Origin of the sequence: Corynebacterium sp. CNJ-954 (assembly GCF_001942345.1) — a bacterium.
Classification (GTDB): Bacteria; Actinomycetota; Actinomycetes; order Mycobacteriales; family Mycobacteriaceae; genus Corynebacterium.
This window is the reverse complement of record NZ_MKKI01000041.1, coordinates 1-54,609: the sequence shown is the minus strand read 5'-3', so window position 1 is coordinate 54,609 and position 54,609 is coordinate 1. Positions and strand designations below refer to the sequence as shown.

Annotated in this window: 56 protein-coding genes, 4 tRNA genes and 1 pseudogene (1 of these 61 only partly in view); 38 read left to right on the top strand and 23 right to left on the bottom strand. The window is 67.0% G+C overall.

The genetic code is table 11. The annotated features are described in order from the left end of the window. Positions 1–693: the beginning of a helix-turn-helix domain-containing protein gene (locus BJF89_RS11695; protein ID WP_222843840.1), read on the bottom strand. Its footprint begins 939 nt before the window's first position; 693 of the gene's 1,632 nt are visible here — the first part of the coding sequence; it begins with the start codon at positions 691–693; its stop codon lies off the left edge, out of view. A 137-nt stretch (positions 694–830) separates the two neighbouring features. On the opposite strand from BJF89_RS11695, the gene BJF89_RS11690 reads away from it, so the two are divergent. From BJF89_RS11690 to BJF89_RS11670, 5 genes are all read left to right on the top strand, one after another. Further along, on the top strand, positions 831–2,717 hold the full coding sequence (locus BJF89_RS11690) for a siderophore-interacting protein (RefSeq protein WP_075815100.1): 1,887 nt from the start codon (positions 831–833) through the stop codon (positions 2,715–2,717). 36 nt (positions 2,718–2,753) lie between these two features. Then, positions 2,754–3,794 carry an ABC transporter substrate-binding protein gene (locus BJF89_RS11685; RefSeq protein WP_075815098.1) on the top strand — a complete coding sequence of 347 codons (1,041 nt, stop codon included), beginning with the start codon at positions 2,754–2,756 and terminating at the stop codon, positions 3,792–3,794. Positions 3,795–3,901: 107 nt separating this feature from the next. Then, positions 3,902–4,876 (top strand): ABC transporter substrate-binding protein, encoded by a 975-nt coding sequence (locus BJF89_RS11680; RefSeq protein WP_158026061.1) that lies wholly within the window; start codon positions 3,902–3,904, stop codon positions 4,874–4,876. Positions 4,877–4,965: 89 nt separating this feature from the next. Then, complete coding sequence (locus tag BJF89_RS19640; protein WP_075815094.1) at positions 4,966–6,642, top strand: ABC transporter ATP-binding protein; 1,677 nt, start codon at positions 4,966–4,968, stop codon at positions 6,640–6,642. Next, positions 6,639–8,399, top strand: a complete 1,761-nt coding sequence (locus BJF89_RS11670; protein ID WP_075815092.1) for an ABC transporter ATP-binding protein — start codon at positions 6,639–6,641, stop codon at positions 8,397–8,399. Before BJF89_RS19640 ends, BJF89_RS11670 begins: the two co-directional genes overlap by 4 nt. Before the next feature lie 7 nt (positions 8,400–8,406). Here BJF89_RS11670 and BJF89_RS19635 read toward each other — a convergent pair whose 3' ends face one another. Both BJF89_RS19635 and BJF89_RS19630 read right to left on the bottom strand, forming a co-directional pair. Beyond that, on the bottom strand, positions 8,407–8,844 hold the full coding sequence (locus BJF89_RS19635; protein ID WP_369803720.1) for an aminotransferase class I/II-fold pyridoxal phosphate-dependent enzyme: 438 nt from the start codon (positions 8,842–8,844) through the stop codon (positions 8,407–8,409). 29 nt (positions 8,845–8,873) lie between these two features. Next, entirely contained in the window at positions 8,874–9,593 is a 720-nt protein-coding gene (locus tag BJF89_RS19630; protein ID WP_255372619.1) for an aminotransferase class I/II-fold pyridoxal phosphate-dependent enzyme, read from the bottom strand. A 37-nt stretch (positions 9,594–9,630) separates the two neighbouring features. Between BJF89_RS19630 and BJF89_RS11660 the strand changes: the two genes are divergently transcribed. The 4 genes and pseudogenes from BJF89_RS11660 (at position 9,631) to BJF89_RS11645 (ending at position 14,119) form a co-directional block, all read left to right on the top strand. Further along, positions 9,631–10,959: an adenosylmethionine--8-amino-7-oxononanoate transaminase gene (locus tag BJF89_RS11660; RefSeq protein ID WP_075815090.1), complete on the top strand. Its 1,329-nt coding sequence runs from the start codon at positions 9,631–9,633 to the stop codon at positions 10,957–10,959. Continuing rightward, positions 10,956–11,618 carry a dethiobiotin synthase gene (bioD, locus tag BJF89_RS11655; RefSeq protein WP_075815326.1) on the top strand — a complete coding sequence of 221 codons (663 nt, stop codon included), beginning with the start codon at positions 10,956–10,958 and terminating at the stop codon, positions 11,616–11,618. Before BJF89_RS11660 ends, bioD begins: the two co-directional genes overlap by 4 nt. A 59-nt stretch (positions 11,619–11,677) precedes the next feature. Then, positions 11,678–13,365: pseudogene (locus BJF89_RS11650) on the top strand (cytosine permease). Continuing rightward, the gene (locus BJF89_RS11645; protein WP_075815088.1) at positions 13,349–14,119 is read left to right on the top strand and encodes an NAD-dependent deacylase; all 771 of its coding nucleotides are present in this window, start codon (positions 13,349–13,351) and stop codon (positions 14,117–14,119) included. Before BJF89_RS11650 ends, BJF89_RS11645 begins: the two are co-directional and overlap by 17 nt. Here BJF89_RS11645 and BJF89_RS11640 read toward each other — a convergent pair. After that, positions 14,112–14,690 carry a gamma carbonic anhydrase family protein gene (locus BJF89_RS11640; RefSeq protein ID WP_075815086.1) on the bottom strand — a complete coding sequence of 193 codons (579 nt, stop codon included), beginning with the start codon at positions 14,688–14,690 and terminating at the stop codon, positions 14,112–14,114. The two genes, BJF89_RS11645 and BJF89_RS11640, sit on opposite strands and share 8 nt — an antisense overlap. Before the next feature lie 30 nt (positions 14,691–14,720). After that, entirely contained in the window at positions 14,721–15,434 is a 714-nt protein-coding gene (locus BJF89_RS11635; RefSeq protein WP_075815084.1) for a gamma-glutamyl-gamma-aminobutyrate hydrolase family protein, read from the bottom strand. Positions 15,435–15,463: 29 nt separating this feature from the next. Here BJF89_RS11635 and BJF89_RS11630 point away from each other — a divergent pair, with 29 nt between their 5' ends. Continuing rightward, entirely contained in the window at positions 15,464–15,940 is a 477-nt protein-coding gene (locus BJF89_RS11630) for a flavodoxin (protein WP_075815082.1), read from the top strand. Here the strand turns inward: BJF89_RS11630 and BJF89_RS11625 are convergent. Next, a complete protein-coding gene (locus tag BJF89_RS11625; RefSeq protein WP_075815324.1) occupies positions 15,916–16,236 on the bottom strand; it encodes a hypothetical protein in 321 nt (106 codons plus the stop codon). The genes BJF89_RS11630 and BJF89_RS11625 overlap by 25 nt on opposite strands. Positions 16,237–16,303: 67 nt before the next feature. Here BJF89_RS11625 and BJF89_RS11620 point away from each other — a divergent pair, with 67 nt between their 5' ends. Continuing rightward, entirely contained in the window at positions 16,304–17,257 is a 954-nt protein-coding gene (locus tag BJF89_RS11620; protein WP_075815080.1) for a nitronate monooxygenase family protein, read from the top strand. A 7-nt stretch (positions 17,258–17,264) separates the two neighbouring features. Here the strand turns inward: BJF89_RS11620 and BJF89_RS11615 are convergent, their stop codons facing one another. Beyond that, entirely contained in the window at positions 17,265–17,834 is a 570-nt protein-coding gene (locus BJF89_RS11615) for a TetR/AcrR family transcriptional regulator (RefSeq protein WP_075815078.1), read from the bottom strand. Between the two features lie 64 nt (positions 17,835–17,898). Between BJF89_RS11615 and BJF89_RS11610 the strand changes: the two genes are divergently transcribed. Then, positions 17,899–18,639, top strand: a complete 741-nt coding sequence (locus BJF89_RS11610) for a hypothetical protein (protein ID WP_075815076.1) — start codon at positions 17,899–17,901, stop codon at positions 18,637–18,639. Positions 18,640–18,686: 47 nt separating this feature from the next. Then, the gene (locus tag BJF89_RS11605) at positions 18,687–18,992 is read left to right on the top strand and encodes a GlsB/YeaQ/YmgE family stress response membrane protein (RefSeq protein ID WP_075815074.1); all 306 of its coding nucleotides are present in this window, start codon (positions 18,687–18,689) and stop codon (positions 18,990–18,992) included. A 64-nt stretch (positions 18,993–19,056) separates the two neighbouring features. Here the strand turns inward: BJF89_RS11605 and BJF89_RS11600 are convergent, their stop codons facing one another. Then, the gene (locus tag BJF89_RS11600; RefSeq protein ID WP_075815072.1) at positions 19,057–20,283 is read right to left on the bottom strand and encodes an HNH endonuclease signature motif containing protein; all 1,227 of its coding nucleotides are present in this window, start codon (positions 20,281–20,283) and stop codon (positions 19,057–19,059) included. Between the two features lie 73 nt (positions 20,284–20,356). On the opposite strand from BJF89_RS11600, the gene BJF89_RS11595 reads away from it, so the two are divergent. Beyond that, positions 20,357–20,758: a DUF488 domain-containing protein gene (locus BJF89_RS11595; RefSeq protein WP_255372618.1), complete on the top strand. Its 402-nt coding sequence runs from the start codon at positions 20,357–20,359 to the stop codon at positions 20,756–20,758. A 3-nt stretch (positions 20,759–20,761) separates the two neighbouring features. Here the strand turns inward: BJF89_RS11595 and BJF89_RS11590 are convergent, their stop codons facing one another. Then, the gene (locus BJF89_RS11590; RefSeq protein WP_075815068.1) at positions 20,762–23,188 is read right to left on the bottom strand and encodes an ATP-dependent RNA helicase; all 2,427 of its coding nucleotides are present in this window, start codon (positions 23,186–23,188) and stop codon (positions 20,762–20,764) included. An 84-nt stretch (positions 23,189–23,272) separates the two neighbouring features. Between BJF89_RS11590 and BJF89_RS11585 the strand changes: the two genes are divergently transcribed. The 3 genes from BJF89_RS11585 to BJF89_RS11575 are packed head-to-tail and all read left to right on the top strand — an operon-like array spanning position 23,273 to position 26,796. Further along, complete coding sequence (locus BJF89_RS11585) at positions 23,273–24,751, top strand: FAD-binding oxidoreductase (protein ID WP_075815066.1); 1,479 nt, start codon at positions 23,273–23,275, stop codon at positions 24,749–24,751. A gap of 58 nt (positions 24,752–24,809) precedes the next feature. After that, positions 24,810–26,177 carry a cyclopropane-fatty-acyl-phospholipid synthase family protein gene (locus BJF89_RS11580; RefSeq protein WP_075815064.1) on the top strand — a complete coding sequence of 456 codons (1,368 nt, stop codon included), beginning with the start codon at positions 24,810–24,812 and terminating at the stop codon, positions 26,175–26,177. Positions 26,178–26,193: 16 nt separating this feature from the next. Further along, positions 26,194–26,796 (top strand): septum formation family protein, encoded by a 603-nt coding sequence (locus BJF89_RS11575; RefSeq protein ID WP_075815062.1) that lies wholly within the window; start codon positions 26,194–26,196, stop codon positions 26,794–26,796. Here BJF89_RS11575 and BJF89_RS11570 read toward each other — a convergent pair. Both BJF89_RS11570 and BJF89_RS11565 read right to left on the bottom strand, forming a co-directional pair. Then, positions 26,793–27,380 (bottom strand): hypothetical protein, encoded by a 588-nt coding sequence (locus BJF89_RS11570; protein WP_255372617.1) that lies wholly within the window; start codon positions 27,378–27,380, stop codon positions 26,793–26,795. The two genes, BJF89_RS11575 and BJF89_RS11570, sit on opposite strands and share 4 nt — an antisense overlap. Positions 27,381–27,414: 34 nt before the next feature. After that, positions 27,415–28,497 (bottom strand): histidinol-phosphate transaminase, encoded by a 1,083-nt coding sequence (locus BJF89_RS11565; protein ID WP_075815058.1) that lies wholly within the window; start codon positions 28,495–28,497, stop codon positions 27,415–27,417. Between the two features lie 84 nt (positions 28,498–28,581). On the opposite strand from BJF89_RS11565, the gene BJF89_RS11560 reads away from it, so the two are divergent. From BJF89_RS11560 to BJF89_RS11545, 4 genes are all read left to right on the top strand, one after another. Beyond that, positions 28,582–28,673 (top strand) — tRNA-Ser (locus BJF89_RS11560). A 178-nt stretch (positions 28,674–28,851) separates the two neighbouring features. Beyond that, positions 28,852–28,924 (top strand) — tRNA-Arg (locus BJF89_RS11555). Between the two features lie 106 nt (positions 28,925–29,030). Further along, entirely contained in the window at positions 29,031–29,792 is a 762-nt protein-coding gene (locus BJF89_RS11550) for an SDR family oxidoreductase (RefSeq protein WP_075815056.1), read from the top strand. Between the two features lie 76 nt (positions 29,793–29,868). Next, positions 29,869–29,941, top strand: a tRNA-Arg gene (locus tag BJF89_RS11545). A 73-nt stretch (positions 29,942–30,014) separates the two neighbouring features. Here the strand turns inward: BJF89_RS11545 and BJF89_RS11540 are convergent. Beyond that, positions 30,015–30,809 carry an alpha/beta fold hydrolase gene (locus BJF89_RS11540; protein WP_075815054.1) on the bottom strand — a complete coding sequence of 265 codons (795 nt, stop codon included), beginning with the start codon at positions 30,807–30,809 and terminating at the stop codon, positions 30,015–30,017. Positions 30,810–30,853: 44 nt separating this feature from the next. Between BJF89_RS11540 and BJF89_RS11535 the strand changes: the two genes are divergently transcribed. Then, a complete protein-coding gene (locus tag BJF89_RS11535) occupies positions 30,854–32,200 on the top strand; it encodes a hypothetical protein (protein ID WP_075815322.1) in 1,347 nt (448 codons plus the stop codon). Here the strand turns inward: BJF89_RS11535 and BJF89_RS11530 are convergent. Together BJF89_RS11530 and BJF89_RS11525 are read right to left on the bottom strand one after the other, a co-directional pair. After that, positions 32,147–32,818, bottom strand: a complete 672-nt coding sequence (locus tag BJF89_RS11530) for a response regulator transcription factor (protein WP_075815320.1) — start codon at positions 32,816–32,818, stop codon at positions 32,147–32,149. The two genes, BJF89_RS11535 and BJF89_RS11530, sit on opposite strands and share 54 nt — an antisense overlap. A 10-nt stretch (positions 32,819–32,828) precedes the next feature. Then, complete coding sequence (locus BJF89_RS11525; protein ID WP_083650686.1) at positions 32,829–34,061, bottom strand: sensor histidine kinase; 1,233 nt, start codon at positions 34,059–34,061, stop codon at positions 32,829–32,831. Positions 34,062–34,174: 113 nt separating this feature from the next. On the opposite strand from BJF89_RS11525, the gene BJF89_RS11520 reads away from it, so the two are divergent. The 6 genes from BJF89_RS11520 to BJF89_RS11500 are packed head-to-tail and all read left to right on the top strand — an operon-like array spanning position 34,175 to position 38,220. Further along, on the top strand, positions 34,175–34,702 hold the full coding sequence (locus BJF89_RS11520) for a hypothetical protein (protein WP_075815052.1): 528 nt from the start codon (positions 34,175–34,177) through the stop codon (positions 34,700–34,702). Further along, positions 34,702–35,553 carry an alpha/beta-hydrolase family protein gene (locus BJF89_RS11515; protein WP_083650745.1) on the top strand — a complete coding sequence of 284 codons (852 nt, stop codon included), beginning with the start codon at positions 34,702–34,704 and terminating at the stop codon, positions 35,551–35,553. The genes BJF89_RS11520 and BJF89_RS11515 overlap by 1 nt, the downstream gene beginning before the upstream one ends. A gap of 43 nt (positions 35,554–35,596) precedes the next feature. After that, positions 35,597–36,301, top strand: coding sequence for a hypothetical protein (locus BJF89_RS11510; protein ID WP_075815050.1), 705 nt, complete (start codon positions 35,597–35,599; stop codon positions 36,299–36,301). After that, entirely contained in the window at positions 36,285–36,776 is a 492-nt protein-coding gene (locus tag BJF89_RS19030; RefSeq protein WP_187344709.1) for a hypothetical protein, read from the top strand. The genes BJF89_RS11510 and BJF89_RS19030 overlap by 17 nt, the downstream gene beginning before the upstream one ends. Beyond that, positions 36,773–37,186 (top strand): hypothetical protein, encoded by a 414-nt coding sequence (locus BJF89_RS19025; RefSeq protein WP_187344708.1) that lies wholly within the window; start codon positions 36,773–36,775, stop codon positions 37,184–37,186. Before BJF89_RS19030 ends, BJF89_RS19025 begins: the two co-directional genes overlap by 4 nt. Before the next feature lie 32 nt (positions 37,187–37,218). After that, complete coding sequence (locus BJF89_RS11500) at positions 37,219–38,220, top strand: hypothetical protein (protein ID WP_139312015.1); 1,002 nt, start codon at positions 37,219–37,221, stop codon at positions 38,218–38,220. On the opposite strand, the gene BJF89_RS11495 is transcribed toward BJF89_RS11500, so the two are convergent. After that, entirely contained in the window at positions 38,217–39,224 is a 1,008-nt protein-coding gene (locus BJF89_RS11495; protein WP_075815046.1) for a prephenate dehydrogenase, read from the bottom strand. The genes BJF89_RS11500 and BJF89_RS11495 overlap by 4 nt on opposite strands. Positions 39,225–39,262: 38 nt before the next feature. Here BJF89_RS11495 and BJF89_RS11490 point away from each other — a divergent pair, with 38 nt between their 5' ends. From BJF89_RS11490 to BJF89_RS11480, 4 genes are all read left to right on the top strand, one after another. Continuing rightward, positions 39,263–39,799: a tRNA adenosine deaminase-associated protein gene (locus tag BJF89_RS11490; RefSeq protein ID WP_075815045.1), complete on the top strand. Its 537-nt coding sequence runs from the start codon at positions 39,263–39,265 to the stop codon at positions 39,797–39,799. Between the two features lie 50 nt (positions 39,800–39,849). After that, on the top strand, positions 39,850–40,278 hold the full coding sequence (locus BJF89_RS11485; RefSeq protein ID WP_075815314.1) for a nucleoside deaminase: 429 nt from the start codon (positions 39,850–39,852) through the stop codon (positions 40,276–40,278). 66 nt (positions 40,279–40,344) lie between these two features. Next, positions 40,345–40,512, top strand: a complete 168-nt coding sequence (locus BJF89_RS19020; RefSeq protein ID WP_187344707.1) for a hypothetical protein — start codon at positions 40,345–40,347, stop codon at positions 40,510–40,512. 48 nt (positions 40,513–40,560) lie between these two features. Then, a tRNA-Ser gene (locus BJF89_RS11480) sits at positions 40,561–40,650 on the top strand. A gap of 56 nt (positions 40,651–40,706) precedes the next feature. On the opposite strand, the gene BJF89_RS11475 is transcribed toward BJF89_RS11480, so the two are convergent. From BJF89_RS11475 to BJF89_RS11465, 3 genes are read right to left on the bottom strand one after another with little or no spacing between them, the layout of a single operon-like run. Further along, entirely contained in the window at positions 40,707–42,695 is a 1,989-nt protein-coding gene (locus BJF89_RS11475; RefSeq protein WP_075815043.1) for a fructose-specific PTS transporter subunit EIIC, read from the bottom strand. Continuing rightward, positions 42,688–43,707 (bottom strand): 1-phosphofructokinase family hexose kinase, encoded by a 1,020-nt coding sequence (locus BJF89_RS11470; RefSeq protein WP_075815041.1) that lies wholly within the window; start codon positions 43,705–43,707, stop codon positions 42,688–42,690. Before BJF89_RS11470 ends, BJF89_RS11475 begins: the two co-directional genes overlap by 8 nt. Beyond that, complete coding sequence (locus BJF89_RS11465) at positions 43,704–44,474, bottom strand: DeoR/GlpR family DNA-binding transcription regulator (protein WP_083650684.1); 771 nt, start codon at positions 44,472–44,474, stop codon at positions 43,704–43,706. The genes BJF89_RS11470 and BJF89_RS11465 overlap by 4 nt, the downstream gene beginning before the upstream one ends. A gap of 109 nt (positions 44,475–44,583) precedes the next feature. On the opposite strand from BJF89_RS11465, the gene BJF89_RS11460 reads away from it, so the two are divergent. The 3 genes from BJF89_RS11460 (at position 44,584) to BJF89_RS11450 (ending at position 48,694) form a co-directional block, all read left to right on the top strand. Beyond that, the gene (locus BJF89_RS11460) at positions 44,584–45,414 is read left to right on the top strand and encodes a class II fructose-bisphosphate aldolase (protein ID WP_075815039.1); all 831 of its coding nucleotides are present in this window, start codon (positions 44,584–44,586) and stop codon (positions 45,412–45,414) included. Continuing rightward, the gene (locus BJF89_RS11455; protein WP_075815037.1) at positions 45,411–46,103 is read left to right on the top strand and encodes an HAD family phosphatase; all 693 of its coding nucleotides are present in this window, start codon (positions 45,411–45,413) and stop codon (positions 46,101–46,103) included. The genes BJF89_RS11460 and BJF89_RS11455 overlap by 4 nt, the downstream gene beginning before the upstream one ends. 65 nt (positions 46,104–46,168) lie before the next feature. Then, positions 46,169–48,694: an MMPL family transporter gene (locus BJF89_RS11450; protein WP_075815035.1), complete on the top strand. Its 2,526-nt coding sequence runs from the start codon at positions 46,169–46,171 to the stop codon at positions 48,692–48,694. Here BJF89_RS11450 and BJF89_RS11445 read toward each other — a convergent pair. Both BJF89_RS11445 and BJF89_RS11440 read right to left on the bottom strand, forming a co-directional pair. Next, positions 48,651–49,499 (bottom strand): sigma-70 family RNA polymerase sigma factor, encoded by an 849-nt coding sequence (locus tag BJF89_RS11445; protein WP_075815033.1) that lies wholly within the window; start codon positions 49,497–49,499, stop codon positions 48,651–48,653. The two genes, BJF89_RS11450 and BJF89_RS11445, sit on opposite strands and share 44 nt — an antisense overlap. Next, positions 49,496–49,930 (bottom strand): carboxymuconolactone decarboxylase family protein, encoded by a 435-nt coding sequence (locus BJF89_RS11440; protein ID WP_075815031.1) that lies wholly within the window; start codon positions 49,928–49,930, stop codon positions 49,496–49,498. Before BJF89_RS11440 ends, BJF89_RS11445 begins: the two co-directional genes overlap by 4 nt. Before the next feature lie 55 nt (positions 49,931–49,985). On the opposite strand from BJF89_RS11440, the gene BJF89_RS18885 reads away from it, so the two are divergent. Next, positions 49,986–50,135, top strand: a complete 150-nt coding sequence (locus BJF89_RS18885) for a hypothetical protein (protein ID WP_158026060.1) — start codon at positions 49,986–49,988, stop codon at positions 50,133–50,135. A 32-nt stretch (positions 50,136–50,167) separates the two neighbouring features. On the opposite strand, the gene BJF89_RS11435 is transcribed toward BJF89_RS18885, so the two are convergent. Continuing rightward, positions 50,168–50,953, bottom strand: a complete 786-nt coding sequence (locus BJF89_RS11435) for an SDR family NAD(P)-dependent oxidoreductase (protein ID WP_075815029.1) — start codon at positions 50,951–50,953, stop codon at positions 50,168–50,170. A gap of 90 nt (positions 50,954–51,043) precedes the next feature. Between BJF89_RS11435 and BJF89_RS11430 the strand changes: the two genes are divergently transcribed. Continuing rightward, a complete protein-coding gene (locus BJF89_RS11430) occupies positions 51,044–51,535 on the top strand; it encodes a MarR family winged helix-turn-helix transcriptional regulator (RefSeq protein ID WP_075815027.1) in 492 nt (163 codons plus the stop codon). Here BJF89_RS11430 and tgt read toward each other — a convergent pair. Then, on the bottom strand, positions 51,493–52,806 hold the full coding sequence (tgt, locus tag BJF89_RS11425) for a tRNA guanosine(34) transglycosylase Tgt (RefSeq protein WP_075815025.1): 1,314 nt from the start codon (positions 52,804–52,806) through the stop codon (positions 51,493–51,495). The genes BJF89_RS11430 and tgt overlap by 43 nt on opposite strands. Before the next feature lie 108 nt (positions 52,807–52,914). On the opposite strand from tgt, the gene BJF89_RS11420 reads away from it, so the two are divergent. Further along, positions 52,915–53,928, top strand: coding sequence for an NADP-dependent oxidoreductase (locus BJF89_RS11420; protein WP_075815023.1), 1,014 nt, complete (start codon positions 52,915–52,917; stop codon positions 53,926–53,928). A gap of 182 nt (positions 53,929–54,110) precedes the next feature. Here the strand turns inward: BJF89_RS11420 and BJF89_RS18880 are convergent. After that, positions 54,111–54,609: HNH endonuclease signature motif containing protein (locus BJF89_RS18880; protein WP_187344706.1), on the bottom strand; the 499-nt coding region annotated here is incomplete at its 5' end.

Sequence of the window (54,609 nt, the reverse complement as noted above, 5' to 3'; positions counted from 1 at the left end):
GAGGTGCCGGACAGAGGCGTTCAGCCGGCAACGCAGGCGCCACTGTTCGAAGGTGAGACCGGTGTCGGCGAGGAATGCGCGACGTAGTGTCCGTGTACTGGTAACGACACGAGTCGCCCACTGATCAGCGGTGAGGTCGAGAGTGGGGTTACCGAGCAGTTCTTCGGCGACCGTCCGGGCAGCGGAGCTGGTCGGCAGTGTGAGTGCGTCACCTGTCGACGGCGTGTCTGTCCCGTCCGAGGCCGGGCTTACGTGGTGTCGGGACCTCAGGACGAGATCGGTGATCCTGTCCTGTGCGCGGCCTGTGCCACCCAAGGGCGTGACCTGGAGGTTGAAGCACTGGATCAGCCAGTCCTGCCAACCGCCGGGGACGTGGAACTTCACGGGGTGGGTGAGTTTCCCGAGGGCAGCGTCCCGGTAAAAGCTCAGCGGGAAGGCAACGGTGCCGGGTTCGGTGCTGATGCGGCTCCGGGCCCCGGCGGGTACCCAGAGGCCTTCGCCCGCGGTGAGCCGGAACTCTTCCGGGGCGTCTTCCCTCTCAGGCAGATCGCTGAGCAGGACACGCGCCATTCCGGTACGGACCCAGAGTAGCTGCGGGGGAGGGGGTCCGGGGTGGACTGCGGAATCGACACTGAGAGCGGGGATGTCCGGCGGGCTGTCGGTGACGGTCACCAGCGGAGTCAGACCGACCAACTCCTAACTATCTGTCAGTTAACGCACCCTAAGGAAGGGACGGTTCGCCTAACTTTAGCAGAGTTGTCCGCGGTCTCCAGTGGCGGATGACGGACCCGCTACTACGTCTGCCCCGCCAGAAAGGGACGAACACACCGATGCCCAGAACCTCGCGCCGCACCACCGTGCACCCGCTGACCCTGCGGGAGGTCGCCGTCACCCGCGTGACGGACCTCACGCCGGGAATGCGACGCATCACCCTCGGTGGTGACCAGCTCGGTGCCTTCACATCGGACAACGGCTTCCTGCAACCTGCATTCACATCCGGGGGCTTCGACGATGACATCCGCCTGATCTTTCCCTACCCCGGCGAGGACGCCCCCGTCTTGCCGGTGCAGAAAGAGCACGGGCTCGACCAACCGAAAGATCCCCGTCCACTGTCCCGCGCGTACACCGTGCGACGCTGGAATGCTGAGTCCGGTGAACTCGACGTGGATTTCGTCCGTCATGGAGTCGGGGTGGGCACCACGTGGGCATACCGGGCCCGGGTGGGCGACCGGATCCACTTCTTCGGGCCAAGCCTGTCCCGTTCCCTGCCGGACCTCGGACAGGACGCTGACTGGCTCCTCATCGTCGGCGACGACACAGCGGTTCCCGCCATCGCCCGACTGCTCGAGGATCTCCCCGGGGATGCCCGGGCGCAGGTCTTCATCGAGGTCACCGAGGACTCTCACCGGCAGGAACTCCGTGAGCTTCCGCAGGTGACCGTTACCTGGCTGACACACGGGACCTCCGCGGGGGCCGCCGCGCACTCCCCGCTATTGGACGCAGTCCGTACGACCGACTGGTGGGACGGCCGACCCTTCGCCTGGATCGCCGGAGAACAGAGTACCGTACGGGATCTGCGGCGCCACCTGGTCGAGGAATGTGAGGTCCCGAAGACGGACATCGACTTCACCGGATACTGGCGGCGAGACGCCGTCGTCTCCCTGGAAGAGGATGACGCCGTCCCGGACCCCGAGCGCAACAAGGCGGCTTTCGAGAAACTCCATGATCTCACTGAGCTGGTCCCCCCGATCGCGATCCGTACGGCAGTCGAACTGGGCATTCCGGACATGATCTCCCGTGGTGTCACCTCTGTGGTGGATCTCGCAGAGAGGTCGGGCAGCGACGAGCGGGCACTGGGCAAACTGCTCCGGTACCTGCTCGCACTGGAGGTGCTGACCGCACCGCGACCTGGCCACTACGGCCTGTCGCCGGTGGGGGAGGTTCTCACCGTGGAATTCGTTGCAAACTCACTGGACCCGGCCGGTGTCGGTGGTCGGGAGATGCTCGGCATCTTCGGGCTCACCGAGTCAGTCCGGACCGGCAGGGCGTCCTACGCATCGGTGACAGGGCAGACGTTCTCACAGGTGCGTGAGGATCAGGACTACGAGGATCGTTATCTGGACCGCCTGGCACTGTTTCAGGCGGCTCTCGCCGCACCGATTGTCGAGGCAGATCTGTTTGACGGCGTCCGCCACCTGGTCATCCACTCCGGTGGAGCAGGGGCTCAGGCCGCCGAGTTCGTCGCCGCGTACCCGGATCTGCAGGTCACGATTTGTGCCCTTCCTGCCCAGGCGGACTGGCTGCGCCGCGACCTGCCCACCACCATCACTGACGAGGGGCAGCGGGCGCGGGTGCGCATTGTCGAGCAGTCGGTGTTCGAACCCGGGCCGGCGTCGGACGCCGTATTCGTCAGTCGTGGCTTCAAAGCCCTGCCTGACGCGGACGCAGCCCACGCCCTGCGCAAGGTCACCGAGAACCTCGCGCAGGGCGGGCGGCTGCTGTACGTCGAGGAGACCTACGACATCGAGGACACCGGGGAACTCGACGAGCACGATGGTGAAGCGGATCTACTCGCTCTGGCCGTCCACGGTTCCGGTCTGCGCACCGACGCCGAGTTGAACGCAGTGTTCGACCGTGCCGGTCTCGTGCACCGCACAACACACACCGTCGGATGGGGCACCACGGTCCATGACCTCGTGCCCGCCGACACCCACTGACGAACCACCAACGAACCACCAACGAAAGAGACAACCGTGAACCTCAATATCCTGAAGCGGCGGGGGACAGCGATCGCCGCCACCCTCGTCAGCGCGGGCCTGGTGCTCAGCGCCTGTGGCGGCGACGACAACGACAATGCTGCCTCGGACTCCTCATCAGATTCCGCCGCGAACTCCACTTCAGCGTCCTCGTCGTCCTCTGACGCCGCCTTCCCGGTGACTGTCATCGGTGCGTACGGGGACGTCACCGTCGAGGAGAAGCCGGAGAATATCGTGGTGGTGAGTAGTTACCGCTCCGTCGACTCGCTGGCAGCGTTGGGGGAAAAGCCGGTGTTCGGTTACAGCAGCAGCGGCGGTGAGGAGGACTTCCTGAAAGCCAGCCCTTGGATGGAGGGCCTGTACTCCGAGTTCGATGCGACGATGATCGATGCTGACTGGAAGCCGGACCCAGAGGCAGTCTCCCTCGCCGATCCGGATCTCATCATCCTGGACTCCGTCGACGAGGACATCTACGACAAGCTCTCTGAAATCGCCCCGACCTACGCCCCGAAGGATATCAACAGCGTCACCTGGCAGCAGAACATCACCACCCTCGGCACCCTCGTCGGCAAAGAGGACAAGGCAGAGGACGTTATCGCCGAAACGGAGGCACAGCTCGCCGACACCAGGGAACAGCTCAGCAACCTGCAGGGCGCGACCTACAACGAGTTCTTGGTGGGGGGTGATTCCACGGTCTCCCTATTCCCGCCGGAGGACGGCCAACTGCTTCACATCCTCGGCATGGAGAACACCGGAACGAAGCAGGACGACTTCAAGAAGGTCTCCTTCGAGAATATCTCGGAACTGAATGCTGACGTGTTTATCGAGCGTGGCGGCCAATACAGTACCGAGGAGGACCGTCAGAAGCTTGAGGGTCACCCCGGGTATGGCGAGCTGCCGGCGGTGAAGAACGACGCCGTCCTCGTGGTCGACACTGACATCGCCAACGCCATCGGTGCCGTCCGCCCCGCGGCACTCGAATGGGTCCTACCGAAGATCATGCCGCAGCTGAAGAAGATCACCGTGGGTGCGGAATAACTGACGGGCACCAGTCCCGCGATTTCGATGGATGTTTCGGTCCCTGAGGGGGACCAGAGAAAGGTCATATTATGAATTTTAGATGTGCGAAGCGACGGCGGGCCGCTGTGGCTGCCACCCTAATGAGTGGGGTGTTAGTTCTCGGTGCCTGCAGTAGCGACGGAGACGATTCCGGGGGTTCTACCCTGGGGTCACAGGATGGTGCGATACGGGAATTCGAAGCATTCAACGGAACCGTCGAGATTCCAGTGCACCCGCAGAGGATCGTTGCGTTAGGTTCGGCCCAGACCTATCTTGATCTGGGAGTTCGACCAGTTGGTCTGGGGCCGAAAGCAACGCCTTCGCAATATAGTTGGCTTTCTGAAGAACAGAAGAAAGCAAATGATGAAGCAGAAGATCTGGGCGAGGAAGTGAACTACGATAAGATAGCCAGTCTGGAGCCTGATCTCATTGTCGTCAACGAGCCTGAACATGTTCTGTCCGGCGATTCGTACGATGAGGGCCGGCTGCAGTCCATTGCTCCGACCGTTTTCTCTGAAACAAACATGTCAGAGTGGCAGGCGCAGTCAGAACGGCTTGCTGATGCAGTCGATGAGCTCGACAACTTCAACGAGGCTAAATCTGAGTACAGTGCGCTGGTAGATGATGTTCAGAGCGAGTTCGGCGATCTTCTCGAATCCACGGACTTCACCTTTCTGAACAGCTGGTCAGGGTCCACAGGTGGTGAATTCGCGGTCGAGTACGCTCATTCATACTGTTCCGCATATGCCAGTGACGCAGGACTGAATATTGTTCCGACGTCACCGGACGGCGAGGATGGTCCGGGAGCTTCACAGTCAATTGAAACGCTCCATGACACCGTCAAGGATTCAGATGTCCTCATCTATCCGCTGGGGCCGGACGGTAAGGTCAAGCCCGAGTTCGCTCCAGTTCTGGATGATGCCCTCTGGAGGTCCCTGCCTCAAGTCATTGACAATAAGGCATTCGGAGTCCAGTGCAACCAGGGTGTCACCTACGATGACCAGCTGGGAAACATGAAGTCCCTCAAGAAGGCACTTGAACAACTGACTGATGAAAGATAAGCCGACGTATGGGCACAACACGGAACCGCGTTAGGCTGGCTGACCACTCCGATCCCTCAGGTCTCAACCGTGGAGTATTCACCCGCTGGATGCCGGTGTTCCTCACTGACCCGGCTGAACCGACCGGCACCACCCCGTTTGAAACCTCACGACAGACCACCTCAGGCAAATTCCTGGCGCAGGTGATCTTCTCCCTGCCCCGCGTCACAGTCCCGGCGATGTTCTTCGCCGTGCTGTGGCAGGTGGGGGAATCTGCGGTACCGGTCGTCATGGGGATCGCCATCGACCGGGCACTGGGGAGCGTGGACGCCGGACAGCTTGTGCTGTGGACCGGTGTTCTCGTCGGTCTCTATGTCGTGCTGACCACAGCGGCACGGTTCTCGCTCCGGCTGAATGCGTACGTACTGCAACTCCTACAGTACCGCCTGCGCAGCACCCTTTCCCGCGCCGTCCTGCACCCGACTGGTGGTGTTTCCGAGGCACCGGAGGGCAGCATCGTCTCGGTAATGACGAATGACGTCACCCGACTGGCGAACGCCGGACAACTTCTCATCACCCCCGTATCGCGCATCGCGGCGATCGTCTTCATCGCCGTGTCTCTGCTATCTGCTCATTGGCTGCTCGGAGTGGTCGTGCTCTGTGGTGCGCCCCTCGCCGTCTGGCTGATGGGCCGTCTCAGTGAACGCTATTCGCGGGACACCCGCGTGTACCAGGGCCTGCTCGCCGCAACCGTCGGCAGGGCCACTGACCTCGTCGCCGGGTACAGGGTGGTCAAAGGTATCAGGGCCGAAGACGAGGTCGCATCACGCTACCGCTCCGCCAGCCAGCAGACCCTCATCGGCGCGAAGCGTAATGCGGGGCTGCTCGGGAGGTTCCTCGTCACCTCCGGTGCGGTGAGCGGGATTTTCGTGGCCTTTGTCATGGGCTTGGCCGGATGGCTGGCAGTCGACGGTCGAATCAGCATCGGTGGGTTCATCGCGGTCGTCGGCCTGACTCAGGCACTGCTCCCACATATCGAGACGATCGCCAACGGCTCCATTCCGAACTACGCCAGTGCGCGGGCGTCCTCCAGCCGGATTCTGGAGGTTCTGCTGAAAGCAGGAGAGGGCAGTGCCGGGCCCGGTCGAGCCGTGGTTCCCGTCGGAGCCCACGGTCTGCCTGCACTCGAGGTAACCGTGCCGGGGAAACGGGCAAGAGGGACGGTTACCCTCCGGCAGCGCGAGCTGGTGGGGGTGCGTGCCGACGACCGGACCGCGGCCCATCTTGCGGAAACACTGCTCAGCCCGTGGGGGAGAGACGAGGTGCGGGTCTCCGGCGTCCCCGCGGACGATCTCACTGCACCGGACTACCGTCGGCTTGTCACCGTGGCTCCGCACCGGACCACGTTGTTCGGCGGTACCGTGCACGACAACATCGCCGCTGACACGTCCTGCCCGACGGAGCTTGTGGCGACGGCCCTCCGTGCCGCGTGTTGTGAGGATTTCGCAGACCCGGAGGTCTTTGTTGGGGAAGGCGGAAACAGGCTCTCCGGTGGTCAGCAACAGCGCGTCGCACTCGCCCGCGCACTGGCCGCCGATGCCCCGGTCCTCGTCCTGCACGACCCCACAACCGCCGTTGATTCGGTCACAGAACACCTCATCGCTGGCCGGCTGAAAGCTGCCCGGGCCGGCCGGTCCACCCTCCTCATCGCCTCGTCCCCGGTACTCCTCGACGAGTGCGACCGGGTGGTCGACCTGACAGCGGAGACCGAGAGGAGGACGGCATGACCACTTCAACGTCCTCGGCTTCTTCAGCCTCCCCCACCTCACCATCCCCAGGCCTCCCGGTCGCCGACTGGCGCGGGACCGGTCGGGAGATCTGGCGGCTCAGCCACGGGCATCGACTCCGTCTTGCCGCCGGGGTCGCCCTCGGCATCCTCAGCTCCGCCGTTGCCCTGGTCCCTCCGGTTGCCATCGGTATGCTCGTCGACCGGGTGCGAGAGGGGACCGCCGACCTCGCCACGGTGCTTCTCGTCATGGGTGTCATGGTCGTCTCCGCGGTGCTCGGTGCCGCCGGGGGTGCGGTGACCGTGGTGACCGCTACCCGCGTCTACCAGACCATGCTCGCTGAACTACGCGAACGTCTCGTCAGTCGCGGCATGTCACTGCCACAGCACACCGTGGAACGCGCGGGCACCGGTGACCTCATCTCGCGGTCCAGTGACGATGTCACCGCCGTTGCGGATGCCGCCCCCGCAGTCATCCCTGCTCTTACCGTCACCACGTTCACCATCATTGTCTCCCTCGTCGGGCTCGCCGGCCTGGAATGGTCCTATGCTGTCGCATTCCTTGTCGCTCTACCCGTCTACGTCGTGGCGATGCGCTGGTATCTGCGGACGGGTCCGGGCGTGTACCAGGCGGAACGTACAGCGATGAGTTCTCGGGCGCAGCACCTCCTCGAATCGCAACGCGGTTATGCCACTGTGCTCGGTTTCGGTCTCGCTGACCGCCGTCACCGGGCAGTCATGTCGGATTCCTGGATCGTCACTGTTAAAGGGCTCAGGGCGAGGACGGTGCAGTCCATGCTTGCCGCTCGGCTCAACATCGGTGAATGTCTGAGCCTAGTCGCCGTACTCGTCGTCGGGTTCGTGTTGATCGACCACGGGATCTCGACCGTCGGTGGTGCCACCACGGCGATGCGGCTGGTGCTGCGTCTGCTCGATCCCGTCAACTCGCTGCTCTTCGTCTTCGACACTCTCCAGTCTGCTCTCGCGTCACTGAATCGTATAGTCGGAGTTATCACGATCCCGGAAGACTCCGACGTACCGGGAGACGACTCCTGTTCAGTCGGCAACGTCCATGTCCGTAACCTCACCTTCGACTACGACGACGGCACACGGGCCCTCACCGACATCACCCTCGACATCTCCGCGGGCGAGCATCTGGCGGTCGTTGGGGCATCCGGTGCGGGCAAGACGACGCTCGCCGCTGTGCTGGCGGGTATACGACTGCCGGACTCCGGGAGCGTGTCCCGTCCCGCCCGGACTGTGGTGGTCTCCCAGGAAGTGCATGTTTTCGAGGGGACGTTGCGGGAGAATCTCACTCTCGCTGCGCCGGACGCTACCGACGACGCGGTTCAAGGCGCTCTGATCACCACCGGAGCGGATGCTCTCCTTGGCGAGTTGCCGGACGGGCTGGGCACAATGGTGGGGGCAGGTGGTTACCCGCTGACCGATGCCCGGGCACAGCAGATTGCGATCACCCGGCTACTGCTCGCTGCGCCGGACCTGGCGATCCTCGACGAGGCTACCGCGGAGGCAGGCTCTTCTCATGCCGGTCAGCTCGACCGCGCAGCCGCCGCTGTCCTCGCCGACCGGACAGCGGTAGTGATCGCGCACCGGCTCTCCCAGGCAGTGACCTGCGACCGAATCGTGGTGATGGATGAGGGGCGCATCCTCGAGGAGGGGACTCACACTGACCTGGTCGCTGCCAACGGCATGTACGCCAGCCTGTGGAACGCGTGGAAGCGGACCGACTCTGCATGACCGACGCTCATCCGACGGCCCTCTCATCTCCGTGGCTTCTCCGTCGGTCAGCAGTGAGGACATTCAACAGCGCGTCGATCTGCGCGTCGGTGTGTGTCGCCATGACTGTCACGCGCAGTATCGCCCGGCCGCGCGGCACGGTGGGGTAGCGGATCGCGGGAACGTGGAATCCCTCCCGGCGCAGTTCGTCCGCCAGAGCCATGGCCGCCCGCTCGTCGCCGACAGGTACAGGGATGATCGGGGTATCTGCGACGCCCGCCAGCCCCAGCCCGGTGCTGAGACGACGGACGTTATGCTGCAACTGCCGGACGAGTCCGGGATCGGAGCGCACCAGTCGCACGGCAGCCAGTGCGGCGGCGACTGTCGGCGCGGGGGAGGCGGTGGAGTAGATGAAGGGGCGGGCCCGGTTCCGCAGCAGTTCGCAGATGACGGTGTCGGCGCAGATGAAGCCGCCTTCGGCGGCCAGTGCCTTGCTCAGCGTGCCGACCAGGACGTCCGGCGCAGGGGAGTGGGGGCGGCGCTGCCACGTCCGTCGGCGAGGGTGCCGATGCCGTGGGCGTCGTCGACCAGGACCATGCAGCCGTGCTCCCGGGCCAACGGGACGAGGTCGGCGACCGGTGCCACGGTGCCGTCCATGGAGAACACCCCGTCCGTGACGACGAGGCCGTGCGGTGTGCTGCGCGCGTCGAGCAGTCCGCGTAGCGCACACATGTCCCGGTGCGGGTAGACGCGTACCTCCGCCCCTGCGCTCTTCGCCGACCGGCAGCCGTCGATGATGCTGGCGTGGTTGCGCTCGTCGGAGAAGACGGTGACTGCGTCGTCCGCCAGGACACTCAGGGCCGACAGGTTCGCGGCGTAGCCGGTGGGGAACAGGACGCAGTCCGGGTAACCCAGCCAGTCGGCGAGCTCCTCCTCGAGCTGCCGGTGCAGGGTGGTGGAGCCGGTGGTCAGCCGTGAGCCACCGGCACCGGTGCCGAAGGTCCGGGTGGCGTCGACTGCCGCCGCCACCACGGCGGGGTGGTGGGAGAGGCCCAGGTAGTTGCTGGAGGAGAACAGCAGGCGCCGGTCACCGTCGATGTCGACGACGGGGTGCTGTCCGCTGGCGAGGTCGACGGTGGAGCGACCCAGTCCTGCACCGCGCCAGGTCCGCAGCCGCTCGGCGAGGTGGGTCCGGAGACGGGTGGGGGAGGTCACGGTGGCTCCTTAATTGAACGGTGTATAGCCTGGTGGTGTGAATAGTGTAGAACACCTGACGGACACCTGGGACGCCTGCCGGGTCGTGGAGGCCGACCGACGGCACGTGTGGCACCCGTACGCCCCGCGACACGGGGCGGCCGAGAATCTTCCCGTGGCTTCCGCCTCCGGCACACGGTTGCACCTGACGGACGGGCGCGAGGTCATTGACGGCATGAGCTCCTGGTGGGCGGCCTCTCACGGTCACGGGCACCCGCGTCTCCGCGCCGCCGCCCACCGGCAGATCGACCGGATGAGCCACGTGATGTTCGGCGGCCTGACCCACCGGCCGGCTGCAGAACTCGCTGAACGGCTCACCGTCTTCGCCCACGGTCCCGACCTCGCGGGAGACCCGCTGACGTCGGTGTTCTTCTCCGACTCCGGGTCAGTCGCGGTCGAGGTCGCCCTGAAAATGGCGCTGCAGTACCAGCGGGGCGTCGGACGTCCCGGACGCACCCGTTTCTTGACCTGGCGCGGTGGATATCACGGGGACACACAGGGGCCGATGGGCGTCTGTGATCCCGACGGCGGCATGCACGCACTGTGGACCGGTGTACTCACCCCGCAGGTGTTCGTCCCCGCGCCCCCGCCGCGTGGCAGCGCTCCGGACGTCATCGACGCCTACCTCGACCGTATGCGCACCACTGTCGAGGAGAACGACGTTGCCGCGGTCATCGCCGAGCCCGTGGTGCAGGGTGCCGGTGGGATGCGGTTCCACGACCATGCGTTGGTGACCGGTCTGCGGCGCCTGTGCGATGACACCGGGACACTGCTCATCCTCGACGAGATCGCCACCGGCTTCGGACGCACCGGTGACGCGCTGGTCAGCACGGCTGCGGGCATCGTCCCCGACATTCTCTGTCTGGGTAAGGCGCTGACCGGTGGGTTCATGAGTTTCGCCGCCACGCTGTCCACCGACCGTGTGGCTGCCGCGGTGGATTCCGTCCCCGGCGGGGGAGCGCTGATGCACGGCCCGACATTCATGGGCAATCCACTGGCCTGTGCTGTCTCTCTCGCGGCACTGGACCTGGTGGAGTCCGGGTACTGGCGCGACCGGGTGCCGCAGATCGCGGACCTCCTGCGCACCGGGCTGGCACCGTTACAGGACGTACCGGGCGTCACCGACGTCCGCGTCCTGGGGGCGATCGGTGTGGTCGAGACGGCTGACCCGGTGGACACGGCGACAGTCACCGCCGACCTTGTCGCACGTGGGGTATGGCTGCGTCCCTTCGGGCGACTGCTCTACACCATGCCCCCGTTCACCTGCACCGACCACGAGGTCGGGCAGATCACCGACGCCATGTGCGCGGCGGTGGGGGCACGATGATCCTCCTGGTCACGGGCACCGGCACCGACGTCGGGAAAACGATCGCCACCGCGGCCCTGGCGGTCTGCATGGAGGAGGCGGGACATCCCGTCACCGTGGTGAAACCCGTGCAGACCGGTGAACCTCCGGGACACGGCGACCTGCAGACGATCACCGCATTGACGGGGATCACCGACACACACTGCTTCGCCACCTGCCCGGAACCACTGGCCCCAGTCGCCGCCGCGCGACGGGCGGGCGTCGTCCTGCCCGGTCTGGATGAGACCGTGGATGCACTGCGGGGTCTGGACGGCCCGGGCCGGGTCGTCCTCGTCGAGGGTGCCGGAGGACTGCTGGTCAGTCTCGGTGACTACACCCTCGCCGACCTCGCGGTCCGGCTCGGCGCACCGGTGGCCGTGGTGACGACGACCTTCCTGGGCAGCCTGAACCACTGCGCCCTCACCCTCGAGGCCCTGGAACGGCGCGGCGTCGACTGCCTCGGGGTCGTCGGCGGCTCCGTCCCCGCTGACCCCGACACTGCGACGGCGACGACGCTCGACGCGCTCCGGTCGGCGCACCAGGCACAGTGGCTCGGCGGGATCCCTGCAGGGGTGTCGTCGCTGGACGTGGCGGCCTTCCGTGCGGAGGCCGTGCGGTGGCTGGAGCTCCCGGAACTGTAACCTCCGGGAAACGCCTACGGGACCCTGCCGGAAAAACGGCGACCGTAGCGTCCTGTTCCATGACGCACACAACCCAGACAGCCCAGCCGGGCCCGGCACCGTCCCGTGTCCCCCAGGTGGCACCGCCGTCCAGCCCGGTGGGGACCGAGGACTTCTCGTTACGGTTCGCCCCACGTCACTACCGTAAGTGGACGCCGGCGGCCGTCGCGGCCAGCGCCCTGGGTGGCATCGCCTACCTCGCCGACTTCTCCATCGGCGCGGCCATCGGGGTGGAGCACGGTACGACCAACGCGGTCGGCGGCATCCTCATCGCCGCTCTGCTGATCTTCATCTCGAGCTTCCCGTTGGCCTACTACGCCGCCCGCTACAACGTGGACCTCGACCTGATCACCCGTGGTTCCGGCTTCGGCTACAAGGGATCGATCATCACCAACCTCATCTTCGTCTCCTTCACCTTCATCCTCTTCGCCACCGAGGGGGCGATCATGGCGCAGGGGCTCAAGGTCGGTCTCGGTATCCCGTTGTGGGCCGGGTACGCGGTCAGTTCGCTGATGATCATCCCGCTGGTGATCTACGGTATGAAACTACTGTCGAAGCTGCACTCCTGGACCAACCCGCTGTGGCTGGTCATGATGTTCGTGCCGTTGATCGTCCTGGTCGTGCAGGAGCCGTCCTCGGTGGGGACGTTCCTGGAGTACACCGGCGAGAACAACGCGCCCGTCTCCTTCGCCGCGATGATGCTCGCCGCGGCGGTCTGTCTGTCACTGACCGCCCAGATCGCGGAGAACATCGACTACCTGCGGTTCATGCCCCCGAAGACCGACGCCAACCGGCGCTCCTGGTGGGCCGCGGTGATCTGCGGTGGACCGGGCTGGGTCGTGCTCGGCGCGGTCAAGCAGATCCTCGGCGTGTTCCTCGCGGTCTACATGATCTCGGTCGTGGGCCAGAGCGCGGACATCGCCGTGGAACCGGTCAACCAGTTCATGACCGAGTACCGCCAGATGATGCCCGGCTGGCTCGCCGTCACGCTGGCGGTGATCCTGGTGGTCATCTCCCAGATCAAGATCAACACCACCAACGCCTACTGTGGTTCCCTGGCCTGGACGAACATCTACTCACGCACCACCAAACGCTACCCGGGGCGCGTGTGGTTCGTGGTGCTCAACGTGTCGATCTCTCTGGCGCTGATGGAGTTCAACATGTTCAGCGTGCTGAGCTTCGTGCTGAGTTTCTACTCCAACCTGGCGATCGCTGGATCTTCACCGTCGCCGCCGACATCGTGGTCAACAAGTACATTCTCGGGATCTCCCCGAAGCGTCCGGAGTTCCGTCGTGGCATGCTCTTCGACTACAACCCGGTCGGCATCGTGTCGGTGCTGTTGTCCGGTGGCGTGTCCATCGCGATGTTCTTCGGGGCCTTCGGGGACGCGGTCGCACCGTTCTCACCGCTGTTCGCCGCGGTCATCGCGGTGGTCGTCACCCCGTTGACGGCTGTCCTGACGAAGGGGCGCTGGTACCTCCGTCGCGACTCGGACGGCATTGACCTGCCGATGGAGGACGCCGACGGCAACCCCTCCGATGCGCGGCTGACCTGTGTGGTCACCGGCGAGTCCTGTGAACGTCCCGACATGCTGGCCTCCGCGGTCCCGGGGCCGGACGGGGAGACCCGGTACATCTCGTCGCTGGCGCTCACCCTGGACGGCTCGGGGGAGCACGTCCTACCCTTGGAGAATGACACTCTCTGCTGAACTGCCCGATGAGCTGGTAACCGCAGTCCGCGACGCCCGACGCATCGAGGTATTCACCGGCGCGGGGATGAGCGCCGACTCCGGGCTCGACACGTTCCGGGACGCCACCACGGGCCTGTGGAGCACGGTGGACCCGCAGGCCCTGGCGAGTATCGACTCCTGGTCCCGCGACCCGGACCCCATGTGGGCTTGGTACCTGTGGCGCGCCGCCAAGGCCCGTGCCGCCGTCCCGCACGAGGGACACCGGGCGGTGGCGGCGTGGCAGGACAGGCCGGACCAGGAGGGCATTGCCGTGCACGTGACCACGCAGAACATCGACGACCTGCACGAACGTGCCGGGAGCAGGGACGTCTCCCACCTGCACGGCAGTCTGTTCTCCTTCCGCTGCACGATCTGTGGTGCTGCCGCTCCCGAACCGGAACTCCCGTCCCTCACCGGCGACCCCGTCGCGCGGCTCCGTCCTCCGGAGTGCCGTATCTGTGGGAACCTGGTGCGGCCCGGGGTGGTCTGGTTCGGCGAAGCCTTGCCGCAGGCGGACTTCGCCGCCGCCGAGGAATCCATGCGGACCTGTGACCTCGTGGTGATCGTCGGGACGAGTGGGGTGGTCTACCCGGCGGCGGGTCTGCCGCGTATCGCCGCGTCCCGGGGCGTGCCCGTGGTGGAGGTCAGTCCGGACGACACGGATCTCACGGCCGTGGCGACGTGGTCCCTGCGCACCACCGCGGCGGTGGGACTGCCGCAGCTGATCAGCTGAAGCGCACCTCGTCGAGGCTCAGTGCATCCTCCGGCGGCATCTGGCCTTTCGCGATGTCGACGTAGTGCCCGGCGTGGGTGATGAGCCCGTCCCGCTCTTCCTGGGACAGTTCACGACGCACCTTCGCCGGCAACCCGGCGGCGAGCACGCCGCCCGGCACGTCCTGCCCCTCCAGGACGATGGCGCCGGCGCCGACGAGCGTCCCGCTGCCCACCGTGGAACCGCTGAGGAGCGAGGACGACATGCCGATCAGCGTGCCGTCACCGACGCTGCTGCCGTGGACGAGGGCCTGGTGCCCGACGGTGACATCGTCGCCGAGGATGTTGGAGACACCGCTGTCGACGTGCAGGACGCTGTTGTCCTGGATATTCGTGCGTGCGCCGATCCGGATCGCCCCGACGTCGGCGCGGATCACGACACCGTAGAACACGGAGGAATCGGGGCCGACCTCGACGTCGCCGATGAGTACGGCGGTCGGTGCGATGTAGGCGGACGTGTGGATACGAGGTACCCGTCCGTTGAACGGGAGGATCAGCGGGCCACTGGTGCGGGGGTTCTGGTAGTTGGTCATGTTCCCCACTCTAACTACCGGGCGGCCTCCTCAGTCGATCAGACCGACCATCCGCAACCAGTCGACGACCATCTTGCGTGACGGACCGGCGAGCCGTGGGGCGAACTCCGCGGTCTGCGTCCGCAGCCCGTCGACGTCGACACCGTGATGCTCCAGGTCGGTGTGGTGGCCCAGCAGCCATCTCTCGAAAGTGCCTGGGTTGATCTCCGGGTGGAACTGAAGTCCGAGGGCGTGGTTCGAGCGGAACGCCTGGACGGGGGTGTCGTCGTCGTACGCGAGACGCTGTATGCCGGCGGCCGCTGCCGCCGCGCCGTCGGGCAGTTCGATCCGGTCGCCGTGCCAGTGCAGGACCGGCTGGCCCTCCAGTGCACGCAGCGGGCCGGACGCCCCGGCGTCGGTGAGCGTCACCGGCGACCACCCGATCTGCATCGGCCCGACGGCGGGGACGACGCGTCCACCCAGGGCGAGTGCGAGCAACTGGGCTCCGAGACATACGCCCAGCACGGGACGGCCCGCGGCGTGCCGGGAGCGGATGAGTTCGATCTCGTCGGCGAGATACGGGTAGTCGCCGTCCTCCGCATTCACCGGCCCACCCATCACGACCAGCAGGTCGGCCTCCAGGGGGCCGGGCGGGAAGTCCACACCGGCGTCGACGTATGTCGGTTGCAGGAGAGTCTCCCACGAGCCGGCGTCCTCGAAGGAGACGTGCCGCAGGACAATGGTGCTGAGGTCGGTGTCTGCCATGGCCCCCACGATACGTGCATCATGGGGGTATGGCTTATGTGTTGATCGTCCACCACAGTCCGACCGACAAGCTGCGCACGATCGCGACGACCGTCCTGGAGGCCGCCCGCGACGCGGCAGCCCAGGTCAGTGAGGAACTCGATGAATCACTCGAGGTCAGGGAACGCAATGCCCTGGAACCCGACGCCGACGAACTGTACAACGCGGCGGCGGTGATCCTGGGCACCACCGCGAACTTCGGGTACATCTCCGGCGCGCTGAAGCACTACTTCGACTCGACGTTCATCCAGAACCAGGAACGCGAGACGCTCTTCTCCTACTGGATCCGGGGCGGTTACGACACCACCGGCGCGGAGAAGGCGATGGAGACGATCGCCACCGGATTCGGCTGGACCTCAGCCGCCGAGCCGGTCACCTTCACCGGAGACATCGAGCCTCACCTCGATGACCTGCGGGCCCTGGCGGAGAATACCGTCGGTGCCTACTTCTTGTCCGCCAGCAGGTAGGACGCCCCGGCGACACCGGCGGTGACGGTGAGCACAGCGGGCCAGGAACCCATCTTCTTCGCCAGCGGGTGCGAGAGACCGAATCCGGCGACGTACGCGGTCGACAGCCCGGCGGTCAGGGCGGGACCCCCCTTGGCGAGCCAGGTGCGTCCGGCGTAGACGCCGGCGGCGGCGAGCAGGACTCCGCCGAGGGGGCGGATCCCGGTCTCCCGTGCGCTCACCCACCCTCCGATCAGACCGAGGGTGGTGACGGCGGCGGTGTTGACGTCCTTGGCTTTCTTCAGTGTCATGTCCATGCCTGCCAGGCTACCCTTGAGGGGTACACCGACAAGCCAGACGGGGAAAGGAAGACGGAGGACCACCGTGACACAGCTACCCGACACGTTGCTGACGAGACTGTGGGGCATCGACCTGCCGATCATCGGCGCCCCGATGGCAGGACGCGCCGGTGGTGACCTCGCCGCCGCCGTGAGCAGGGCCGGTGGACTCGGGATGATCGGGGTGGGTGCGTCGACGTCCCCGGAATGGATCCGTGAGCAGGCCGAGATCGCCGGCAGGGGAGGGAACTTCGGCATCGGGCTGATGGTCTGGGCGCTGACAGACGAGGTCTTCACCGCGGCGTTGGACGCCAACCCGACCGTGGTGTCGCTGGCCTTCGGCGACCCGTCGCCGTGGGTGGCCCGCGCGCACGCGGCCGGGGTCAGCGTGGTGGCGCCTGTCAATGACATGCCCCAGGTCCGTCAGGCTCTCGAGGCGGAGGTGGATGTGCTGTGCGTCCAGGGGACGGACGCCGGCGGGCATACCGGGCGTATCGGGACGATGCCGTTGATGCAGCAGGTACTGAACTACACCGCCGCGCATGCGCCAGGTGTGCCGGTCGCCGTGGCCGGCGGGGTGGGGACCGGGCGTGGTCTCGCCGCCGTCCTCGCCGCCGGTGCGGACGCCGCCTGGATCGGGACGGCGCTGCTCGCGTCCCCCGAATCCGCGGGTTCGGACGAACTCAAGGCGGCGGCGGTGGCTGCATCATCCCGTAACACCGTGCTGACCGGGATCTACGACCGTGCCGAGCAGGTCGGCTGGGATATCGAGGCCTGGCCGACGAGGACGGTGCGTAATGACTTCGTCGACCGGTACATTGGCGACGACTCCGCGACCGATGAGGAACTCGTTGCGGCGAGGGCTCCCGGCGGCCCCTACGCGGACGATCTCAAACTGCACGCCGGGCAGGGCGTCGGGCTGGTGCGGCAACGCGAGCCCGCCGGGGAGACGGTGGCCCGCATGGCGCAGGAGGCTCACGACCTGCTGAAACGGTTCTGACTCCGCATCAGTCCGGCAGGTCGGCGACCATCGCCGCCACGGTGGCACGTGCGGACTCCTCACTGATACGTCCCGCCATCAGCAGTGAGCCCAGCCCGTGTCCGAGGGCCATCGCCGTGTCGACGATGCTTCCGGCGGTGTCCTCCCCGAGTTCCGGGATGGCGTCCAGGCATGCCACGGTGAACTCGTCACCGGTCGCGGCGAGGTGGCGGCGGTACGCCGACGCGGCGGGCTCGGTTCCGGTGACCGCCATGAGCTCCATGGACACGCTGATCCGGTGGAAGGCGCAGGTCTCTTCGTCGACCGGCAGGGTGGCGGCGAAGTACCCCTCGATGACGGAACGCAGAGACGCGCTCGTCGTGCGCTGCTCACGCCACCGACGGATGCTCCGGTCCGACAGCCGTTGCAGAGACGCCGAGAGAAGCGTGTTCTTGTCCGTGCCGTAGTACTGGACCAGGCGGAGGGAGACACCGGCTTCGGCGGCGACGGCCCGCATGCTCACCGCCGGAATTCCTTCTCTGCCGATGAGCCGGTCCACGGCGTCGAAGATCTCGTCCCGGCGGGTCGTTGTACGCATGTACCAGATCGTATCCTGTGACTGGTGTGACGAATGCGCAGGGTGGCGTAGGGTGGAAAGTGCCATGACTGCTGCACCTGAGCACGCCCCCTGTCTTGAAGTCGACCTCACAGCCACCCCGTGGCTGTACCCCGGACCGTGGCCCACCTCGTCCGGGACGCTGACCGCCGAAGGGTACTTCCCCGGTGAGGTCGGCCTGGTGGGAATCGCCGACGACCTCGACCGCACACCTGTGGTCGCCGTCGGCTCGAATGCTTCGCCGGGGGTGATGCGCACGAAGCTGCGGAACAACGGGGTGTCCCCGGTGGTCCCGTTCATCCGGGCCTGCGTCCCCGACACGACGACGGCGTTCACCGCGCACGTCAGCCCACGTGGTTACATTGCAGCCGCCCCGCACCGTCAGCCCGGTACGCACACCACGATGTGGGTGAGTTTCCTCGACAACGAGCAGCTCGAGTGTGTGGACGAGACCGAGGCCCCGAACTACGACCGGATCCACGTCGATGACACGCTGATGCTGGACAACAGTGAAGAACTCGAGGGCTACGACATCTACCGCAGTAGCTGGGGACTGATCCCGGACATCCAGCACCACACCGGGCGGGACATCGCACCCGTGCCATTCGCGCGACGGCAGGCGCAGTGCCGTGTGTTCCGGCATGTGCGGGAAGGCCTCGTCGGGGCGGTTCCGTCACTGCCCGACGGAAGTAGTGAGACCGTGGTCAAAACCCTGTGGGAGGACGGTGCCCTGGCCGGCCGGGTGTCCGAGGAACTGCACCTGGTCGCCATGGATGACGGGTACTGATCACCCCATCAGCCACATTTATGCTGAAATAGGGTAAGAACGGTGCCATGGACACCAACACACTCATTCTTGCAGCTGAATCGGCTCCTCCCTTGAGTTTCATCGGTTGGATCATCATCGGCGGTCTCGCCGGATGGATCGGATCCAAGATCATGGGGACCGACGCCCAGATGGGCATCATCCTCAACATCGTCGTCGGCGTTATCGGCGGTCTCCTCGGAGGTTGGCTGCTCACCAAGTTCAACGTGGATGTCGCGGGCGGAGGCTGGATCTTCAGCTTCTTCACCTGCCTGCTCGGCTCGATCATCCTTCTTTTCCTCGTCGGTCTGGTCACCGGCAACAGGAAGCGGTAGCTGACTTCGGACAGCATCTGTAGCCCCTGCACCTACGGTGCGGGGGCTTTCTGATGCCGGGTGGTCAGTCGGGTGGCTCGTCCGTTTTCCCCTGGCTGCGTAGCCAGGCCCGGGCCAACGGGCCGGTGGCGTGGGTGGTGTGGCTCCGGCCGGCAGGGTCCACCCAGTCGATGGTGAACCCGTCGTCCGGGGTGGAACAGGTCCACGTCCCTTCGGTCTTCAGGCGGTGGTGGGCGCGGCAGAGCTTCTGACCGTTGCGCACACTGGTGGGGCCGTTGCTGGTGGGGTCGGTGAACGGCGAATTCTCGATGTGGTCGTTCTCGCACAGGTTCGCCGGAACGGTGCACTGCGGGAACCTGCAGGTGGCGTCACGCCCCTCGAGGTAGTTCCGGTCCTGCAGGAGGAAGGGGTAGCCGTCGGATTCCGGGTGCTCGGCGGGGTCGACCGGAATCTCCTTGACGGTGGTCGCAGCCTCTTCGAAACGGTCCGCTGTCCGGGCGTTGATCCAACCGACATCGGCGACATATCCGGCACCGGTTCCGTGGATACCGTCCAGGGTCGCTCGATAGAGGTTCACCCGGATCGTCATGGTCTCCGGCGTATTGCCCAGCAGCTCCATCAGGATCTGCGCCTTAAGCTGGGACGGGGTCGGCAGGGGAGTGCGTTCGTCCTCGTCGGTCAGGGAGTGCTCCCGGCGCAGTCCGGCGAGCAGCTCGCGCATCCTCTTCTCCAACCCGGCGTCGATCGCCGCGCTGGTGGTCTCACACCCGGCAGTGAAGATGAAGGTGTTCCGCCGACGCCGCAGGGTCGCGGAATCCTCCTCGGCGATGGCGGTCTCGGCGGCGAGTCCGGGGGCGATGTCCAGGATCGCCTCGTCGACGCGGTCCCGGAGCTCAGTCAGTGACACCGGCGTCACGGCGTTCCGCAGCCACGGGGTGACATGCACGTTCACCGCTGTATCCAGGTGGCCGAGGATCTCGTCCTGACGGGTGGCCGGGACGGTGACCAGCTGCCGGTTGAGGCGGCCCCAGATCAGGTCGAGGTGTTCGGCGGTGACGACACCACTACCGACGACGGCGGCGAAGAGTTCGATGTTCCGGTAGGCGAGTTCGCCCGAATGGGCGAACCGTAGCGCATCAGCGCGGGACCGGCCGCGAAGTGCCGTCGCGGCGGCCATGCGTGCGTCCCGGGGGATCTTCATCAGGTGGGCGACAAGCACCATCTCCCCCTTGTTCAGGTGGAGTTGAATGGCGTCAATGTCCGCCCCGACCGTCCCCGTCGCTGTTGTCACTGTCCCCCGCCCCCTCTATGTTTGTTTCTTGAAGTGTATACTGGGACGCGGACACAATCAACAGTATGTTCGAATGACAGGGAGAAAAATGGGCACTCTCGACATTGCACGTGTGTACGACGTCCGCAACGGAGACCATGTCGCCGGAGCGAGGTTCCTCGTTGACCGCCTATGGCCCCGCGGAGTGTCGAAGGACAGTCTTCCACTGTCAGGGTGGCCCAAGGAACTCGCTCCTTCTGCACAGCTCAGGAAGGATTTTCACGGGGACGCCCTGAGCTGGACTCAGTTCGGCGACGCCTACCGGTCTGAACTTGACCAGCGGCATGCGGACGGTGAGCTGGACGATGCGCTCACCGACATCCGGGACGAGTTGAAACACCGGGACGTTCATCTCCTGTTCGCAGGGAAAGACACCGAACACACGCACGCACGGGTGCTCCGTGACTGGCTGGGCGAGCACATGCAGGAAGGGTGACCGTCACGGACTCTCCGGCCAGGAGTGCTTCGGGTAGCGCCCGCGCAGATCCCGTCGAACGTCGCTGTACGCACCCTCCCAGAAGCCGCCGAGATCGTCGGTGATGGCCACCGGTCGACCTGCCGGGGACAGCAGCTGGAACTGGACCCGGCGTCCCGCGATCTCCGGAGAGCGGCGTAGGCCGAAGCAGTCCTGGAGCTTTGTCGCGACCACAGCGGGGGTGTCAGCCGCGGCATCGCTTTCCGGGTAGGTGATCCGGACGGTACGCCCGGCCGGGAGCGTCAGCGACTCGGGTGCGAGCTCGTCGACCGGCTGGTCCCAGGGGACCAGGCCGCGAAGCAGGCCCACCAGATCCGGACGTCTTCCCGCGGCCAGGTCAGGAACGACGAAATCCACGAATTTTCCGTCGCCGTGGCGTACGTCCGGATATCCGGGGATCCCGTGGTTGTGCAGGTACTGGATGCGTCGTCGCAGATCACGGGCATGCCTGGACCACTCCAGGACGTCCAGGCCGTGGGTCTGCAGGCCGGACCGCACCGCAGTGGCCCGGTCGTCGGCGCTGATGTCTTTCACCGGCACCGGAGTGGAGGACAGCTCGATCGCGCCGAGACGTCGGACCCGACGGGCCTGGAGTTTGCCCGCGACGCCTCCGGGAAGCCACGTGCACGTCACCTCGTCGGTGAGCAGGGGTGCCGCCGCGGTGAAGGCGAGGTCACGAGGCACCGGAACCGCCGTGTGGACGACGGCGTCGGTGGCTCCGCCGGGACTCCTCGACAAGTCGGCGACCGCAATCCATTCGCTGGAGGGTGCCCGTCCGTCCCGCCACACCACGCCGGTGCCCGAGGCTGTCAGGTAGCGGGACGAATCGTCGACCCGTCGGGCGATCAAACCGGGGAATGCGCAGGCGAGGGTATAGGCTACGGCGTCGTCCCCGGCCAGGTCCGGGGTCTTCGTGGCGGTGGGGGACAGCAGCCGTTCGAAACGTCGTGTCACCGGGTCCTGCCGCCGGACGGCACGGACGGCGGCGGCGAGGTCGGGTACGCGGGTGCCGTCGTCCACCACGCTGAGCACGGCAGCGACGGTACGCACGTCCACGCGGCGGCATGCCTCGAGTCCTCCGCGAGCGATCCGTGGGTCCGTCGGGATCGCCGCGAGTCGGCGTCCGACGTCCGTGACGTGTCCCCGCGCGTCCACCGCGCCGATGGACTGCAGCGTCCGTTCCGCCGCCTCTGTCGCCGCCGGCGGGAACGGATCGGGCAGCGGCAGATCCGCACCCCGGGGCGACCCCCAGCATGCGACGTCCAGCAGTGCGCCGGTCAGGTCGCTGGTCGTGACCGCCGGCGGCGCATACCCGGGTGTCTTGGCGAACTGTTCGGCGGTGATGCAGCGGTACACCGTCCCCGGACCTTCGCGGCCGGCCCGTCCGGCGCGCTGGGTGCAGGACGCCTGGCTCGCCGTCTCGGTGACGAGGACGGACATGCCACGGGTCGTGTCGCGCCGGGACACCCGCGCGAGGCAGGAATCCACGACGACCCGGACCCCGGGGACCGTGAGGGAGGATTCCGCGACGTCTGTCGCGATGATCACGCGGCGTTGTGCGTCGTCATGTCCACCGACGATGCGGGACTGCTCGGCCGTCGACAACCGCCCGTGCAGCGACGAGGCGGGAATGCCCCGGGTCGACAGCCTGGCGGTCACGGTTTCTGTGTCTCTGATCGTGGGGACGAAGGCGAGTACATCACCCCCTGTCGTCGCCGTGTCGTCCAGGGCACGTCGGACCGTCGCCTCCACCAGATCGGCGACAGCATGGTGTGCCCGACGGTCCCGGTTGACCATAGAGGTGGCGGAGTCGGCGTACCTGAGGTCGAGCGGGTGGATGGGGGAGGGGACGTCGACCAGCGGCGCCGGGCCGTCCGGACCACCGAGCAGCGTCGCGAAGCGCGACGCCTCCACCGTCGCTGACATGGCGACGACAGTGAGGTCGTCCCGTAGTTCCCGCACCTGGGCGAGCATGGCGAACACCAGGTCAGACTCGAGGTGCCGTTCGTGAATCTCGTCGATGACGACCGCGGCGACACCGTCCAGGTCAGGGTCGGCGAGCAGCCGCCGGAGCAGGACGCCCGGGGTCACCATCTCGATCACCGTGTCGGCGCCGGCCTTCCGGTCGCCGCGCACGGTGTAACCCACCTCGCCGCCGAGTGCGCTTCCACGTAGGGCGGCGATCCTGGCAGCGGAGCCGCGTGCGGCGACGCGCCGAGGCTGGGTGACGATGACGCGCCCCGGTGAGGTCTCCGTGACATGGTCGAGCACGTACTGCGGAGCCAACGTGGTCTTGCCGGTGCCCGGCGGGGCCTGGACCACAGCAGTGCCACCGGCACGCAGGGCATCCAGCAGGGCGGCCCGCCCGGCGGCGAAAGGAAGGTCAGTCACACGATTCAGCGTAACGGGCGAGGGGTGGAATCAAGGCGGAGTGGTGTCGGCATGGTTCTGATAAGAGGTCTACAGTGGCTACTTATGAGCCTGAAGGAGAAAGCTGTGACCGTCGCCGGCAGGATCACCGACGCGGTACGCATAGGAAATGGACTTGACCAGCGGGAACTCGCCCCGGTCGGGTGGTACGCACACGAGCAGGCCGTGGAGCGACTCAAGGCCAGTTTCGACGCGGTTCCCGCCGGGCGCCGCGTGCGGTTGGCGAAGAAAACGTCCAACCTCTTCCGCGGACGTTCCGGTGAGGCGGTCGGACTCGACGTGTCGGGACTGCACGGCGTCATCGCTGTCGATCCCGTTGAAGGCACCGCGGATGTCCAGGGAATGTGCACCTACGAGGATCTGGTGGATGTTCTGCTGCCGTACGGCCTGGCACCCACCGTCGTCCCGCAGCTGAAGACCATCACCCTCGGCGGCGCGGTGACCGGCATGGGCGTGGAGTCCACGTCCTTCCGCAACGGCCTGCCGCACGAGGCCGTCCTGGAGATGGACGTCCTCACCGGCACCGGGGACATCCTCACCTGCTCGCCGACCCGGAACGCTGACCTGTACCGCGGCTTCCCCAACTCCTACGGTTCGCTGGGGTACAGTGTGCGGTTGAAGGTGCGGTGCGAACAGGTGGAACCCTATGTCGACCTGCGGCACGTGCGCTTCGACGATGTCCAGTCGCTCACCGACGCCCTCGACCGTATCGTCGTGGACAAGGAGTACGACGGTGAACGCGTCGACTATCTCGACGGTGTGGTCTTCAGCCTGGAGGAGAGCTACCTCGTCCTGGGGCGGGCGACCAGCGAACCCGGCCCCACCAGCGACTACACCCGCGAGCGCAGCTACTACCGCTCCCTCCAGCACCCGTCGGGTGTCCTCCGCGACAAGTTGACCGTCCGCGACTACCTCTGGCGGTGGGACGTCGACTGGTTCTGGTGCAACCGGGCCTTCGGCACCCAGAACCCCACCATCCGGACCCTGTGGCCCCGGGACCTGTTGCGGTCGAGCTTCTACTGGAAGATCATCGGCTGGGACCGCCGCTTCGACATCGCCGACCGGATCGAAGCACACAACAACCGGCCCGCACGTGAACGTGTCGTCCAGGACATCGAGGTCACCCCCGACAACCTGCCGGAGTTCCTCACATGGTTCTTCACCCACTGCGAGATCGAACCGGTGTGGCTGTGCCCCATCCGGCTGGCCGACGATTCGGGCGAGCGGACGCCGTGGCCCCTGTACCCGTTGTCACCGGGCGACACCTGGGTCAATGTGGGATTCTGGAGCTCGGTGCCCGTCGATCTCATGGGGAAGGACGCCCCGACCGGGGCCTTCAACCGGGAGGTGGAGCGGGTCGTCTCCGACCTCGGTGGGCACAAGTCGTTGTACTCCGAGGCGTTCTACTCCGAGGAACAGTTCGCCGCCCTGTACGGCGGCGACCGTCCCGCACAACTGAAGGCGGTCTTCGACCCGGACGACCGGTTCCCCGGGCTGTACGAGAAGACCGTGAGCGGCGTCTGACGACACGCCGCGGCACGCACGACAAGCACGATTACGCACGATGACCAAGAGGAGAGAGATGAGCAGGGGATTCACGCCACTGACAGTGGGACAGATCGTGGACAAGGTCATCACACCACCGGCCCCGTTCCGGGTGACCGCCTTCGACGGATCCACCGCCGGGCCGGCAGACGCAGAACTGCAACTGGAGATCACGTCGCCGGACGCGCTGGCCTACATCGTCACCGCGCCCGGGGACCTGGGACTGGCCCGTGCCTACATCACCGGAAGCCTCCGGGTCACCGGTGACGAGCCCGGGCACCCGTACCTCGTCTTCGACCACCTTCAGCACCTTTACGACCAGATCCGACGTCCCTCGGCGAAAGACCTGCTGGATATCGCCCGTTCGTTGAAGACGATGGGGGCGATCAAGCTGCAGCCGGCACCGGAGCAGGAGACGCTGCCCGGGTGGAAGCGGGCCATCCTCGAGGGGCTGTCCAGGCATTCCCCGGAACGTGACAAGGAGGTCGTGAGCCGCCACTACGACGTGGGCAATGACTTCTACGAACTCTTCCTCGGCGACTCGATGGCCTACACCTGCGGCTACTACCCCGAGTTCGAGGGGGAGATCCAGATCACCGGAGCCGCCGGAGACTGGCGGTACGACGCGTGGGAGAAGGGCACGGCGGCCAACGGACCGCTCACCCAGGCACAGGACAACAAACACCGCCTTGTCTTCGACAAGCTGCGGCTCAACCCGGGTGACCGACTGCTGGACGTCGGCTGCGGGTGGGGCGGCATGGTGCGCTACGCCGCCCGCCAGGGCGTGAAAGCCATCGGAGTCACTCTCTCCCGGGAACAGTACGAATGGGGCAAGGCCAAGATCGAGGAAGAGGGGCTCCAGGACCTCGCCGAGGTCCGGTGCATGGACTACCGTGACGTGCCCGAGTCCGACTTCGACGCGGTCAGCGCCATCGGCATCCTCGAGCACATCGGCGTGCCCAACTACGAGGACTACTTCACCCGCCTCTTCGCCAAGCTTCGCCCCGGCGGTCGGATGCTGAACCACTGCATCACCCGCCCGCACAACAGGAAGACGAAGACCGGCCAGTTCATCGACCGCTACATCTTCCCCGACGGGGAGCTCACCGGTTCGGGCAGGATCATCACGATCATGCAGGACACGGGTTTCGACGTCGTCCACGAGGAGAACCTCCGGCCGCACTACCAGCGCACCCTGCATGACTGGTGTGAACTGCTGGCCACCAACTGGGACCAGGCCGTCCACCTCGTCGGTGAGGAGACGGCGCGTCTCTTCGGGCTCTACATGGCGGGGTCGGAGTGGGGCTTCGAGCACAACGTGATTCAGCTCCACCAGGTCCTCGGCGTGAAGCCGGACGCGGCCGGCAGTTCCGGGGTGCCGGTCCGCCAGTGGTGGCGGTCCTGACGGTAACGTCGGGACGATGAGAACGATCACCAGAGGCGCTGCGGTGGCGGTGCTGTGCACACCGTTGCTGCTCGGAGCCTGCACCATCGGCGATACGGAGCAGGACGGCGAAGCGACGACACCCGTCGTGGACACCGAAGCGCCGCCGGACAAGCCCGTGCCGGAATCCGCCCCTGAAACCGGGTCTGGGTCTGAGGCACCGGAGGATCCCGACCAGCCCGATGCCGAGCCGGTGGAGACCGACCCCGACGCGCCCGGCGCCCGGGGCCTGGCGATCGGCGACTGCGTGGCTGACATGGACCAGCTCGACGGGACCGGCGACATCGACGTCGTCGACTGCGGCGGACCCCACACCGGCGAGGTGTACGCACAGGCGGATATCGCGGGTAAGAACCTCTTCCCCGGCAATGAGCCGTTGGGCCAGGAGGCCGGCGCGATCTGCGGGGGCGACGCCTTCACCGGATATGTCGGCATCGGATTCCCCGAGTCGACGCTGGACGTCGTCACGATGATGCCGTCCAAGGAGAGCTGGGCGCAGGAGGACCGGACCGTGACCTGTGTCGTCACCGACCCCAACCTCGAGCAGATCGACGGGACCCTCGAACAGAGCTGGCGCTAACGCTCGAGCAGGGTCACCAGTTTCTGTCGGTTGGACTCCTCCAGGTGCGCGACGGTGAGCGCCCAGGCGTCTGCGCCGGGAAGACGGAGCCGTCGGTCAACGTCCTCGCCGAGGGCCTCAACCACGGCTCCGATGTCCGGGCCGGTGCGGGGAGGGATCATCGTCACAGCCTCCGGTGAGCCCCATACCGCCGGGTCGGCGATGAACAGGTGACCCTGCGCCGCAGCGTAGCCCAGCGCGGCCTCGCGCAGGTCGGACAGCTGTTCGTCGGAGATGTCCCCGGCCGTCCATGCGTCCTCGACGAGGGGGACGCGGTCGACCGGCTGGTGGGATTCGACGATGCCTTCCACCAACGGGGTGGGCAGGGTGACCAGGGCCCGCGACGCCGCCGAGTAGACGTCCGCAGCATCGAGGTAGGGACGTCCGACGACGATGGTGCGGGCCAGCTCGCGGCTCGCGGTCATGAAGGACAACAGGGTGGTCAGTTGCTCTGCCGGGGCCGAGTTGAAGCTCCGGACGTCCCGGACCGCCGGAGAGGCTGCCGGGCGGGTGGCGAACAGCGGGGAGAACGGTGGTGTGTACATGGTGCCCATCCTCGCCCGGGGTGTTTCCGGACGGTTACCGTCGTGGGAAGAACTCCGGCGCCAGGGCGTCCAGCGCCTCCACGACGACATCGGTCTCGGCTGCGTCGGTCACGGTGACACGCACGCCCTCTCCGTCGAAACAGCGCACGGCGATGCCGTACCCGGCGATCGCCTCCTCGAAGGCGCGTGCCCGCTCCCCGAGGTCAAGCCACACGAAATTGGCTTCTGAACCGATCCGCCAGTCCTCCGGGATGTGCTCCAGGACGCGGGTGCGCTGGGCCACGGTCTCGTCCGTGCGGGCGAGCAACTCGTCCTTCGCCCCGATGCTCGCCACCGCAGCGGCCTGTGCGACGGCGTTGACGCTGAACGGGATGCAGACCTTGTTCACTGCCTCGATGAACTCGGCGCGGCCGACCAGGTACCCGACACGCAGGCCCGCCAGACCGTAGGCCTTCGAGAACGTCCGTGCGACCGCCAGATTCGGGTAGTCGGCGAGCAGGCCCAGCCCGTCGGGGAACCCGTCTTCGCGGACGTACTCCACGTACGCCTCGTCCAGCAGGACCTGGACCTCGGACGGGACGGCGTCGAGGAAGGTGATGAGTTCCTCACGCGTCACCGTCGTGCCCGAGGGGTTGTTGGGGTTGCAGACGATCACCAGACGCGTCTTCTCGGTCACCGCTGCGGCCAGGCCGGGCAGGTCGTTGCGGTGGTCCGGGGTCAGCGGGACCTCCACGGCCTCGGCGCCGGCCACCCGGGCGAGGATGGGGTAGGCCTCGAAGCTGCGCCACGGGTAGACGACCTCGTCGCCGACCTCGCCACCGCGGCACGTCGCCTGGACGGCCTGCTGGATCAGGGCGGACGAGCCCGCACCCACCGCGATGTTCTCGGCGTCCAGGAGCAGCGACGACGGGCCGGCCAGCCAGTCGGCGATGGTGCTGCGCAGGTCGTAGGCGACCATGTCCGGATAGCGGTTCGCGCTGGCCAGCGCCTCCGCTGCCGCGCGGGTGACCCCCGGCAACGGGCCGAGCGACGACTCGTTGCTGGACAGCTTGAGCGGAAGTCCGTTGGGGCTGCCGGGGACGTACGGGGGCAGGGTGGAAAGGTCGGCACGGATCATGGGTTTCAGCCTAGTCTCCGGCTGATTTTGATCTGATGCGGGGGCCTGATGTATCGTTCGATGCGTCGTCACACGTGACGGCATGGAGGCGTGCCAGAGCGGCCGAATGGGACTCACTGCTAATGAGTTGTCTGCTTAACGGCGGACCGGAGGTTCAAATCCTCTCGCCTCCGCCACTTCAGTTTCCTCAGGCTTTTCGTGAGGGCGTGTCGTCAGCCGTCCGGTTCTTGTGGTGAGTTACCGGACATTCAGGGCGCGGTCCCGCTATACGGGGTGTGTGGTGTACCCCGGGACCGCGTGACACGTCCCGTCTGGTGGTGTGCCGGGGATTCTGGAGTCGCTGGAAACAGCGTCGCGCCCGTAGCTCAACGGATAGAGCATCTGACTACGGATCAGAAGGTTGGGGGTTCGAATCCCTCCGGGCGCACGCTTTTCTTGGGTTGAGCCCCCTGTCAGTGATGTTTCGGCATCGCGGACAGGGGGCTCGCTCGATTTCCGCTCCGGGGGTGAGGGAGCGCTGCTACCGTCGGTCCATGACTACCTTCACCACGCTGATCACCGGCGCCAGTTCCGGGCTCGGAGCCGAACTCGCCCGCCAGTCCGCCGCCCTCGGCCACGACCTCGCCCTCTGTGCCCGCAGGACGGAGCGGCTCGATGAACTGTCCGCCGAGATCGCCTCGTCCTGCCCCGGTGTCTCAGTGCGTACCTATGCGCTGGACGTGACTGACCCGGACGCGGTGCGCACCGTCTTCCAGCAGGCGGAGAGGGACGCCGACGGGGGTCTCGACCGCATCGTCGTCAATGCCGGCCTGGGTAAGGGACGCAAGATCGGGTCCGGGCAGCCGGAGGCGAACCGGGAGACCGCCACGACCAACGCGCTGGGCGCGCTGGCCCAGGCGGAGGCGGCCATGGAGATCTTCCGCGCGAGGAGCGCCGGTCACCTCGTCCTCGTCTCCTCGGTGACCGCCCTGCGCGGTAACCGGAAGGCCATGACGACCTACGGGGCGACGAAGGCCTTCGTGGCGAACCTGGGGGAGGGGCTGCAGTCGGAGATACTGGCGTCCGGCGTGCCCGTCGACGTGACCGTCCTGCTGCCCGGGTACATCCGCTCGGAGATGAACGAGAAGGTCGAGCAGAAGACCCGCTTCATGGTCGACACGCAGACCGGGGTGCGCTCCATGATGGCGGCGATCGAGTCACGGAAACGTCGGTCGCTCGTGCCGGGCTGGCCCTGGCGGTTGATCGGCCCGGTGCTCAGGGTCATGCCGCTGAAGCTCGTGTCCAAGGTGGTGTAAACGGATGTCCACCTGGTGCTTTGGTGCTTTCCGGGTCGGCGTGTAGGCTGTAGTCTCGTTGCAGAGATGCAACGGCGCGCCCGTAGCTCAACGGATAGAGCATCTGACTACGGATCAGAAGGTTGGGGGTTCGAATCCCTCCGGGCGCACGCTTTTCTCGACGGAGAACCCCCAGGTCACACACGCTGTGGCCTGGGGGTTTTCTCGTTTCTGTGGTTCGCCTCAGCGACCGAACTTCGCGGCGGTGTGGATGAAGGCGCCGATGACGTCGGGCCACCGGGCCACGTCCTGCGGAGAGTAGGCGGTCAGCAGCTGCGACCCCGGCAGGAGGGCGTGGAGCTCCTCGGCCACGGCCACCGGATGCGCCGGGTCGCCGATCCACGCCAGGATGAGGGTCGGGATACGCCGTTCGCCGAGGGCGGCGATGCGGTCCCGGGAGGGCAGGTCATTTCCCGCGGCGCCACGGAAGACCGTGGGCAACAGGGTCTCCGGGACGTCCGGCATGGTGAAGGGCACTTCCGTGCTGCGTGCGGGCGGGGCGGGTTCGGCACGGGTCGTTTCGGCGTAGGCGGCCAGCCCGTGGTCCTCGACGAACCGGGCGGAGCGTTCGTACATGCCGGCCCGGTCACCGCGCAGTTCCCATGCCGTGGGGGGAATGCACAGCGTCATGGAGGCGTAGCTCTTTCCCGCCGCCGCAGAGGTCAGGATCGTCGCCGCACCCATGGACTGACCGACGGCGTGGACCGGTGCCTCGGGGGAGAACTCCTCGCTGACCTGCTCCAGGTCCTTCGCCAGCGCGGTCCACCGGTAGGCCGCGGGATGTGCGGGTCCCGGTGACCGGCCGTGTCCGCGGGCGTCATAGCGCAGGACGCGCAGTGCGTCCTGACCTGCGGTGAGGTCGAGTCCGAGGGCGACGTCGCGGGCGCGGCTGGACGTCAGTCCGTGGAGCTGGACGACGGGGGTGCCGTCGACGGGGCCCCAGATGTCGTGGGCGAGGGTGTCTAATGCGTGACTCATGCAGGAAATCCGTACGTAATCCCACGGCCCTATCGTCCGTGGGTATGAGACTGACAACTGTAGCCCGTATGGAGCTCGCCGCAGGGCAGGTGCACGTGTTCGAACCCACCGTGACCACCGCCCCGGACAGTGCCGCCGCCGGGAGCACCCCCTCCTTCGACCAGGCCAGGCATGCTGCCGCGGGGTCCCGTCCGGGAAGCTGGATGGCCGTGGCCTTCGCCGTGCCTCCGGTGGGGCGGGGACGCCTCGCCGAGGCATGGCGGCGGGTGGTGCAGCGTCACGGGACATTACGCACCGTCCTGCGGAAGGAGGGCGCGCAGGTACGGGTTCACCCCGTGGAGATCACCGGGGGACGGTGGGAGCGTGTCGGCGACGGCACCTCGGACCCCCGCACCGTCCTGCGGGGCGTGTTCGACGTGGCCTGCGAGCCTTTCGGGACACCGTCCCACCGCCTGGCGGTCGTGGACCACGGCGACGGTACCTGCACAGCGGTGATCGGCCTGGACCACAGCCACACCGACGCCTGGTCATTGCTGGTGCTGGTACGTGACATGCTTGCCGCAGTGGACGACGGGGACGAGTTGCCGTCTGTGCCGTCTTTCGCCGAGCACACCCGCGCCCTGGAGGCCCTGCCACCGGCCCCGGACGACATCCGTGACCGGTGGCGCAGGATCATGGACACCCGTGACGGCGAGATGCCGGTCTTCCCGCTGAGCCTCGGCGACATCTCCGAGCCCTGTGACGAGGTCGTGGAGGTCATCGACGTGCTGGACGCGGACGGGGTGGCCCGCCTGGAGGCCGCCGCCGTCCGACGGGGCGTCCGGCTGCTGCCGTTGGCTGTCAGTGTCCTGACCAGGGTCAACCAGGACATGCATGCCGGCGCTCTGCGTGCCGTGTTCCCCGTCCACTCCCGCCGGGGACCGGCGGACGACCCGGCACGGTGGGCGGATTCGGTGGGGTGGTTCATCACCAACTCCGTGCTGGAGTGCGACTCCACCGACCCTCCCGACTGCGACACGGCCGTCCGTGAGGCCATCGCGTTGAGCTCGTACCCGCTGGAACCGTTGCTGCGGCCGTGGGGAGGGATGCCCAACACCCCGGGCATGTTCGCGCTGTCGTGGTTGGACAACCGTCGGCTGCCGGTGCAGGTGCCGGCGGAGGCACGTCCCCAGCACGTGTCGGCGTGGATCCGGACCGACGGGGTGATGGCGTGGTTCGTCCTCAATGACGACGGTATGCACCTGCGCGTGCGCTACCCGGGGACACCGTCGGCGGTGGCCAACGTCGGGGAGTGGGCACAGCGGGTCGCCACGGGGGTGCGCGCGGTCGCAGGCGGGTCAGACGACACCGTTCTCGTAGGCGAAGACCACGACCTGAGCCCGGTCGCGTAGCTGCAGCTTCTGCAGCACCTTCCGGACGTGTGTCTTCACCGTCTCCTCCGAGATGAACAGGGCGGTGGCGATCTCGGCGTTGGAGCGTCCCGTCGCGATCTGTTCGACGGTCTCGAGCTCCCGGGGCGTCAGTGACGCGATGTCGGTGGACGCCCGACGGGGTGGGGTGCGCGGCGAGCGTGCGACGGCGTCGGCGATGAGGCGGCGGGTGACCGTCGGGGCGAGCAGCGCCTCGCCGGTGACGGACAGCCGGACGGCCCGTGCGAGCTCGTCGGCGGGCGCGTCCTTCAGCAGGAACCCCGAACAGCCGATGCGCAGCGCCTCGTAGACGTAGTCGTCGAGGTCGAACGTGGTGAGCATGATGATCCGTGGGGCGGGGTCCAGACCGAGGGACAGGATGCGTCGGGCGGCCTCGAGCCCGTCCATCACCGGCATGCGTACGTCCATGAACACCACGTCCGGGCGCAGACGGGCCACCTGCTCGACCGCCTGTGCGCCGTCGGCGGCGTCCCCGACGGCGGTGATCCCCTCACGTGAGTTCAACAGGGCGGCGAATCCCTGGCGCACCATCGCCTGGTCGTCGACGACAAGCACGGTGGTGTCGGATTGTGCGGTCATGTCGGACACGTTACCGGGCACCGAGGGGGACCCCCGCGGTGACGGTGAATCCGCCGTCCGCGGCGGGCAGCGCGGTGAAGGTGCCGCCGACGGTGCGCACACGGGCGGACATGCCCTGGATCCCCGCGCCACCGCTGTGTTCCGGGGGGACGAGGGCACCGGCGGTGGCCGGCCCGTTGTCCACGGTGAGCGTCGCCCATCCGTCCTGCAGGGCCAGGTCGACCAGCACCGTGCCACCGGGGGCGTGGCGGGAGGCGTTCGACAGGGACTCCTGCAGCACCCGGTGCAGGACGATCCCGGTCGTGTCGTCGAGCGTGCCTGCCGCCGGGTCGATCGTCCAGGTGATGTCCATCCCCGCCCGACGTGCCGCCTGCAGTGTCGGACCGATCTGGTCGGAGCCGACCGGCGTCGTCGCCCCGGATTCGGCGTCGCTGCGCAGCACGCCGAGCAGTTCGCGGACCTGGTTGAGTGCTTCGCGTGCGGTGTCGGACAGGGAGTCGAACTCGGCGTGGATCGCCGGGGTGACGCCCTGCAGACGGTAGGGGGCGGACTGCGCCTGCACCACGATCATGGACATCTGGTGTGCCACGACGTCATGCAGGTCCCGGGCCAGACGGTTGCGTTCCTCGGCCATGACCCGCATCTCGGACTGCTCACTGGTCCGGGTCTCCTCGCGGCGCAGGTCCCGCCGGGACGCCAGCAGCCAGCGGAGCAGCAGGCACACCACGGTCCACACCAGCGTCCCCACGATCCAGCCGACGACGACCTCCCCGGGGTTGAACAGCATCAGCGCCAGCGTGCCGGCCACGGCGACGGCCACGGCGTCACGTGAGCCACGCACCACCACCGCAGCCAGGGTGAATGCCAGCGCGAGGTGGAACGGCACCGGCCAGCCGAGCATGAAACCCGGCTCGCTGCGCAGCGGCACACTCACCAGGCAGGCCAGCGCCACCGCCAGCCACGACGGCCAGGGCCGCCACAGCGACACCAGCACCGGCCACGTTCCCACCACCGCCAGCAGTGGAACGATCGCGGCGTGCAGCGAATGGGTCACGAAGTACGTCGGCCAGGCGACGGCGAAGAGGATCGCCGTGAAGACGACCACGAGGAACAGGATGAGCGGGGGAACACCGGCATGGGCTGCGGCACGGTCCAGCACGTTCCGCACCGGACGGACCACCGGGGCCAGACGGGAGGTACGGGACGTGCGGGGCGGGGTGGCCGGGTTCTTCGTGCGTCTCATGGAAGAGACGCTAGTCGGCGGGCGGGTGACCCGGATCCCCCTGGAGAGTGAGATCGACAATCACTCCGCAGAGGGATCCCCGCGGCGGACCCCGCTCCCTAGCGTTCCGGACCATGACACGCAGCAGAAGGATCCTCGCCTCCGCCTCCCTGGCGGCCGCCGCCCTGGTCGTCGGGGCCGCCGTCCCACCCGTCGGTTCGGCGGCCGAGCCGAGCCCCGCCGTACGCACCGTCGGCGCGATCGCCGCCGCCGACACGCTCGCCGCGGGTGTGACGGGGACGTCCTACTTCCCGGAGGACCTGGTCGCCGAACTCGGTTACCGGCCGGGCACACAGGACGGGCACGCCACCAACCCCGCCGGGGACTGCTCGTCGCCGGTGCCTCTGCCGGCCTCCTTTGAGCCGGCGTGCATGACCCATGACCTGGGGTACGACCTGCTGCGGGTCGCCGACCGCACCGGTGAGACGATCCCGGAGCACACGCGCCGCGACCTCGACCGGCAGATGGCCGAGCAGATGCGGGCCTCGTGCGACGGGGCCGCCGGATGCCGGGCGATGGCCGGCGTCGCCCATGCCGCCGTCGCGGCCAACACCCTGCGGCAGCACAACGGCGCCCCGGTCGAGGAGTGGTTCCCGTGGTGATGCAGCAGGACAGGGTACAGGCGCCGGTGGTGTCGGAAACCCCCCGCGTGCGACACCGCTGGGTGCTGGTCCTGATCGGACTCATCCTGTGGCAGGCGGCGGGGCCGCTGGCCGGGGCGACGTGGTGGGCCTTCGACGAGGGGCCGCTGATGCAGCACCCCCGCGACATCCTCACCGAGACCTCTCCGGTGGGCGCGGTGCGTGTCTTCGGCGACTACCCCGGGAAGGACGTCGACGTCGCGGCGAGGGAGACCGTCGACGCGCTGGTCGCGGACGGGGGCTTCGCCAAGGACGTGGTGATGATCGCCCTGCCGACCGGCTCCGGCTGGGTCGACCCGGACCAGGTCGACGCCGTGGAGGACTGGGCCGACGGTGACGTCGCCACGGTGTCCGTCCGCTACGCCCATACCCCTTCGGCGGTGGCCTACCTGATGCGGCCCGATCTGGCGGAGTCCTCCGCGACGGCGTTGCTGCAGGAGGTGCTGGACCGGATTGAGGGACTACCGGAGGACCGGCGGCCGGACGTGATCGTGCAGGGCCAGAGCCTCGGCGTGGGGGCGGGGACCGCGGCCGTGAAGAACGTGACAGCGCCGGTGGCGGCCCAGTTGTGGCAGGGGCGTCCCGGCACCGTCAACGCACCGGAGCAGGACAGGTGCACCGTCGACCAGATCAACGACGACGACCCGGTGGCGAAACTGAACCCGGGTCTCGCCGTCAACCCGCTGGCGGCGGTCGGCGTCCTGGCCGACCTGCCGGGTTCGGCCTCCTCCACGCCCGGGACCCGGCACAGCTACCGGGCGGTGCTGCCACCGGTCGGGTGCGTCACGCCCCGTTCCGGTGCCCTACACTGAAACGCACCGAAGAATCCCGTGTGCGGAAAGGTAAGGGCTGACGATGGCTGAGAACGACGGCTGGGGACGCAGGGACAGCGGGCACGGTGACGACTCCACCCGTGAGTTCCGTCCCTCCCCCGGCGGCGCCCAGAACCCTTACCCGCAGTGGGGGCAGGCCGCCGGAGGCCAACCCGACTGGGGGCAGCCGCCCTCCCCGCGGCAGCCCCACGATCCGGGTGGCTCGTCGGCCGGGCGGATCCTCCTGGTGGTCATCCCGGTGCTGATCATCGTCCTCGTCGCCGCCCTGCTGGTGTGGAAATGGGACGACCTCTTCGGTTCGGGGTCCGATGACGCGGCGGCACCGGCACCGATGACGAGTCAGTCCGCGCCGCCGTCCGGTGAGGCGACGGACGAGGCGACCAGCGAGGAGCCCCCCTCGGAGACCGGCAGCGCCGACCGGCCCGACCGGCCGGAACTGCCGTCCGGCGCCGAACCGGTGAACGACGCCGCACGGAATAACGAGCCCACCGGCGACTTCAACTCCGTCTACAAGTCACCGCCCTCCGGTGACAACTACACCAGCGACGAGTTCGCCGAGGCCGTCCGCAACGCATTCGTCGACGCCTACCTCGACAACCGGGAGACCGACCAGACCATCGACGTGCGCAGCCCCGTGACCGGTGACAGCTACCAGATGACCTGCACCGACGAAGGAAGCTACGTCCACTGCGCCGGAGGGAACAACGCGAATGTCTACATTGCGTAGCCGCGCGGCGTGGGCCGCGTCCGGGGTCGTGGCGACGTCACTGCTGCTCACCGGGTGCGTCATCGGCGACGTCGACCGCGACAGTCCGACCGTGACCTCGGACGCGGCGACCGTACAGGTCACCACGGGCCCTGCCCCGACGACGGACAGTGAACCCGGGCCGACGGAGGACAACGGGGCACTGGACCTCCCCGACGTCGCAGGAGAGGCCGGGGTGGTGCTGCTCGATGCCGGGGACGGACGCTCCGGCGGATCCCTGGCGGATCTCGCGGACGCGGCGTGGTCCACGAGCAAGGTGCCGCTGGCGATCGCCGCACTGAACAACGCGCCGGGTGACGAGACCCTTGTCGGGCAGATGCGCCAGGCGATCACCGTCTCCGACAATGACGCGGCCGAGGCGCTCTGGGCGTCCTCGGCGACCCGCAGGACGCCGCTGCGGCCGTTCAGGACGTCCTGCGCGAGGGTGGCGACATGACGACCACGGTGCCTGCGGAGAAGCGGCGTGCCGAGTTCAGCACGTTCGGGCAGACCACCTGGACACTCGACGACCAGGCCACCTTCGCCTCGGGGTTGCGCTGCATCAGTGGCTCGGACCCCGTCCTCGACGCGATGGGGCAGGTGAGCGCCGACCAGTCCTACGGGCTCGGGCGGTTCGACGGGGCCCGGTTCAAGGGCGGTTGGGGACCGGGCGAGGACGGGACGTACCTGCTCCGCCAGTTCGGTCTGATCCCCGCGCACGACGGCACGATGGTGCCTGTCGCCGTCGCCGCCACCGCGACGGACGGCAGCTACCAGTCCGCGCAGGGGGTGCTCGACCAGGTCGTTGAATCGGTCCGGGACACTGTCACCGGTGCTCACGGGGTGGCCGCGGACGGCGACTGCTGAAATCGCCACGGCGTGGGCTAGTGTCGATGGCTGTGGTACGCAGGGCAGCGAAGTCAGCGAGAACAACGGGAACGCATCACCGTGCGCCGGATCCCTCGGCAGGCACGGCGGGGGCGAACCAGCGGAATCTCTGGGTCGTCGGCGGCCTGCTGCTCGCCATCCTGAGTGTGGCCGTGTTCCTCAACGGACTCACCGCGGATGACGGGGACGAGGCAGAACGTAACCGACGTGCCCTTGAACAGGATGTCGCGGCGTCCTCGGCGCCGACCTCCGAGGAGGAGGCGGAGAACATCCGGGTCACCCTCGCCGGCGTCACCGACGACATCTCGGAGGAGTTCGGTGTCACCGCCGGGGCGACGATGCGTGCGGGCGGGGGAATCGTCCACGTCGGTGAGCTGCAGGACGCCCCCGCACTGTCGTCGATCAAGGTTCCGGTGTCCGTCGCCGCGGTGCAGAAGAGTCTGCGGGACGGCCGCCCCTTCGAGGAGCTGACCGGTGACATCGACGAGGCCATCACCGTCTCGGACAACGACGCCGCGCTGCGTCTGTGGGAGTCCCTGGGAACCGATGACGAGGCCGCCGCGGCACTCGGCGCCGTCCTGGGCCAGGGTGGTGATCCGACCGACACGACCGTGGACTGGAGCAGGGACGATTACGAAGGGTTCGGCGACATCGCCTGGACCCTCGACCACCAGACGATCTTCGCCAACCGGATGGCGTGCGTCCTGGGCTCCGAGCAGGCCCTCGACGCGATGGGGCGTCTCGCCGAGGAGCACAGCACCGGGCTGGCACAGCTGGAGGGCTCGCACGTGAAGGGTGGCTGGGGCGACACTGCCGACGGCAGTTTCATCCTGCGCGAGTTCGGGCTCGTCGGTCCGGTCGACGCCCAGGTGCCCGTCGCCGTCGCCGTGATCCCGGACGACGGCCAGGAAGAGACGGCACGCGAGGCCGTCGCCGAGATGACCCGCCGGATCGCCCCCCTGATCGACGAGGCGTCCGCCAACGGTGGCGCCGCCGAGTGCCAGGCCCGCTAGAACACGCCGATCTGCGCGCCGACGGTCTCGGCGTAGTGCAGCTGGTCCACCCACCCCCGGGCACCCGGCCGCACCCGGATGAACGGCCGGTTGGACGGTGCCTCGCGCGTCCGGCCCGCCCGTGCCTCGTACCGCAGCCGGGCGTCGTGCCCGTCACGGGTCATCTGCCCGAGGTCCCCGTCGGGGTCGGCGAGGGCATCCCGCGCGGAGGTCAGCAGGTTGAGCGTCTCATCCAACGCGGTGACCAGGGCGTCCCGGTTGTTCTCGCACATCGCCTGCACCAGGTGCGGTGCGGTGCCCGCCACCCGCGTTCCGTCGCGGAAACTCGTCGCCGCCAGTGACAACGCCAGGGCACCCCCCTGGTCCGCGGTGATGGACAGTGCCTCGGCGACGACATGGGGAAGATGGGAGACCCTGGCGACCGCGCTGTCGTGTGCCGCAGTACGCGCCGGTACAACCACCGCACCGGTGGTCTCGGCCATCTCCACCACGCGACGCCAGACATCCACCCAGGCCGGGGCGTCCTGCGCATTGTCGTGGGTGACCACCCACACCGCGTCGCGGAAGAGCCCGCATGAGGTGGCCTCCCACCCGGAATCCGCCGTGCCGGCCATCGGATGCCCGCCGACGTAGTGCTCCGCCAGCCCATGGTCGGTGACCAGAGCCAGCACGTCCCCTTTCACGCTGACGACATCGGTCAGCCCGCAGTCCGGCGCGTGCTCGGCGACCGCCTCCAGCAGTGATGGCAGTGCCGGGACGGGGACTCCGAGGACGATGAGGGCGTCCTCCCCGGCGGCGCGACGGAGTGTGTCCACCAGGTCGGCGGAGACGTCGAACCCCTCGGCGGCGGCAGTGTCCACCGTCGCCTGCGATCTGTTCCAGCCGAACACCGGGCGGTCCGCCTCCTGCAGGTCCCGCACCAGACTGCCGCCGATCAGCCCCAGTCCGAGCACACAGACGGGGCGGGGGGAGGTGGCGGTGGGGGACGGGGGAGCAGTGTTCACCTTTCAAGTGTGGCACAGGGCGACTACGGTTAGCGACCATGAGTGGATTCGTCGTCGCAGCCGAACTCGCCGAGGGTGACTCCGGCGGCGCGTCGTGGCGCCTGCGCGTCCTGGACAGGAAGATCCCCGGTGGTCTGCGCCCCCTGCTGACCGAACTGGGCAGGCTCCGCGCCGCCGGTGTGCTGCTCGGCATGGTCTGTGTCGAGGACGACTGGTGCGCGCTGGTACGTCCCGGCCCGCGGGGAGCCCAACTGCTGCTCAGCGACGCTTCCGTCATCGTCGAGGACGATGACGAGCCCGGCATCGACCTCGCCCGCGACATCCTCGCCGAGCTCGACGTCGACGGCCCCACCGACGACGACATCGACGATGCGGACGACCCCGACGCGCCCTGGCCGGACGGGGACTTCGACATCCTCGCCGACCTCGGGGTCAGCGAGCAGGTCCTGTCTGTCATCCTCGACGACGGCGACATGCTCGCCACCGAACAGCTCATGCGTGTGGCCGAGGAACTCGGCTTCGACGATGATCTCGCGGAGATCCTCGACAAGCTCGGGTACACCGGGTGGGCGTGACCGGGTCCGGCCTGCCCCGTCCCGTCCATGAGGTCCGCGACGACGAGCTGATGCGTCGGGCCCTCGACGTCGCCGCGTCCACGCCGGACGGCGACGTCCCTGTCGGCGCCGTCGTCCTCGCCCCTGACGGCCGGGAACTGGCGAGGGCCACGAACCGTCGGGACATCGACGCCGACCCCACCGCCCACGCCGAGGTGCTCGCCCTGCGTGCCGCGGCGGCCGTTCTCGGCGACGCGTGGCGACTGGAGGACTGCACCCTCGTCGTCACCCTGGAACCCTGTGCCATGTGCGCAGGTGCCGCCGTGGGCGCACGCGTCGGCCGCATCCTCTTCGGCGCCTATGAACCACGCACCGGGGCATGCGGGTCCGTGGTCGACGTGGCCCGGGAATCCCCCCTGCACACCGTCGCCGTGCGAGGCGGGGTGATGACGGAGGAGTGCGAGGAACTTGTCCGCGGGTTCTTCCGCGAACGGCGCTGACCGTCTATCCTGGGGCGCGTCAGAGCACGACCCGCATCGACGTCCCTTAGGGAAAGGGTGAACATCATGGATCTTGGTGGACTGGCAGACAAGGCCAAGAAGGCCGTCAACGACAATCGTGACCAGGTCGAGGACAAGGCCGGCGAGGCCATCGACAAGGTCACCGACGGAGACAAGGCGGAGAAGGCGAAGAGCACCCTGAAGGACGGGCTCGACAAGCTGTCCGGGAAGTAGCTTCCTGCGTTTTGCCCGACGGGGTCCAGTTGTTGTATCTTGGTCGGCGGTGGCGTGACCGAGCGGCCGAAGGTACTCGCCTCGAAAGCGAGCGTCGTGTAACAGCGACCGGGGGTTCAAATCCCTCCGCCACCGCCACAGAACAACCCCCGTCCCGGTGACCTCACCGGGACGGGGGTTTCTGCGTGGGCGGGCTACCCCAGTTTCGCGCTGAGCGGGGTGTAGATCTCGTCGGCAGTGCCGGAGGTGAGGGTGGCGCGCAGGTCCTCGTCCATGAGGGCGCGGGAGACCTTCGCCAGTAGTTTCAGGTGTGTGGTGCCTGCCTGTGCTTCAGGGACGAGCATGGTGACGGCCACGGACACCAGCGCCTTGTCGGTCGGCCACGCCACCGGCTCGCTGAATCGCACGACCAGCAGGGCAGCTTCGGTGATCGCCGGGTGCTTGGCGTGGGGGATCGCGATGCCGTCCATCAGGGCCGTCGTCATCTGTGCCTCGCGGGCCTGCAGCCCGGCGAGTACGCCCTCGGCGTCGGCCGCGTACCCGCGGTCGGTCGCCATGGCGGCGATCCGGGCGAGAGCGTCCTCCTGGGAGTCAGCGGGAACGTCAACCAGTACATTGTCGCGGGTGAACATCTCCACCAGGGTTGCGGTGGGCGCGCCGGGGCTGACGGAAGCCTGTGGTTCGGGGGCGGCGGCAGTGACCTCTGTGACCTCTGCGGCCTCTGTATCCTCAGCCGCCGTTGCGGTTTTCCGGGACTGGTTGAGCCGGTAGAGGCCGTACAGGACCCCGGAGACGGCGGAACCGATGAGGATGGCCAGCACCCAGCCGAAGGGGTTGCCGACGATCGGAAGGACGAGGAAGCCGCCGTGGGGTGCAGGGGAGGTGACGCCCCACAGCAGGGTGAGGATCGCCGAGATCGATGAGCCGAGCATGATCAACGGAATCACCACCAGAGGGTTGCGGGCGGCGAAGGGAATCGCGCCCTCGGTGATATGGGTGGAACCCAACAGGTAGTTGACGTACCCGGCCTTGCGCTCCCCGGCCTCAAACCCCCTGGGGAACAGTGTGACGGCGATGGCGGTGATGATCGGCGGCGCGATGCAGGCTGCAGAGACGGCCGCCATGAACTCCATGTTCCCCTCGGCCAGGAGTGCCACACCGGTGACGTACACAGCCTTGTTCACCGGGCCACCCATGTCGAAGCCCGCCATGCAGCCGATGATGATCCCCAGCACGACGGGGTTGGCGCCCTGAAAATCCGCGAGGAAGTTCTGCAGTCCCACAGAGATCGATTCCATGGGGGCGGAGATCACGAAGGTGATGCCGCCGAACACGAGCGTTCCGATGACCGGCAGGAGGAAGATGGCTTTCAGCCCGCCGAGGGCCTTGGGAAGTTTGTCGAAGAGTTTCCCCAGGTAGAGCATTCCGTAGCCGGCCAGGAAGCCGGTGACGATACCTCCCAGGAACCCGGTACCCATGTCAGCGGCCAAGAGGCCGGTGATCAGACCGACGGTGAGCCCGGGGCGTGAGGAGATCGAGAAAGCGATGAATGCCGAGAGCACCGGCACCATCAGCCCCAGGCCGGTGGACCCGACGGTGTTGAGCATTTCGGCGAACCGGTTGTACTCGTCAGAGGTGGGGTCGGCCGAGTAGATGCCGAAGAGGAAGGACGCTGCGAGAAGCACGCCACCACCGACGACGAACGGCAGCATATAGGACACACCGTTCATCAGGTGCTTGTAGACGGCACGTCCTACTTTCCTCCACCCCTGGTCGGCCGATGTGTCGATGGCTGCGACGTTGAGGAAGTCGTTCTCGTCCTCCGGCTCGTCGTTACCGCTCCCGGGGGCGGAGCTCCCCGGTGTTCCGGCGGCGGCCTTGGCCAGTACCCGGTCGATCAGCTGGTCCGGGTGGTGGATGCCCTCCTTGACACCGACGTCGACGACCGCCTTACCGGCGAACCGACGGGCGTTGACCTCCTTGTCCGCCGCGATGATCACACCAGTGGCGCGTTTGATCTCGTCGGCGGTGAGTTCGTTCTCCAATCCGACCTGCCCGTGTGTCTCGACACGGATCTCGATGCCACGCTTGGCGGCGGCCTGCTTCAGCGCGTCCTCAGCCATGAACGTATGGGCAACCCCGGTGGGACAGCCGGTGGCGGCGACGATGAATTCCTCAGCCATGGTTCTTCCTCTCTCGAATGTCGGGTGTGGTGTGCGTGGTGGTGGCGACGAGCGGTACCGACGGTTCCGTCAGCACGATCTCTCGCCCGTCGGTGCCCGTCGCCAGGTCACTGACGGCGATCTGGTCGCTGAAGTCGGGGCGGACGGGGAACAGTGTTGACGCGTGGGCGACAGCGCTGGATGCCCAGAGCACGGCATTGTGCAGTCGCGTGCCGGGAGTCCCCTCAACGGCCATGAACCCGGCGAGCAGGGCGTCACCGGCCCCGACGGAGTTGACGAAGGGGATGTCGTGCCCGACGGCGTGGAGGGCGTTTTCGTTGTCGACGTATATCGCGCCGTCAGCTCCGAGACTCGCCAGCACCGCCGTGGCGCCGGACCGCCTCACCTGGTGCGCGGCGTCAACGACGTCGCCGATGGTCCGTATGTCCCGCTCGACCAGTTCAGACAGCTCGTGGACGTTCGGTTTGATCAGGGACGGGCCTGCCGCCAGGGCCGCGGTGAGAGGTTCTCCGGAACTGTCGACCACGATTTCGGTCTCCGACGACGACTCCCGGAGGCTCGTCACGAGGTCGGCGAACTGGGTGGGCGACATGGTCGGGGGCAGGCTCCCACACAGGAGGACGGCGCGGGCTCCGCGGGTGGCCTCGACCGCGGTGTCGGCGAGTTGCTGCAGTTGCCGGGGGCCCACGTCGACTCCCGGTTCATTGATCTTGGTGGAATGGCCTGGAGTGACCAGGGTGATGTTCGTCCGGACCTCCCGGCCTGTCTCGACTCGGGTGAACGGCATCGCCGCCTCGGTGAAGGCATTCTCCATGAACTGGCCGGTCTGACCGCCACCCGGGAAGACGGCGATGGTGGAGACCCCGGCACGATGCAGTGCCCAGGAGACGTTGACGCCCTTCCCGGAGGCCTCGCGGGTCGACGTGCTCGCGCGGTTCACCGCATCGAGTTCGAAGCTGTCGGTGGCCACGGTCCAGTCGACCGCAGGGGACGGGGTGACGGTGACGATCATACGTACTCCAGTTCTATGTCGGTGTCGCTGAAAGGCTCGCGCAACGCGGGGTCCAGTTCAGTCCCGGTGATGATGACGTCGAGGTCGGTGACCTGGGCGTATGTCATGAGTGACCGCTGGGTGAACTTGGTGTGGTCGGCCAGGAGCACCGCCCGTTCGCCGTGGTCGATCAGTGCGGCCTTGATTGCGGCCTCGGCCTCGTCGGGAGTGGCGAGACCTCGGTCGGCGGAGATGGAGTTCGTACCGACGAACGCGACATCGAAGTGCATTTTGTCGATTGCGTTGAGCGCGAGCGGGCCCACCTGTGTGGTGGTGTTCGCCCGGACGAGACCGCCGAAGGTCGAAACCCGGATGTTGCGGTGGTGTGACAGGGCGCCGGCGATGGAGAGGGCCGTCGTATAGACGTTCAAAGGGCGATCGGGAAGCTGACGTACGAACTCCAGGGTGGTGGAACCGGCGTCGACGGCGATCGCCCCGCCGTCAGGGACGCGGGCCAGGGCGGCACGCGCGATGCGTGTCTTCTCGTCGAGATTGTCGGCCCGGGTGGTGACGTCGGGTTCGAAGGTCATCGGAGTGACCGGCAGCGCTCCACCGTGAACACGGTGCAGGTGGCCCTGCCGTTCCAGTTGGATGAGATCCTTGCGGATCGTCTCCACGGAGGTTCCGAGGTCCTCGGCCACGGCTGCTGCGGTGAGCCGGCCGGATCTCTGAAGTTCGTGGAGTAGATGCTGTTGGCGTTCAGTCGCCAACATGGGGGCGTCCCTCATGTCCGCACCTCCTTGATATCGGATGCAAAATAAGTGTAGTTCCTTGGTTTATATTGCACAATAGTGGAAATGCTTGCGAATTGGTGGTGGCGCTGGCAAAGTCGGTTGCATGATCATCAACGCCACCGACCTCCTTGGTCCGTCACACACCACGGACAGGCCCTCCGCAGTGACTGCCTTCAACGTGATCACCCTCGAGCACGCCGAGGCCATCGCGGCCGCAGCCGAAGCGGAGGGGCTGCCTGTCATCCTGCAGCTCTCCCAGAACGCCATCGCCTTCCACCGCAGGCCAGAGGCGATTGCTGCGGCGATGGCCGCTGTCGCCGCAACCTCGTCGGCCCCCGTCGTCCTGCACCTCGACCACATCACCGACCCCGACCTCGCACTGCGGACGAAGGATCTCGGGTTCTCCTCCGTGATGTACGACGGAGCGGAACTCGACTACGCCGCGAATGTCGCCACGACGCGACGGGTGTCCGGGTGGGCGCACGACAACGGCATCTGGGTCGAGGCTGAGCTCGGTGAGATCGGGGGTAAGGACGGAGCCCATGCGCCGGGAGTCAGGACCGACCCGGCGGAAGCTGCGCAGTTCGCCAGGGACACCGGTGTCGACTCTCTCGCTGTGGCGGTCGGTTCGTCGCACGCGATGACCACCCGGTCCGCCAGCGTCGACATCGACCTGGTTGAACGTATCGCCGCCAGCGTCGATGTCCCGCTGGTCCTGCACGGATCCTCGGGGGTCCCGGATGGGGACCTTGCTGCGGCCGCCCGTGCCGGAATGCGCAAGATCAACATCGGCACCGCACTCAACATCGCCTTCACCGGCGCCGTCCGGGACTGGTTGAACGAGAATGACGGCGTTGACCCCCGTAAGTACATCCGGCCCGGGCGCGACGCGATGACGGAGACCTGCCGCCACTTCATGCGGGTGCTGAAATGAAGGGCGTCATATTCGACCTGGACGGCACCCTGATTGATTCCGAACCTCTCTGGGCGAGGGCGGAAACTGCAGTCGCTGCCTCTGGCGGAGTGTTGTGGACGGAAGAGGATGCTTTTTCCTGCTTCGGTCGACCGCTGTCAGTCACTGCGCAGACAATCATCGACCGGGGGCTCGACCTGACGGTCGCTGAAGCCATTGACAGGATGACCGGAGAGCTTATCGGGATCTACCGTGCCGGGATTCCGTGGTTGCCCGGCGCTGTCGAGTTGCTCTCTGAACTACACGATGCCGGGATTGCGACGGCGCTGGGGACACAGAGCGTCCGGCCTCTCGCGTCTGTTATCCAGGACGCTGCGCCCGCAGGTTCACTTACTGAACTCGTTACGGGAGACGAACTGAACAACGGAAAGCCGGACCCGGAGGTCTTTCTCACCGCCATTGACAGGCTTGGGTTGATCCCGGACGATGTGGTCGTCGTGGAAGATTCGCCGACCGGTGTCGCCGCCGGTGTCGCGGCCGGTGTTCCTGTGCTCGCGGTTCCTCCGTCGGAAGAGATCTACCACTCGTATGCGAAGAAAGAACGGGTAAGTATAGCCAGCGACCTAACCCAGGTGAATGCTGAGCTTCTCAGGACCGTTCACACAGGTGAGAAAATAGACATCTGGGGTACGAGTTCCATGCGGCCCTGAACACTGCCGCGGTCCACTAGGATTGTCTCTCGCACTGTGCTCCTACGTGGAAGGCTGACCTCTCCGTGGCTCTTTTCCTGTTCCGACTCGGCCGGTGGTCCTACCTGAGGCGGTGGCTCGTCATCGGGATCTGGGCGGTCCTGCTCGCCGCCGTCGGCGGTGGGTCGCTGGTGATCCAGAAGGGCTACAACGACGTCTTCAGCATCGACGGGGTGCCGTCCCAGCACGCCACCCAGATGCTCATGGACGAGTTCCCCGGCACCGACAACCCCGCCGAGGCATCGGACGTGAATCTGGTGTTCCAGGCGCCGGAGGGGGAGAAGCTCAGCGATGAGAAGTACATGGGTGTCCTCGACGATGTCGTCGACGCCGTCCGCGCCGACGTCGATGATTTCGGCGACGACTCCTCCTTCGGTAACCCGGTCGTCTTCAATGACCAGCAGTCGCAGATGGTCATCGACACCTCCACCGAGATGGGGCTGCCCCGGGACGTCGCCGAGGCCGACGCCGCCAACGTCGCCACCCTCAGCCCCGACGGGCGGACGGGCACGACCTCGTTCGCCTTCGACGTCGACCTGCCCGCCGACGTCACCCCGGCCGACAAGGATGCGGTCAACGACGCCCTCGACATCGCACGCGACGCCGGCCTGAAGGCCGAAGCCGGTGGTGCAGGTTTCGGTGACCCGATCGTCATCGAACCGATCAGTGAAGCCGTCGGACTGCTGGCCGCGTTCATCATCCTGTTCATCACCTTCGGCTCACTCATCGCCGCGGGTATGCCGTTGATCAGTGCCGTCGTCGGTGTGGGCATCGGTGCTCTCGGCATCACCGGTGCGACCGCCTTCGTCCCGCTGAACAACATCACCCCGGTGTTGGGCATCATGCTGGGCCTGGCCGTCGCGATCGACTACGCCCTGTTCATCATGAGCCGGTACCGCGATGAAGTCCGACACGGGCGCTCCAGGCCCGACGCCACCGGCCTGGCGGTGGGAACCGCTGGTTCGGCGGTGGTCTTCGCCGGGCTGACCGTGATCATCGCCCTGGTCGGCCTCCGGGTGGCGAACATCGAGTTCCTGTCCTACATGGGTTACGCTGCGGCCGCCACCGTCCTGCTCTCCGTTTTCGTGGCACTCACCCTGGTGCCCGCCTTGTTCGGTGCCTTCGGCGGCCGGGTCTTCCGCAAGGACGCCGCCACCGGTGCGAAGGTACGCGAAGGAATGACGGTCGAGGACGCGGATGCCGCGGTCGCCGCCTCCCTGGCGTCCGGGAGCAGGGGCTCCCGTCGGACGCGCGGACAGCACGAGAAGAAGGCGCGGAGAGCACAGTCGTCCTCCGGCCCCTCCCTCGGTACCCGGTGGGTACAGCTGGTCCACCGCGCACCGGGAGGTTTCCTCCTCGTCGTCGTCGCATCGCTGGTCCTGCTGACCCTGCCGGCCATGAATCTGCAGCTCTCCCTGCCGTCGGACAAGACCTCCCCGGTGGACAGTACCCAGCGGCAGTCCGCCGAGTTGATGGAGGAGGGCTTCGGTGCCGGCCGGAACTCCCCGTTCCTCGTCATCGTCAACACCGACGACGTGAAGCCTGACTCCGCTGCACTGGCACCGCTGGTCTCCAGTGGAATCGAACCGGCACAGGCCGCGTTCGTGACGGTGAAGGACCGGCTCGGCAACAATGTCGGGGTGAAGCATTCGCAGCTGATCGGCGCCTCGGAGGACGGCTCCACCGCGCAGATCCTGGTCACCCCGGAGACCGGTCCGACCGACGAGCGCACCGCGCAGCTCATCCAGCAGCTCCGGGCCCAGCAGAACGTCCTGGAGGACGAGACCGGCGTGGACATGGGCATCACCGGTCTGGTGCCGATCCAACAGGACGTCACCGACAGGTTGTCCGACGCCATGCCGGTCTACCTCGCGCTGGTCGTCGGCCTCGCCCTGGTTCTGCTGCTGATGGTCTTCCGGTCACTGATGGTGCCGGTGATGGCCGCCGCCGGGTTCCTGCTGTCCGTCGGGGCCGCCTTCGGGGTCACCGTCCTGTTCTGGCAGGAGGGACTGTGGGGCCTGATCAACTCGCCGGGGCCGCTGATCAGCTTCATGCCGATCTTCCTCATCGGTGTCACCTTCGGCCTGGCGATGGACTACCAGGTGTTCATCGTCTCGCGGATGAGGGAGAGGTTCACCCTGCGCAGTCATGAGGCGGCGAAGACGAGCAAATACAACGCCGTTGAAGATTCGGTGATCGGCGGCTTCGGGCTGGGAGCGAAGGTGGTGACTGCCGCCGCGTTGATCATGATCTGCGTCTTCGCGTCCTTCATCGCCCAGCCGCTGCCGTTCATCCAGATCTTCGGCTTCGCCCTGGGGGTCGGTGTGCTGTTCGACGCCTTCTTCATCCGGATGACCCTGATCCCTGCGCTGATGTTCCTGTGCGGGCGTGCCACCTGGTACATGCCGCGGTGGTTGGACAGGATCCTGCCGTCGGTGGACGTCGAGGGAGCGAAGCTGGAGGACGCCTACTCCTCCGGGAAGATCCGGCGTATGGAGGACAGCCAGGTCAGTGAATCTTCCCCGGGTTCTGCTGGACCTGGATCCCGGTGATCCCGGTTCCTCCGTCGGTCTCGAGGACGACGACACGGGTCATGTCCTCGGAGGCCGCACGGAGCACCGGGCCTGCCACCGCGTCGACGACCGACACCCGGGGCATCCCGTATTTGCTGATCAGGCCGGCGAGGAACCGGGAGACCCGGTCGCTGCCGTACACCGGATTCCGTGCGGCTCTGGTGAGCCCGCCGGAATCCGTCCACAGGACGCAGCCCTCGGACAACTGTTCCACGAGCGTGCCGAGGTCGTCGGCGTTCAGGGCAGCGGCCAGAGTATGCAGGTACGACTGGTCTGCAGACCGGGGGACCGGCGCGGCCTCTGATGGTGAGGCCAAGGCCGCGCGGGCCCGACGTAGTCGCTGGCGTGTCGCCGCCGGAGTGCTGCCGACCGCATCCGCGATCTCCTGGTGGGACATTCCCACGACGTCGGCGAGGACGAGGACGATCCGGTCCACGGGCCGGAGCGACTGGAGGAGTCGGATGAAAGCGAGGTCGACGCCTTCCCCGAGGACGATCCGGTCGGCGGGGTCGGCGTCCTGCACGACGATGTCGGGCAGCCACTGCCCGACATAGGACTCACGGCGTTTCGCGGCAGTTGTCGCAGCGTCGAGGGCGATGCGGGAGACGACGACGGTCAGCCACGCGGGTACGTCCCGCGGTTCCTGGCTTGTTCCGTCGACACGTTGCAGACGAAGCCACGCTTCGGAGACGGCGTCTTCGGCGTCTTCCCAGGTTCCGAGCACGGTGTAGGCCAGCCCCAGCAGGCGTGGGCGTTCCCGGATCCAGGTCGGGGTCGTCGTCATTTCTGCGAGAGTACGCCGAGCCGGTTCCACATGTTGATCGCGGCGATTTCACTGATCAGGGCTCCGGTGGTCTTCTCCCCGAACTCCTCGATCACGCGTTCCTGGAGTTCGACGTCGAAATCGGCGTCTTCGCTGAGACGGGTGCCGGCTGTGGTGAAGGCGAGGATGAGGTCGTCGGACGCACTGAAGTGGGTACCCGTGCTGCCCGGTGTCCAGTCCCGGATCGCGTCGATCCAGTCCTGGCCGAAGTCGTGCTTCAGGGCCTCGTCGGAGTGCATGCCGATGCAGAAGCTGCATTTGTTGAGGAAGGACGCACGTAACTCGATGAGCAGGCGGGTGCGCCGGTCCAGGCCGCTGCGGGCGGCGAACTCGAAGGCTCCCGCCGCGGCATAGGTGCGTTTGTGGGTTTTCATCAGGTCGAGGTGGGTCATGGTCGGTATCCCTCTGGCGGTCTGGTGGACAGGTCGTCAAAGGAGAGACGGGGTAGTGGGTGTCTATGTGACAATCTGCAGGTCAGAGCAGGTGATGCTGGCCCGGGAAGCGGTGGGACGGCCGTCTGGGGCACGGGAAGTCGGGGACCACGCCTTCGAACAGCAGGGACACCGTATGCTCGCAGAGGCACTGGACCTGTACTGATAACCGGCTCCGTCCCGCACGGGGAACTACAGCTAGAAGAGTGTAGTCAGGACTCCGCCGTCCGCCCGTAATGCGGCACCATTGATCGCAGACGACCGTGGACTCGCGAGGTATGTCACGACATCGGCGATCTCTTCCGGCTCGATGAAGCGTTGCAGTAGTGAGGTGCCCCGCACCATGCCCTGCTTCAGATCATCTGTCGGCACCGCCCGTGCCGAGGCTATGGTTTCCACCACTCGTGCGACCCCGTCGGAGTAGGTCGGCCCGCCGAGGACGGTGTTGACCGTGACTCCGGTGCCACGGGTCAGTTTCGCCAGTCCATTACTTACAGCCAGTGACGCAGCTTTGGTTGCTCCGTAGTGGATCATGTCGCCGGGTACGTCCACCGCTGATTCCGTGCCGATGAAGATCGCGCGTCCCCAGTTCCGGGTGAGCATGCCATCCAACAAGCCACGTGCCAGACGGACACCGCTCATGAGGTTGACGTCGACGTACCGTTGCCACTCCTCGTCGCTGATCTCCGTGAAAGGACGGACATCGAACTGTCCGACGTTGTTCACCAGGACATCGACGGGGCCGACTGAGTCCAGGAGCGCATGTACGCCGGTGCTGTCTGCCACATCGGCTGCGATGCCGGACACCTGTGAGCCGGGGGAGATCGCCTGCAGTTGGGCGACAGCCTCCTCCACGCGGGTCGGCTCACGGCCGTTGACGATGACGTTCGCCCCTTCGGCGGCGCAGGCGGATGCCACCGCAAAGCCGATTCCCTGGGTTGACCCGCTGATGAAAATACGTTTTCCACCGAGTTGAAGATCCATGCCGCCTCATCGTTCGATTTTTACTTTCCTAGGAAAGTAAATGCTACACCTGTTCACTTTCCTGTTCAAGTAAATGCGTAGGATAGTGCCATGGCTGAGACATTCGATCGCACTGAACTTGAGACATGGGCGTCGTTGGCCACACTCCTGGAGTGGTTGCCTGCGGCGCTTGACGAGCAGATGCAGCGGGACTCCGGGATCAGCCACTTCGAATACGGGATTCTCTATGCGCTCTCGCAGGCAGAGGATTCCACACTTCGGATGAGCCGGCTCGCCGACTACGCGAACAGCACACTGTCACGGTTGTCGAGAGCGGTAGCCAGGTTGGAGAAACGGGACTGGGTACGCCGCATACCTGACCCGTCGGACGGTCGCGTCACCGTAGCGATCCTGACGGCTGCGGGGCAGAACGCCGTGCGCGCTGCGGAGCCCGGCCACGTCGCCCTCGTACGTCGCCTTGTCTTCGACTCCTTGACGGACACCCAGGTCTCGCAACTTTCGGAGATCACGCGGCGGATAACCGGCGCGTTACGTGAGGATCAGGGCTGGCGTCCGCGCAGTTCCGGGGGCGTGTCCGCGTAGTAGCGGCCGAGGAACTCGTTGCGGTACTCCTCGAAGCATCCCTCGTCGATGGACCTCCGGATATTCCGGGTCAGCGTCGCCATGAAGTGGATGTTGTGCAGCGTGCACAGGGTGCCTGCCAGGAACTCCTTCGCACGCAGCAGGTGGTGGATGTAGGCCCGCGAATAGTTGTCACACACGTATCCGCCGAGGGATGCGTCGATGGGGATGAAGTCGCGCCGGTGACGGCCTGCCATCAGGTTCAGGCGGCCGTCCAGCGTGTACACCCCGCCGCGCCGTGCCAGCCGGGTCGGCGCCACGCAGTCGAAGGTGTCCGCACCCGCGGCGATGGCGGTGAACAGGTCGTCCGGCTCGGAGATTCCGAGCATGTGGCGGGGCTTCTCGTCCGGCAGTTCATCACAGACCCACCCGGTGATGACACCGAGGTTCTCCTTCTCCAGGGCACCGCCGATGCCGAAACCGCCGAACCCGCGACGACCGGCGTCCTCCGCCTCCTTCGACAGGTCCACCAGGCCCCGCGCCGCCTGACGACGCAGGTCCTCGTACTGTGCTCCCTGCACCACACCCCACAGTGACTGCAGTGGCCGGTGACTGCGCTCGGCGGTCAGCCGGTCGTGTTCGACGAGGCAGCGTCGTGCCCAGCGGTGGGTCCGTTCCACAGACTCCTCCTGGTAGAGCCGGGTGTCCACCAGGGTGGTCAGCTCATCGAAGGCGAACATGATGTCCGCGCCGAGCCCGTGCTGGATCTGCATCGACTTCTCCGGGGTGAAGCGGTGCTTCGAACCGTCGATGATGCTGCGGAAGTCGACGCCGTCCTCGTCCACGAGAGCCATGCGCTCCTTCTTCGCCGCACGGATGTCCCCCTCGGTGAGGTTCGCGACGTCCATCGCCAGGACCTTCTTGAACCCGACGCCGAGGCTCATGACCTGGAATCCGCCGGAATCGGTGTAGGTCGGGCCGTGCCAGTTCTCGAACGCTGCGACGCCGCCGGCCGTGTCCACGATGTCCTCACCCGGTTGCAGGTAGAGATGGTAGGCGTTCGACAGCATCGCCTCCGCCCCCGTCGACCGGACCTGCTCCGGGGTGAGTGTCTTCACCGTCGCCTTCGTCGCCACCGGAATGAAGGCGGGTGTGCGGATGTCCCCGTGCGGAGTGTGAATCACACCCGTGCGACCGTGGGCGGGTGCGCCGTCGACGGAGCCGACCCTGGTGCCGAGCTCGAATGTCGTGTCTTGTGCTGCAGGGGCCGGGGGGACGGCGGACTCAGTCATGGTGGGTCATTCTATCTGACACCCTGTGTGCCGCTGACAGGTTCAGTAGCTACCCTCGGCGGACGGAGAAATGAACTCCGAACCCGAACCAATCAAGGAGATGCCTCCATGACCACCGCACGTCAGATCGTCCTCGCCAGCCGCCCGAAGGGTGCGCCGACCGCGGAGAACTTCCGCACCGAGGAGGTCACGTTGCCGCAGGTCGGCGACGGGGAGCTTGAACTGAAGGTGCAGTACCTCTCCCTGGACCCGTACATGCGGGGACGGATGAGTGCCGCGAAGTCGTACGCCGCCCCCGTCCCCGTCGACGGCGTGATGCAGGGGGAGACGGTCGCCGAGGTGACCGTCTCCCGGCACCCCGATTTCGAGGTCGGTGACCTCGTCCGGGCACACACCGGGTGGTGCACCCACGCCGTGGTCCCGGCAAAGCACGTGCGGACGCTGCAGACTCACGGAGCTCCGTCGACCACTGCGCTGGGCGTGCTCGGCATGCCGGGATTCACGGCCTACGCCGGTATGAAGGTCATCGGGCAACCCAAGAAAGGGGAGACGGTCGCTGTCGCCGCGGCTTCCGGTCCCGTCGGATCGATGGTCGGGCAGCTCGCCCAACTCGCCGGGGCCCGTGCGGTCGGTATCGCCGGCGGACCGGAGAAATGTGCCTTCGTCCGTGATGAGCTGGGCTTCGATGCGGTGGTGGATCATCGTGACCCCGACTTCGCCGACAAGCTCGCCGAGGCCTGCCCTGACGGTGTGGACGTCTACTACGAGAACGTCGGCGGTGCGGTGTGGGACGCCGTCCTGCCACTGCTGAACAAGTTCGCGCGTGTGCCGGTGTGCGGCCTGGTCTCCCAGTACAACTCCACCGGTGCCGGCAACCGTGACCGGCTGCCGGCGGCGATGGGGACGATCCTGGCTCAGAGTGTGCTGATTCGCGGATTCATCCAGACCGAGTTCGCCGAGGAGTACTACCCCGAATTCCTTGCCGAGATCGGGCCGAAGGTCGCCGACGGCACCATCAACTATCGGGAGCAGGTTATCGACGGGTTCGACACCGCGCCGGACGCGTTCATCGGCATGCTTGAGGGCAAGAACTTCGGGAAGCTCGTCGTCAAGGTCGACTGAGTTCATCCGGGCGTGCTGGTGTGCTCGGCGGTCAGGGGTCGTGACCGTCGAGTACGTGTGCCTGAACCCCCGCCTGCCTGTGGGGCGGGGGTCAGTCGGGGTGTCTCACCGGTGACAGTGGCCCGGCGGCGACGGTGGTGAGCTCCACCCCGCCGGGTCCTGCCCAGTGCAGTGTGACCGCATCATCCGGGCTGGTCGGCTGCCCACACCCGCGCGGTTTTCAGGGTGTGGTGGCTCCGGCACAGACAGATCCCGTTGGCCACACCCGTCGGCCCGTCACTGGTGGGGTCGGTGTGCGGGGAGTTGACCAGATGATCATGTTCACAGGTGTCGGCGGGCACCTGGCAGCCAGGAAACCGGCAGTACCCGTCGCGGCCCTGGATCCAGGCTTTCTGCACGGTGGTGAACCGGTAGGCCTCAGTAGGGGGGATATCGGCGGCGTGCGGGAGTTCACGCACCCGGGTCGCCAGGGCGGCCAGTTCACCACCGGTGGTGGCGGACACCCACCCACTGCCCAGCACGTAGCACGGTTGGTCCGGGTGAGCCTGGTAGGTGTTCACGGTGACGGTCAACTGGTCACGGTGCCCGCCGAGCAGGTGCAGGGCGACCTGGCCACGACAGTGCGACATCAACGGCACCGGCGGGACAACCTGGGTGTTGTCGTCGCGGTCACTCCCGTCC

What these genes read in the sequence shown, in the direction of transcription:
- BJF89_RS11690 (WP_075815100.1), top strand. Translation starts at nt 831, where the DNA reads ATGCCCAGAACCTCGCGCCGCACCACCGTGCACCCGCTGACCCTGCGG.
- BJF89_RS19640 (WP_075815094.1), top strand. Translation starts at nt 4,966, where the DNA reads ATGCCGGTGTTCCTCACTGACCCGGCTGAACCGACCGGCACCACCCCG.
- BJF89_RS11670 (WP_075815092.1), top strand. Translation starts at nt 6,639, where the DNA reads ATGACCACTTCAACGTCCTCGGCTTCTTCAGCCTCCCCCACCTCACCA.
- bioD (WP_075815326.1), top strand. Translation starts at nt 10,956, where the DNA reads ATGATCCTCCTGGTCACGGGCACCGGCACCGACGTCGGGAAAACGATC.
- BJF89_RS11645 (WP_075815088.1), top strand. Translation starts at nt 13,349, where the DNA reads ATGACACTCTCTGCTGAACTGCCCGATGAGCTGGTAACCGCAGTCCGC.
- BJF89_RS11640 (WP_075815086.1), bottom strand. Translation starts at nt 14,690, where the DNA reads ATGACCAACTACCAGAACCCCCGCACCAGTGGCCCGCTGATCCTCCCG.
- BJF89_RS11635 (WP_075815084.1), bottom strand. Translation starts at nt 15,434, where the DNA reads ATGGCAGACACCGACCTCAGCACCATTGTCCTGCGGCACGTCTCCTTC.
- BJF89_RS11630 (WP_075815082.1), top strand. Translation starts at nt 15,464, where the DNA reads ATGGCTTATGTGTTGATCGTCCACCACAGTCCGACCGACAAGCTGCGC.
- BJF89_RS11625 (WP_075815324.1), bottom strand. Translation starts at nt 16,236, where the DNA reads ATGGACATGACACTGAAGAAAGCCAAGGACGTCAACACCGCCGCCGTC.
- BJF89_RS11615 (WP_075815078.1), bottom strand. Translation starts at nt 17,834, where the DNA reads ATGCGTACAACGACCCGCCGGGACGAGATCTTCGACGCCGTGGACCGG.
- BJF89_RS11610 (WP_075815076.1), top strand. Translation starts at nt 17,899, where the DNA reads ATGACTGCTGCACCTGAGCACGCCCCCTGTCTTGAAGTCGACCTCACA.
- BJF89_RS11605 (WP_075815074.1), top strand. Translation starts at nt 18,687, where the DNA reads ATGGACACCAACACACTCATTCTTGCAGCTGAATCGGCTCCTCCCTTG.
- BJF89_RS11595 (WP_255372618.1), top strand. Translation starts at nt 20,357, where the DNA reads ATGACAGGGAGAAAAATGGGCACTCTCGACATTGCACGTGTGTACGAC.
- BJF89_RS11585 (WP_075815066.1), top strand. Translation starts at nt 23,273, where the DNA reads ATGAGCCTGAAGGAGAAAGCTGTGACCGTCGCCGGCAGGATCACCGAC.
- BJF89_RS11580 (WP_075815064.1), top strand. Translation starts at nt 24,810, where the DNA reads ATGAGCAGGGGATTCACGCCACTGACAGTGGGACAGATCGTGGACAAG.
- BJF89_RS11575 (WP_075815062.1), top strand. Translation starts at nt 26,194, where the DNA reads ATGAGAACGATCACCAGAGGCGCTGCGGTGGCGGTGCTGTGCACACCG.
- BJF89_RS11570 (WP_255372617.1), bottom strand. Translation starts at nt 27,380, where the DNA reads ATGTACACACCACCGTTCTCCCCGCTGTTCGCCACCCGCCCGGCAGCC.
- BJF89_RS11565 (WP_075815058.1), bottom strand. Translation starts at nt 28,497, where the DNA reads ATGATCCGTGCCGACCTTTCCACCCTGCCCCCGTACGTCCCCGGCAGC.
- BJF89_RS11550 (WP_075815056.1), top strand. Translation starts at nt 29,031, where the DNA reads ATGACTACCTTCACCACGCTGATCACCGGCGCCAGTTCCGGGCTCGGA.
- BJF89_RS11540 (WP_075815054.1), bottom strand. Translation starts at nt 30,809, where the DNA reads ATGAGTCACGCATTAGACACCCTCGCCCACGACATCTGGGGCCCCGTC.
- BJF89_RS11535 (WP_075815322.1), top strand. Translation starts at nt 30,854, where the DNA reads ATGAGACTGACAACTGTAGCCCGTATGGAGCTCGCCGCAGGGCAGGTG.
- BJF89_RS11530 (WP_075815320.1), bottom strand. Translation starts at nt 32,818, where the DNA reads ATGACCGCACAATCCGACACCACCGTGCTTGTCGTCGACGACCAGGCG.
- BJF89_RS11525 (WP_083650686.1), bottom strand. Translation starts at nt 34,061, where the DNA reads ATGAGACGCACGAAGAACCCGGCCACCCCGCCCCGCACGTCCCGTACC.
- BJF89_RS11520 (WP_075815052.1), top strand. Translation starts at nt 34,175, where the DNA reads ATGACACGCAGCAGAAGGATCCTCGCCTCCGCCTCCCTGGCGGCCGCC.
- BJF89_RS11515 (WP_083650745.1), top strand. Translation starts at nt 34,702, where the DNA reads ATGCAGCAGGACAGGGTACAGGCGCCGGTGGTGTCGGAAACCCCCCGC.
- BJF89_RS11510 (WP_075815050.1), top strand. Translation starts at nt 35,597, where the DNA reads ATGGCTGAGAACGACGGCTGGGGACGCAGGGACAGCGGGCACGGTGAC.
- BJF89_RS19030 (WP_187344709.1), top strand. Translation starts at nt 36,285, where the DNA reads ATGTCTACATTGCGTAGCCGCGCGGCGTGGGCCGCGTCCGGGGTCGTG.
- BJF89_RS19025 (WP_187344708.1), top strand. Translation starts at nt 36,773, where the DNA reads ATGACGACCACGGTGCCTGCGGAGAAGCGGCGTGCCGAGTTCAGCACG.
- BJF89_RS11490 (WP_075815045.1), top strand. Translation starts at nt 39,263, where the DNA reads ATGAGTGGATTCGTCGTCGCAGCCGAACTCGCCGAGGGTGACTCCGGC.
- BJF89_RS11485 (WP_075815314.1), top strand. Translation starts at nt 39,850, where the DNA reads ATGCGTCGGGCCCTCGACGTCGCCGCGTCCACGCCGGACGGCGACGTC.
- BJF89_RS19020 (WP_187344707.1), top strand. Translation starts at nt 40,345, where the DNA reads ATGGATCTTGGTGGACTGGCAGACAAGGCCAAGAAGGCCGTCAACGAC.
- BJF89_RS11475 (WP_075815043.1), bottom strand. Translation starts at nt 42,695, where the DNA reads ATGGCTGAGGAATTCATCGTCGCCGCCACCGGCTGTCCCACCGGGGTT.
- BJF89_RS11470 (WP_075815041.1), bottom strand. Translation starts at nt 43,707, where the DNA reads ATGATCGTCACCGTCACCCCGTCCCCTGCGGTCGACTGGACCGTGGCC.
- BJF89_RS11465 (WP_083650684.1), bottom strand. Translation starts at nt 44,474, where the DNA reads ATGAGGGACGCCCCCATGTTGGCGACTGAACGCCAACAGCATCTACTC.
- BJF89_RS11460 (WP_075815039.1), top strand. Translation starts at nt 44,584, where the DNA reads ATGATCATCAACGCCACCGACCTCCTTGGTCCGTCACACACCACGGAC.
- BJF89_RS11455 (WP_075815037.1), top strand. Translation starts at nt 45,411, where the DNA reads ATGAAGGGCGTCATATTCGACCTGGACGGCACCCTGATTGATTCCGAA.
- BJF89_RS11445 (WP_075815033.1), bottom strand. Translation starts at nt 49,499, where the DNA reads ATGACGACGACCCCGACCTGGATCCGGGAACGCCCACGCCTGCTGGGG.
- BJF89_RS11440 (WP_075815031.1), bottom strand. Translation starts at nt 49,930, where the DNA reads ATGACCCACCTCGACCTGATGAAAACCCACAAACGCACCTATGCCGCG.
- BJF89_RS11435 (WP_075815029.1), bottom strand. Translation starts at nt 50,953, where the DNA reads ATGGATCTTCAACTCGGTGGAAAACGTATTTTCATCAGCGGGTCAACC.
- BJF89_RS11430 (WP_075815027.1), top strand. Translation starts at nt 51,044, where the DNA reads ATGGCTGAGACATTCGATCGCACTGAACTTGAGACATGGGCGTCGTTG.
- tgt (WP_075815025.1), bottom strand. Translation starts at nt 52,806, where the DNA reads ATGACTGAGTCCGCCGTCCCCCCGGCCCCTGCAGCACAAGACACGACA.
- BJF89_RS11420 (WP_075815023.1), top strand. Translation starts at nt 52,915, where the DNA reads ATGACCACCGCACGTCAGATCGTCCTCGCCAGCCGCCCGAAGGGTGCG.